Here is a 57671-nt window from a genome sequence, read left to right as displayed (position 1 = left end):
CCAGACGTAAAAAAGCCCGCTTAAAAAGCGGGCTTTCTTGAATGTGGTCGGCGAGAGAGGATTCGAACCTCCGACCCACTGGTCCCAAACCAGTTGCGCTACCAAGCTGCGCTACTCGCCGATGCGGGGCGCATCTTACTGCCGGGCCGTATACGCGTCAATCTCTTTTTCACCCCCGCACACCAAGTGGCGCTAAAAGCGCCAAACAGGCCAGTATCTGAGCGGATACGGCCTTTCAGGTTCGGTTTACAGCGCTTTGGCGTCCGCTTTACTCTGCGGCAGACGACACCAGTTATTGCTCTCAACAATACCACCGTCTGGCGAGGTGTAACCCAGGCAGCCGAGGATAGAGTCAAACAGTTCTACGTGACGGTGCGGCTGGCCCACACGCTGTTGGGTCTGCAACTGCTCAAACGCACTCTTGTGCTGTGGGTCTTCGAGGTATTTATCGGAAGCCCAGACGATCATCGGCACACGGAACTGCTCCGGCGGGGCCATTTCACGCGGCGTACCATGCAGGTGCGAGTTTTCACCAATGGATTCGCCATGGTCGGCCGCGTAGAACACGATAGCCTTCTTATCGCGCACCTGGTCAATCACGCTGTCGATAAAGGTATCGGTGTACAGCACCGAATTGTCATAGGCGTTAATCAAGCGCTCTTTGGAGCAGAACTCATCCACGCCCATGCATTCCGGCTGATAACGAGCAAAACTGCGCGGATAGCGCTGTGAATAGAGGTAATGCGACCCTTTAGTATGCAGGATCACCAGATGCTTACCGTTGGGATGGCGGGCCAGCGACTCTTTCATCTCATCCACCAACAGCATATCGTCCACCGATTTACCGTCGTTACGCTTCTCTGAGGCGATCATTTCACGGAATGAATAATTATCTACATCAGTATTGTTGTAGAACCATACCTCGCTCTGCATCGCGAACAGTTCAGAACTGAAGCCCAGCTCTTTCAGTACGGCAAAGATATTCTGCTCTTTCAGGGTTCGCTGCGGGTTATCCGAGGTACCATGCTCGCGCACGAACATACAGCGCAACGAAAGCTTGGTAGAGGTATCACAAGATTCCCCACGAAATGCCACCAGGTTTTTCTCCTGCGACAGCTTTGGCGTGGTATCACGCTCATAGCCCAGGATGCCCATATGATCCCAGCGGGTGGTTTCACCGATGATAAACACCACGTAGGTGTCATCAATGCCCTCTGGCGCAACATAGGTAAAGTTCTTGCTGGGATCGAACATGTTGGCTGCATCCGAGCTTTCATCATAACGGGTATAGGCAAACAGCCCCAGCGCCGAAAGCCAGTTGGAAGGCAGATAAGAGTGCGCAACCACCCCCCCATAGCTCGGCAGATCGATATTGGTGATCTTTTCCTGTGCGCTTTGCTCTTTATCCAAGGTACGCAACGGCAGCCACACCAGCGCGACCACCGCCAACATGATCAACAGTGGCTTAATCCGCTGCCCTGGCGTTTTCATTTGTTCGATCAGGGTATCGCGCAGGTTATTGCTCCAGATGCACAACAGCGGCAAAGCGCTGACCACGATCATCCACAGCACAAAATTCAGCCCGACCACCTCTTTGGAGAGATCGATATCGGTGGTCATCACCGAAACGATAATCCCATAGCCAATCACCACGTTGAAGAACGTCATGTAGTAACTGGCAGCGACGGAGATCAATACCAGCAAAGAGGCGACGATGCGGTAAAACAGCCGGCCCCCGAGGGATACCAGCCGCATGATAAAGAAGGTGAACAGGACAATGGCAATGACTTCTGTCACCGCAGAAACCACCTTGATCCCCTGAATGCCGTGCGCAAAAGAATCAAAACGACGATAGAAAACGGAAAGGTTTAAAAAGATGCCGATATAGATCGCTAACAATAACGATAAATTCTGCTGTGATAGCGATTTAACTTTGTTCATGTAACGCAGTGGCTCCGGGCTTCAAGTTCTGAAACCATCAGACAGTCGATATGCCCTCAGGTTCAGCCGATGGGCAATAAGCATCATTCTGCAGAACAGAATCAAGAAAAATCTCAGTAAACGAGCATTTTTTGCCAATTTTGTGAGAAAAATAGCGGGGAGACAGGACTTGTGAATAGGGGAGCACTGTCCCCCTCTTTCACCGGTTATTGGCAGAGAACATTATTTAATGTTAAGGGTTACATCGATATTGCCGCGCGTGGCGTTGGAGTAGGGGCAGACCACATGGGCTTTCTTCACCAAGTCTTCCGCGACGCTACGCTCAACGCCCGGCAAGCTGATATCCAGTTGAACCTCAATGCCAAAACCGTTGGGGATCTCACCGATACCGACGGTGCCCTCGATGGAGGCTTCAGCAGGAATTTTCACTTTTTCCTTCGAGGCGACAAACTTCAGTGCCCCCAGGAAACAGGCCGAATAGCCCGCGGCAAACAGTTGCTCAGGGTTGGTAACCTCCCCACCGGCGCCGCCCATCTCTTTCGGCACGCCTAATTTCACGTCCAACACGCCGTCGGATGAGGTTGCACGGCCGTCTCGGCCACCGGTTGCCTTGGCATGGGCGCGATAAACCACTTTCTCAATAGACATAGATCGTTCCTTTTCGGGTTGGTGACCCGATCCAGTGTAGACCATTCTGCGCGTAGCCCAGGCTCGCACAACCGACGTTAAGCACGGTATGCTAAGTTCTATCTATCGGATGCCGCAGGGAAATCAAAGCATGACTGACACCTTGGCCGAACGCGCCCGCCGCTATGCCACCAAAGCGCATGGAGCGATCGATCAGCGCCGCAAATACACGAACGACCCGTATATTGTGCATCCACAGGCAGTGATGGAGATTGTCAGCAGCGTGCCGCACAGCGAAGAGATGCTGGCTGCGGCCTGGTTGCATGACACCGTGGAAGATACTCCCTCTACGCTGGCCGATATCGAAAGCCATTTTGGCCTGCAGGTTGCCAGCCTGGTCGCTATGCTGACCAACGTCAGCGTCGGCAGCGCGGAAAATCGCTATCAACGCAAGAACCGCGATCGTCGCCACAGCGCCAATGCCTCCCCACAGGCCAAAACCATCAAGCTGGCCGATTTGATCGACAACACCCGTTCCCTGCTGCAATACGATAGCCACTTCGCCAAAACCTACCTGGTGGAAAAACAGCGCCTGCTGGAAGTGCTGACCGAAGGCGATCCACAACTGTGGCGGCAGGCTAGCTATATCATCGAACAGGGCTTGCAGGCGCTGCAGCTGCCTCCGCATAACGTCCCGGCCCGTTGGTTTGACCATGCCCGGCAGCGATATCAGGCAAACGAGGTGACGTAAGCTTGAGATAGGAGGGAGACATAAGCACTGCTATGGCCCCTCACCCTAGCCCTCTCCCACAGGGAGAGGGGACCGATCGAGTTGACTATCATTTGCAGAAATTACCTGGCCATTGCCCCCAATTAGCTCCCTTTTAGGCAGGGAACAAAACGTTCGCAGCCCCCGACCGCAACACCGTGGCAGCTCCCTCTCCCTGTGGGAGAGGGTTGGGGTGAGGGGCCTGTTTTCCTGAGTAATTACTTGATCTTCAAGCTGCTGCCGTTGCTGTGGATCACATCACGATACCAGTAGAAACTCTTCTTGCGGCGGCGCTCCAGGCTGCCCTTACCTGCATCATCGCGATCGACATAAATAAAGCCGTAGCGCTTCGCCATCTCCGCTTTGGAAGCACTGACAAGATCGATCGGCCCCCAACTGGTATAACCCATCACCTCAACTCCATCGTCGATCGCTTCCGCAACCTGCACCAGATGATCGTTGATATAGTCAATGCGGTAATCGTCGTTGATGCTGCCGTCGGCCTCGATGCGGTCTTTCGCCCCCAGGCCGTTCTCGACGATAAACAGCGGTTTCTGATAGCGGTCATACAGCACGTTGAGCAGATAGCGCAGCCCCACCGGGTCAATCTGCCAGCCCCATTCCGAGCTTGCCAGATGCGGGTTAGGCACCATGTTGAGGATATTGGCCCGGGCTGTCTGGTTCTTTTCTTCGTCGGTGGTCACGCAGCCACTCATATAGTAACTGAAGGAGATAAAGTCGACGGTTTCGCGCAGCGCCTGCTTATCTTCCTCGGTGATCGTCACCTGAATGTCGTTCTCACGGAAGAAGCGCTTCATATAGGCCGGGTACGCACCGCGTACCTGTACATCACCGAAGAACATCCAGTCGCGGTTCTGGCGCTGGGTTTCCAACAGGTCTTCCGGCTTGCAGCTCAGCGGATAAAGAATACCGCCCAGCAACATATTGCCGATCTTACCGTCCGGCACGATCTCATGGCAGGCTTTTACCGCCTTGGCGCTGGCTACCAACTGATGGTGGATCGCCTGGTAAATCTCGCTTTTGCTGCTGTCTTCCGGCAGACCCACGCCGGTGAACGGCGCATGCAGCGACATGTTGATCTCATTGAAGGTCAGCCAGTGTTTGACCTTGTGCTTGTAACGCTCGAACACCGTGCGGGCGTAACGCTCGAAGAACTCAATAAGTTGGCGATTGCCCCAACCGCCATACTTTTGCGTCAATGCATAGGGCATTTCGTAATGCGACAGGGTGATCAACGGCTGAATGCCGTATTTTGCCATCTCGTCGAACAGTCGATCATAAAATGCCAGCCCGGCTTCATTCGGTACTTCTTCGTCCCCTTGCGGGAAGATACGCGTCCAGGCGATCGAGGTACGCAGGCACTTGAAGCCCATCTCGGCAAACAACGCGATATCTTCAGGGTAACGGTGGTAGAAATCGATCGCCACATCCTTGATACCGCTGTCTCCGGCAACGCGCGGCGTCAGCCCGCCAAAGATCCCTTGGGGTTGCAGATCTGACGTCGAAAGGCCTTTGCCATCCTCCAGATACGCGCCTTCTACCTGATTTGCCGCGACCGCGCCGCCCCATAGAAAATGCTGTGGAAATTTGCAACTCATCGCTTTCTCCTCAATAAACCTGATTAACGTAATAGTGTCAGCAGCGGTGCCTGTTCCTGCACCGGGCTTTGGCCGCTGGTGAGCACATCGACATAGTCGTCACTGTTGCTGATGATGATCGGCGTGGTGGTATCGAAACCTGCGGCACGGATCGCCTCTTGGTCAAACTCGATCAGCAGATCGCCCTGTTTAACGCGATCGCCCTCTTTGATGTGGGCGGTAAAATGCAGGCCGTTAAGCTTGACGGTATCGATACCCACGTGGATGAGCACCTCAGCCCCCTCATCCGATTCAATGCCGATGGCGTGCTTGGTTTTGAACAGCGATGCCACATAGCCATTGACTGGGGCCACCACACGGCCCTGGTGCGGCATAATGGCCACGCCTTTACCCAGCAGGCCGCTGGCAAAGGTGGCATCCTGAACCTGTTCCAACGGGATGATGTCGCCAGCAATCGGGCTGGTGACCTGCTGCTTGCGGTTGAGAGATGCCTGTGGAGCTGGGGCCGGGGCCGCTTCAGCCGGTTGTTCCGCTGGCGGTACGAGGCCGAACAGATAGCTGGCAATGGTCGCAAACACAAACGATACCAAGGTACCGGCAATCGCCCCCAGGACCGTCGCATCAAAGCCGCCCGCCGGAATGATCTGGGCAAAGGTGAAAATACTGACCAAACCAAACGAGTAGGTTGCCGTGTGGAAGTAACCGATCACCGCACCACCCAGCGCCCCGCCAATACAGCCGAAAATAAATGGCCGTTTGTTTGGCAGCGTGACCCCGTATACAGCAGGCTCAGTAATACCGAAGATACCGGCGGTAACGGCAGAGCCCGCCATCACCCGCAGCTTGGCATCGCGGGTACGCAGCATCACGCCCAACGTAGCCCCCACTTGCCCCATCACCGCAGGCAGCAGCAGTGGAGACAGAGTGTCACGGCCAAACACGCTCATATTGTTGAGCATCAGCGGTATCAGCCCCCAATGCAGGCCGAAGATCACACAGACCTGCCAGGCCGCGCCCATAAAGGCACCGGCCACGATCGGGTTGAAGGCATAGATAGCCTGGTAGCCATTGGCCAACATCAGGCTCAGCCAGGTAGCCGCCGGGCCAATCAGCAGGAAGGTGAGCGGCACGGTGATCACCAGGCACATCAACGGCGTCACGAAATTACGCAGTGCGCTGTGCAACACGCGGTTAAATAGCGGCTCCAGGCGGCAGGATACCCAGGCGGCAAAAATGATCGGAATGACCGACGAGCTGTAGTTGATAAAGGTAATAGGGATGCCGAGGAAATACTCCGGCTGGGCACCCGGAAGCTGAGCCGCCTCAAAAGCCCCCATCATCAGCGGATGCGTCAACGCTCCACCAATAGCCATGGTGACAAAAACGTTACCGCCAAATTTCTTACCTGCGGTGTAACCCAGCATGATCGGTAAGAAATAGAACAGCGCGTCACTCGACGCAAACAGCAGCTTGTAGGTGCCGCTACTCTCCAACAGCCAACCACAGGCCAGGCTCAACGCCAGGAAGCCCTTCAGGATCCCCGAAGCCGCCATCACACCAAGCAACGGGGTAAAAATGCCGGAAACCACGTCGATAAAGCGGCTGAGCAGGTTTTCCTGTTTATCTTCTTGTGCATTGGCGGGCGTTTCCTCACCCGCACCAAGCTGCGCATTCAAGGCGTTATAAACCTCCCCGACGTGGTTACCTACCACCACCTGGAACTGGCCACCGCTTTCCACGACCATGATGACGCCCGGATTTTTCTTCAGCGCCTCCGCATCCGCCTTACCGTGTTCTTGCAGTTTAAAACGCAGGCGGGTGGCGCAATGCACCAGGCTTTTCACATTGTCGCGGCCACCGACGCCGGCCAAGATCTCACTGGCTAATTCCTGATATTTCATGGTTGCATCCTTAACGCTTAACCTTGCTGCTCCCCAGACACGGTGATGGCCAATCGTCGTGGAGGAATTCAGCGCAAAAAAAAACCTAAACCTCGCGGCCTCTGATCCCAACATGGGGAAACAGAAACTCGAGGTTTAGGTTTTGCCTGCCAAAGCAGTGACAACCCTAAATCGGTTGAGCTATGACGGTAACATTCTGTTTTTCAGTGCGGCAAGGCTTTCCGCCACAAAGTTGCCGAAGTGTGATCCGGTAGACAAAATCCCCTGTCATCCCTTCAGCACTTTTGTAGCGCTACCCAGCCACAAAAAACATTACATAATTTAACCTATTTCCGGAGTGTAATTTACAGTAAAGACATGTCTTAACACGCAACAAAACATAATCAATAAAGACTAAAACCATTAAATAACATCGAATTACGATTTATTTTCGACCTGTTTGTTTCATCGACCTTATCATTATACTCATTTTTGAGTAGCCTAAAAACCCTCTTAAAACCCGTATAAATACTAAGTAAAATCTTAATTGGCCCAGAAAACACATCAGAAGCACTAACTAAAGATGGACAAATATAGTTCGGAGTATTATTACTAGACTCCAGAAAATTTGTTTTAGGGAACGTAGTCGCCATGGCATTACGTACAGAGCTTGGGCGGGTGTTGATTACCGGTGCCGGTGGCCGAGTGGCTACCGTGTTCAGGCAGTTCGCTGGCCATCGTTACGATTTTCGCCTGGCGGAAAAAAAAGCTGGCCTGATCTCTCATTTGCGGCCCAATGACGAGGTACTGACGTTCGATATCACCGATATCGACGCCTGCCGGGCAGCCTGCGTCAACATCGATACCGTGCTGCATTTGGCTGCCGATCCTTCGGCGGATGCCGATTTCTGTTCTTCACTGATGAACAACAACATCCTTGGTACATTCAACATCTTCCGGGCAGCGAAAGACGCAGGCTGCCAACGCGTGGTGTTTGCCAGCAGTGCACAAGCGGTGGAAGGCTATCCATTGGATTACCAGGTGCGCCCGGACGATGCGCCGAAGCCGAAGAATATGTACGGGGCCAGCAAGGCGTTTGGCGAAGGGATCGCCGCCTATTTTGCCCATCAGGAGGGGCTTTCTGCACTGTCGGTGCGGATTGCCAACTTCACGACGTTGGAAGCGGGGCAACAGATCAGCGCGCGGGATATGAGCGCCTTCCTGAGCCACCGGGATGCCGCCGATCTGCTCGATCGCTGCATCCGCGTTACCAACGTGCAGCATGCGGTAGTGCATGGCATCTCTAACAATCGCTATAAGCGACTGTCGTTAGAGGAGACCACGCGACTGCTGGATTACTACCCCGAGGACGATGCGTTTACCCTGCTCGGGTTTAGCTGAGTGGGCGCAGTACGCTGCGCCTCTGCGTTGTGAGCCCGGTGAGGAAATGTCTGCCGTTCACCACATTACGGCTTTTCAGCAATCTTGCGTAGGTACTCGTTATTTTTGAAGGCGATGATCACCATTTCAAAACAGACACGGGTAAAGACACCGCCAATGATCATGGCCAGTAGCCCACGGAAAAACTCACCATAGAACATCGACCCGATGCCACCGACCAGGATGCCCAGCAGGCAAAGCCAATAAACGCCGGTAATGATTTTCGGCGTCAGCATCGCATCAAAAAAGAAAATATTTTTCATTGTGTATCCCTTCATTCGTTAAGGTTGACCATTCCTGAGCGGCAAAGTGCCCTCAAGCTGGAATTAAGTATACTGGCCAAAGATGACAAAAGGTAAGAAGATGTGATGGATTGTTATCCCTACGTTTAAGGGCGTAGCGATGCTCAAATCTGATGTTACCTGGGAAAACTCCCGAGCCAGGTCAGATGAGCTACCCTTTCTGAATGCTAATCTGCCAGCGAGCATCAGCAGGAATGGGCAAGGTTTACCGGTGGTAGCTAGATTGCTGGTTTTCATAGCCCTTGAACCCCATATGCTTTAATGGGGTGACATGCCCGTCACTAGGGTTAGCGCCACCGCCGCAGGCTTGGCTGGCAAAAATTCAACCTGTGGGGGAGTTCTGCTATCATCCACAGGATTGGGGGGAATGCCCTGTGTTGCACAGTAGAGGTATGATTTAAAAATGGATACAGAGGCAAGTCGGACAACGCAAGTTTTGTCGGTTTTTGATTTTGACGGAACGCTGACTCACCACGACAGTTTTATCCCATTCCTGCGTTTCGCTTTTGGCCGGCGCGTATTTGCCCGTCGCTTATTGCGGCTGGCGCAGCCTGCATTTAAGCATATGCGTAAAAAACTCACCCGCGACGAGCTAAAAGAAACCCTGATTAAGGTTTTCCTGACCGGGGTTGATGAGCACTGGTTCCGCCAGCAGGCGGAAGCCTTTTGTTCGGCCTATTGGACCAAGCTGATGCGCCCTTCCGGGCTGATTGCGGTTGCCATGGAGGTCAGCTCCGGCGCTGAAGTCACGATTTGTTCTGCTTCACCAGCCCTGGTGCTACAGCCGTTTGCCGATCGTTTGGGCATCAAGCTGATTGGTACTCAGTTGGAAGTGGTCGACGGTAAACTCACCGGGCGCATCACCGGCCATAACTGCCGCTGTGGGCAGAAGGTTGAACGCCTGGAAAGTATCTACGGCCCATTGGGGAACTATCATCTCAGAGCCTGGGGCGATACCCGTGGGGACTACGAACTGTTGGCGGCTGCCCAGGATGCGCACTGGCGGCATTTCCATCCGGCCTGGTCAAAGCGCCGCTCTGCGATCAAAAGGTTGCGCGTGGCGGAGCCTAATGTCATCGGCAAGACGAACCAACAACGGTAACCATTACCAGCCCCAGCAACACTATTTCCCCCTAGCCCTTCCCTTGTGGGAGAAGGGCCAGGGCTCATGGCTACACAATAATCCGGTCCGCCTTGGCCGCGTCATACCACTCTTTAAACTCTTCCAGCAGCAGATCGTACAAACGGTCTTCCCTCATCGTGGCAAAGTCGTCAATCGCGAAGAAGTTGGTGTTATCCACCCGGCGATCGGTGAAGGTATCCAGCTTTTCCAGCACGCCGTAATTCGAGCCACCCAGGCCGACAAACTTCCAGAAAATCGGATAGTTGGCCGAACGCTTGATCGCCTCTTTGATCTGGCGCGTTTTGCTGATGCCACCGTCGGTAATAAACACCACGTATACCGGCATATCGCTGTGTTTAAACGTATCGATCAGCTCCTCCATCACCGGCGGCTCATTATTGGTGCCGCCCAGTTTTGGCAGGGTCTCCCACATTGAGCGCTTGCCGTTGCCCTGGATCGCCTTGATATAGCCATCAAGATTATCCAGCGTCACATCGGGATATTTGGCATGTTTTTCGGCAAAGCCCCAGACGTCCATCGAGCCGTCATCATCAAACTGCACGGCCAGCACGGCGATGCGATCCAGTACCGCCTGCACATTGCCCTTTTTGAACTGCCCGGTCATCGATCCTGAAGCATCCAGCACGAACGCAACCTTGGCTTTTAGCGACTGCAGATTGAATTTAGCCAGGCTGACGGTGACGTTCTTCGCCAGGCTCACCAAATGCGGGGCTTTATCCTGCAGTTTTTTCTCCAGGCTGACGGTCGGCGGCGGAGTAGCAGGCGCCGCTGGCTGAGCCACATCAACGCCATAGTTTAACGCCAGCGGCTCCAGGCCACCGTTAAACCCTTGCCCCAGCGCGCGCAGCTTCCAATTACCGGCATGGCGATAAATTTCGGCGACAATCAGCGCCTTCTCCTGACGACCCGGGGTTTCTACGCTGTATTGGGCAACGTTCTGCGCATCCATTTTCAGGTGTTGCAGCCCAGAGATCGCGTCCAAGCCATCAATCACCAAAGTGATGGCAATCTTGCTGACATCGGCGTCAATTTTGCTTAGATCTAACGAGAGGGTGCTGCTTTGGTGGGTGGTTTGTAAAACGACGCTGCGGTTGGGAGTAGCGGCTTGATTGAAGAAGATAAAATCGGCATCGCCACGGACTTTGCCCTCGGCATTCAGCAGGAATACTGCGGTATCAGGCTCACTCTTAAAACCAGGGCTGGCGGGGTACTGCAGGGTCAGGTTGAGCTGGGTGCCATTGACCACCAGATTCTGGCCGGACTGTAAAATCATCAGGATAACCTCCTGTTAAAATAGCTTTTCCATAACGGGGATATTGATGGTGGGACTGGGCAAGGGGAGCGTGTAATCCCCCTCACCCCAACCCTCTCCCACAGGGAGAGGGAGCTGATGCGGAGCCATAATCAGATGCAGGGGTTAATCTGTAGCCCCTGACCTCGGTTCTCACACTGGCAACGAGCCTATCTTAGATATTCACGCCATGCTGTGAAGCCAGAGCGGACAGGCCACCGGCAAAACCTTGGCCTACTGCCTTGAATTTCCACTCGGCACCGTTGCGATACAGCTCGCCGAACACCATCGCGGTTTCGGTAGAGGCATCTTCAGACAGGTCGAAGCGGGCGATTTCGGTGCCGTTATCGTTGTTGAAGATACGCATGTAGCTGTTGCTGACCATGCCAAAGTTCTGTTTACGCGCTTCGGCATCATAGATGGTCACGGCGAAAACCAGTTTCTTGACTTCAGCAGGCACTTTGCTCAGCTCAATTTTGACCTGCTCATCGTCGCCATCGCCTTCACCGGTGCGGTTGTCGCCCTGGTGCTCAACGGAACCACAGGCACTCTTCTTGTTGTTGAAGAAGATAAAGCTGCTGTCGCCCAGCACCTTACCGTCATCACCAACCATAAATACGGAGGCGTCCAGGTCAAACCCTTGGCCATCGGTGACACGCGCATCCCAACCTAAGCCAGCCATGGCAATGTTCATGGTTGGTGCTTCTTTGGTCAGGGATACGTTACCGCCTTTTACGAGAGAAACTGCCATTTTAAAGCTCCTGCTTTGTAGGGGATGATACGGGCAGTAGTGTACTGCCCGTCATATTAACTAGCTTATCGATCAGGACGCGTTGATGCCGTACTGAGCACACACGGAAGCCAAGCCACCGGCATAACCCTGACCTACCGCGCGGAATTTCCACTCGGCGTTGTTGCGATACAGCTCACCAAACAGCATGGCGGTTTCGGTGGACGCATCTTCTGTCAGGTCGTAACGGGCCACTTCGGTCTGGTTGTCATCGTTCACCAAACGGATAAAGGCACCGGATACCTGGCCGAAGCTCTGACGACGAGCCTGCGCATCGTGGATAGTGACCACAAACACGATTTTGTCGACATCCGCTGGGATCATATCCAGTTTGATTTTCAGAGATTCGTCATCACCGTCGCCTTCACCCGTACGGTTGTCACCGGTATGGGTAACGGAACCGTCAGAAGAAGTCAGGTTGTTATAAAAAATGAAGTCAGCATCACCGCGCACTTTCCCGTTTGCGGCCAGCAGGAATGCAGAGGCATCCAGGTCAAAGTCTTGACCATCGGTGGAGCGTGCGTCCCAACCCAGACCAATCAACACATTCTTCATGGTTGGGGCTGCTTTACTCAGGGAAACATTACCGCCTTTAGATAAAGAAACACTCATTGTTCTAACCTCTCAAAAAAGTAAACTCATGCGAATTGATTTCAGCTGGATAGGAGATCAGCTCTCCTTTTTCTCCTCGGCGTCGGGTTTGCCTGGGAACATGACGCTCGCGATAATACCCACCGCAAGAACGCCCAGCACGACAAACAGGCTCGCCGTTGCTGAAATGCTGTACCCATGATGCCAGATGTGGTCGGTGGCATTAAGACCCAGTTTCACCGCAATGAAGAACAGCAACACAATAACGGCTTTTTCCAGATGCGTCAGGTACTGCTTCAGGGCTTCCAGCACAAAATACAACGTACGCAGGCCGAGGATGGCGAACATCATGGCGCTGTAGACAATCAGCGGCTCACGGCTCACGGCGATGATGGCCGGTACCGAGTCAAACGCAAACATCACGTCGGAAAGCTCAACCACAGCCACACACAGCATCAGCGGTGTAGCGTACCGCCAGGCTTTGGCACCACGGCCAATCGTCACATCTTTGTTTTCCGGTTTAGCCAACTCTTCATCAACTTCTTTCTGGCTTAACAGGAAAGCGTGGCCCCGCAGTTTCGGCCAAATCGGGAAGAACCGTTTCACCATGCGGTACGCCAAGTGCTGCGAGTAGTCTTCGATCTCATCACCGTCATCGCCGCTGCGCAACATCATCACCGCCGTCCAGGCCACGATCAGCGCAAAGACAATTTCAACGTATGGCCCGAGGCTGAGCAAACCGGTACCGATGGCAACGAAGATACCGCGGAACACGATAGCCCCGATAATGCCCCAGTAGAGCACGCGGTGACGGAAACGATCCGGCACGGCGAACCAGGAGAAGATCGCCATCATGACAAACAGGTTATCAACCGACAGCACTTTCTCTAAGGCATAACCGGTGACAAACAGGCTGGCCACTTCGGCGCCGTGGTGGATATACAGGAAACCGGCAAAGGCCATCGCTATGGCAACCCAGAACACAGACCATAGGGCTGCGCTCTTCAGCGAAATAGGCTTGTCATCGCGGTGCATAAACAAGTCGATAAAAATGGCCCCGACAGCCAATACAATGAAAACAATGACGGTTTCGGTCGGGAAGCCGATGTGCGTGGATACCATATTAACCTTCTGAAGATATTACATTAAAGACCGAATTCGGCCGCATCAAAGCCCAGAGCAGCCACGATTTCGCGTACCGCTTTTTGCTCATCCTGGTCGAAGTCACCGTCGCTTTTGGCTACGGCAATACCCACACGGATGGCCAGTTGGGCCGCTTCCGGCTGATCTTTCAGCGCCAGGATGTACTTCATGGTTTCGCCTTTGCCGATTTCGACATCGAACTCGAAGCTGGCGATCAGTTTGTTAAAGAATTCGATGACTTCAGTGGTCTCGAATACTTTCAGCTCATCAGATGCCTGGAGGAACCCAATCATCTTCTGTTTTTCTTCAGTGCTGACACCGCCGCTGGCCACGGAGATACGGGCGCACACGGCCACGGTACCCTGCATGAACTTTTTATTCTTGAAACGGCTGACCTGCTTGGTCAGTTCGTCGCGGCTGGCATTGAATGCCCCTTTAACCTTGTTGAAAAAACTCATGGTGAAATCCTCTGTGAAATTGATTACTTTGACCCTGCTCTCCAGCTGAAACCCCAGCCGAAAGCCTGATCCATGTCACTGTGACCGTTAAAGAAGCGGTTAACACGCTCAACTTTGATGCTACCGTTCTCGTTAACCAGGCGCGCAATGGCGCACATGTTGCGGTTGTTCTGGCCTTCCGACATGCGGGTTTCAATCGGTGGCTGATCTGGCACATGCAATGTCACCACGCCGTCCGTTTTATCCCAGCTCGCGACCCCTTCGTAGATGAAGGCATAAACCAGCACTTCGCGGATATGTTTCCATTCGCGCCCGTTGATGTGCAGCCATTCGCCATCCGAGATATCACCGGTGCGGTCATCGCCTTGCAGTTGGACAAACGGCTCGCGGTTGTAGTCACCAAAACGCTTACCGAGCGCCTGGATCACCGTTTTTTCCCCGTTGGCCATTTCAACAAACGCCCCGAGATCGAGATCGACGCCTTTGTTCGAACTGAACATCGCCCGTAAACCCGTCGGGCCGCTGCCGCGATGCCAGTTCAGGTTGATACGGATTTCCCCAAAGTTATCCCGCTTGGTCAGGCTGATAGCCGGTTTTTCTTTGGTTAACGATACTTTGCTCAGGCTGATTTTGGCTGGCTCCGGCGTTGGGGCCGGTGCAGGCGTTGGCGCAGGAGCCGCTGCCGGGGCAGGAGAATCCGCCACATCCACACCAAAATGCTCAGCCAGCGGTTTCAGCCCGCCGTTGAAGCCCTGAGCGATAAAGCGGAACTTCCATTCGCTGTTGCGACGGTAAAGCTCACCCAGGATCAATGCGGCTTCCTGGCGGCCATTCAGCTCAACAGTGCCCACCAGCAGTACTTCGTTATCCGCTTCAATCTGGATCAGCAAACGTTGCAGGCCCGCGACGGTCTGAGCCCCTTCACAGGTCACCGTAAAGGCGACTTTCTGCACGTCTGGGTGCAAGCGGCTGACGTCTACCGCGAAGTTGGCGTTATGACCTTCATTGGTCAAAGACACCGTGGCGTCATCGCTCTTGGGCTGACCATAAAAGATCATGTCCGCGTCGCCTTTCACTTTGCCATCGGCATACAGGCGGAAAGCGGAGGCATCAACCGGTGCGCCGGACAGCACGCGAACCTTCAGTAATTTAGATGGAACTGGGGCATTGGCCCCCGGAGTCATATTCATTAGCGCACCACGGTAGCTTTGATGTCTGCATGCATGTCATCAATGGTTCTGCCACTGCAGGCTTTGCCATGCGCGGTAAAATCCCACTGGCCATTGTTACGACGAAGTGAAGCAATCACGATACCGGTATGAGCGCCCTGCTCTTTCAGCTCATAACGTGCCAGCTCCTTTTTGGCCTGATCGACCACGCGGCAAAACGCGTTTTCCACATCGTTGAACGACTGCCCACGGAAGCTGTTGACGGTAAAGGCCAGGTATTCCACCTGAGCAGGCAGCTTTGCCAGCTCGACCAGGATGACTTCGTCATCGCCATCACCTTCACCGGTCAGGTTGTCGCCGCTGTGCACCACAGCGCCGCAGCGAGACTTAAGCTGGCGGAACCAGATTGTGTCGAGGGTATTGCCATCTTTATCCAGCAATACGCAGCCAGCATCGAGATCGATGGCATCACTGCCGCCGCCGAACATCTTGCTCAACAGGCCGCCTTTCTTCTTGATCGGATCCCACCCCAGGCCGAAGTGCAGCTGGTTGATGGCAGATGACTGCTTGCTGAGCGAAACGGTCTGGTTCTTGGTTAATGACACCATGGTTTAAGTTCCTTCAAGTTGGTATTGAAAACAGTGATTTTTTTACACCAAATTCCATGAGTAAAAAATCATATCATGATGTTGTTCTTGCACAACCCATTTTTGATGCCCAACGGCTTTGTTTTAGTTAATTCGATGTTTTAAATGGATTTATTTTTTTCACGCTTGGTGACAACTTGGCTATAACATTCATTTTATGTGACTTTTTCACGTATATTTTCACTTCCAGACTGACATCATGTTATGATTGACATCGCCATTGGGTGGCCTCACCCCACAGCGATCCTTTTAACCATCAAGCCTTGAACGGTAAAATCAAAAAATGACACTCAAAATGTGGCTTATGGAAGGTTTATCTTCCCAGCGGGATATTATTCAGGGCATCGTTTCATTGGTTAAGGCCAAGCAAACTGCCGTGACGGTGGTTGCCTCACACCGTAATGAACGTAACGAGATCCTCTCCCAGGCAGACGTCGCCTTGTTCGAACCGAAAGAAGACGAACAGCGGCTACCCTTCATTCTGTCTACGGTGGAACAGTGCGGCATCAATGCCATCCACACGGGCCGTAACACGCAGTGGTTCGAAGCTCATCGCCAACAGATCGAGGCTGCCGGTGTCACACTGACCACCGGTGCCACCAGCCAGGCGATGTTTGAGCTGGCCGATGACAAAGTGGCATTTGCCCAGGCCATGGAGCGGCATGGCTTGCCGGTCGTCCCCTCTCTGCGCATTGAGTCGGTGGCCGAGCTGCGCGATCTGATTAGCCGTTCCCCTTTCTCTGGCGCGCAGCTGTGCGTCAAACCGGTGAAGGGTATTTATGGCATGGGATTTTGGCGTTTTGATGAAAGCGTAGGCCCGATGGCCGCCTTTACCCATCCGGAAAACCGCAAAGTGAACCCACAGCGCTACCTCAGCGCGCTGGCAGACGCTGGCGAGTTTGAGCCATTGGTGCTGATGCCTTACCTGCCTGGCCCTGAATACTCCGTCGACATGTTGGTTGATCGGGGCACCGTGCTGGCTGCCGTCGCACGTAGAAAAGAAGGGGCGCTGCAATATCTGGAAAACCACGGCGAGGCGTTTGAACTGGCTAAAGCCTGTGCTACCGCGATGCAGGCCGATGGCCTGGTCAACGTGCAAACCCGCAACGACACCAGCGGGCGCCCGGTACTGCTGGAAATCAACCTGCGCCCGTCTGGTGGTATCGGCTATACCCGTTTTAGCGGCGTCAATCTGCCGGGCCTGTTCGCCCTGTATAAGCTTGGCGTAATGAGCCAGCAGCAAGTGATTGATGAGGCTAAATCTGCATTCTCCCCAGCGATCGTCCGTTCTATTACCGATGTCGTCAGATATCACCCCGAGCTCGACAACCTGCTGGTGAAGGACTAACCCATGCTAAATACCTATTCCCGCACGCTGTCCTGCGGCACGCTGAAAGTAACCCCAACGGGCGGCACGATCGCGCTGGATGAGCTGTTTGACGTAGCCGAAAGGCGCAACCCGAAACGCGCGTTTCTGTTCGTCAGCAAAGTGTTGGGCCGCCATATTCCGGTGAAGCCGAGCGTCATGCGCGCCGTCTATCAGCAATTGGCCGCGTTGTTCCCGGCCTGCGATCAAGGCCCGGTGCTGTTTATCGGCATGGCGGAAACCGCCGTCGGATTCGGTGCAGGTGTGTTTGACGAAGTCCGGGGCAGCGTTAGCGATCCGGTATACCTCACCTCCACCCGCCATCCGGTAGAGGGGGGTGAGCTGCTGTGCGAATTCAAAGAAAATCACAGCCACGCCACGGACCACCTGCTTTATCTGCCACAGGATGCCGAACTGCGCCGCCGCGTGCTGGAAGCCAAAACCGTGGTGCTGATCGACGATGAAGCCACCACCGGCAACACCTTCATCAACCTGCTCCAGGCTTTACAGCAGGATGCCGGGTTACACAACATTGCCCGCGCCATCACCGCCACGCTGACCGACTGGAGCGGCGATGCGCTCGCCCAACGCAGCCCAATCCCGATCCAGTATGTGTCACTGGTTCAGGGTGACTGGCACTGGGAAAAAAATCCCGATGCTCCGGTGCCGGTGATGCCCGCAGTCAACGTTACCGCCACCGGCAGCGTGCCGATCACCGGTAAACAAAGCTGGGGCCGCTTGGGCATCTCATCGCCAAGTGCGGATCTGGGGCGCGATATTCAGACGCATCCAGGGGAAAAATTGCTGGTGCTGGGCAGCAGCGAGTTTGTCTGGGAGCCCTTCCTATTGGCTGAACGCCTGGAAAAACAGGGGGCCGAGGTTAAATTCAGCTCCACCACCCGTTCGCCGATTGCCACCGGGTTTGCCATCCAGTCCGCCATCGCCTTTGGCGATAACTATGGACTCGGCATCCCCAACTTTGTCTACAACGTGGCCCACCAGCAGTTTGACCGGATCCTGTTGTGCATCGAAACTCCTGTGGCAAGCGTTGATCCCGCGTTAATTGAGGCGTTAAAACAGGTCGCCCCAACCGTTGAGGTCGTAAGCTATGAATAAGCCGGTCATTTTCTCCGATCTGGACGACACCCTGTTCCAGACGCGCCGCAAGATGGTCGATGAGCTCGACCTGGCCCCGTATCGCACCGGCGCCTTGGATCGTAGCCTGGAACCCCGCAGCTTTATGACCGAAGAGCAGTCAATGCTGGTGGACTGGATGCTGGAACATGCGGAGCTGATCCCGGTCACCGCGCGTGGAACCGAAGAGATTGCCCGGGTGAGTATCCCGTTCAAGTCATGGGCGGTTACCACACACGGTGCAGTGATCCTCACCCCGCAGGGGCAGCCAGACCCGGCATGGCAGGCGCTGATGCTGGAAAAACTGCAACCTTATGCCGCTGACCTGCTGGCGATGCAGCGCAAGATCACCGAGCTGATGGCCGAACGCAACATCAATGGCTGGGCGCGTATCAACTATGAATACGGCGACACGCCGGTCTATCTGGTGATGAAGCACCGCGACAGCACTCGCCTGGACGAGCTTTACGCCATCGCCGATGAGATTGAGCAGTTGTTCCCCACCGAAGGCTATTACGTCCACCGTAACAGCAACAACGTTGCCTGGTTGCCGACCGTGGTAGAGAAAGGGCTGGCCGTCACCTTCCTGCTGGAAAAACTGCGCCTTGAACGCGGCGTGTTCCCGGTTATCGGGTTGGGCGACAGCCTCAGCGATCATCGTTTTATGAAGCTTTGCACCTGGTTTGGCCTGCCGCGCCAGAGCCAGTTTGCCGAAGCGATCTCCCGCCATATTTTCGGAGAGCAGTAATATGTCTGATTTTGTGCCCTTTTCCGGCTCATACCTGCCCGAGGACGTTCACTTTCTGCTGCAACCGGTAGAAATGGAAATGACGCCGGTCGATCAGAAAGAACAGCTGATCCAGTCCGGTGCCCGTCACTACTCGGAGATGTTGAGCCAGGAACCGGAGCCGACCCCTTCACACCTCGACCTGTTTGCCCGCGCACTCGATCAGGGTGCAGGACGCCTGGCAAAAGAAGTCTCGATGCTGGCCCTTGCGCTGATTGAGCGGTTCGGCGATACGCCGATAGTTCTGGCCAGCCTGGTGCGTGCCGGGGTTCCTCTAGGGGTGATGCTCCAGCAAACGCTGCGGGCCATGGGTAAAGAGTCGTATCACTACGGCATCAGCATCATTCGTGACCGGGGCATTGACTCGGTCGCGCTCGACTGGATTGAAGCGCGTCACGGCACCGAAGGGATAGTCTTTGTCGATGGCTGGACGGGCAAAGGAGCCATTACCGGCGAACTGATCCGCTCCCTCAACAACCGGCCTGGCTATCCTGCCCAGCCCCGCCTGGTGGTGCTTGCCGACCCGTGCGGGTGTTCGTGGCTGGCCGCCAGCGACGACGACTGGCTGATCCCGTTTGGCATTATGGGCGCGCCGGTTTCCGGCATGATTTCACGCTCCATCTGGTCAAACGAAGGCCTGCACGGCTGCGTACAGTGCGATCATCTCGCCCAGTTTGAATGCAGCCGTCTGCTGGTAGATACCGTGGCGCAGTATCGCGCGACGCTAGACACAGCGGCGCTTGAGCCCTGCACACAGAATGCAGAGAGAAAGGCTTACCTGAAACAACAAAGTGAGAGGGTGGTTAACCACCTCGCCGAAAAATATCAGGTTGCCAGCATTAACCGAATTAAACCAGGGATCGCAGAGGCTACGCGCGCTGTGCTACGCAGAGTACCGGATCACGTCTTGGTCCGTGCGGTAGACGATCCCGACGTCGCGCTGCTGGTCTATCTGGCACGCGAAAAGGGGCTGACCATTACCGAAGTCGGTGATGAGATCGGGCAGTACCGTGCGGTGACCATTATCAAGAAGGTGCTCTAATGAACCAACGTCTTTCCCCTTGGCGGCTGGGTGCTTCACTCTATATGCCCGCCACCAGAACGGATATCGCCGAGACGATCCTCAATAACAAGATCGCCGGTTTACGCTCTCTGATCGTCTGCCTGGAAGACGCGGTCAGCGACGAAGATCTTCCCCAGGCGCTGGACAACCTGCGCGAACTCACCCAGACGTTGGCCCAAGCCAAGGCAGCGGAGGGCAATGACCACTGGCCACTGGTGTTCGTGCGGCCACGTCATAAAGAAATGGGTAAACAGCTGCTGGCGAGCATGGATTTCAGCGCGGTGGACGGCTTGGTACTGCCCAAATTCACGCTGGCTTCGCTGCCTTACTGGTGGAACATGATGCAGGACTCGCACCTGTGCATGATGCCCACGCTCGAGACAGAAGAAGTGTTTGATGTAGTGCAAATGCGTGAGTTAGCCAACACCCTGCATCACCACCCGTGCTATCGGCGCATCATCGCCCTGCGTATCGGTGGCAACGATCTGATGAACGTGGTGGCGCTCAGAAGGCCGCGGAACCTGACGCTGTACGACGGCCCGATGGGCTATGTGATAAAAATGCTGGTTGCCGTATTTTCCCCACGTGATTTCGCCCTGACGGCACCGGTTTGTGAGCATATTGACGATCATCAGATTATGGATCAAGAATTGGCGCTCGATATCGCCCATGGCCTGGTCGGCAAGACGGCGATCCACCCGAATCAGATCGGCAAGATCGAAAAGGCGTTGATGGTGCAGGCAAACGATCATACCGATGCGCTGCGGATCCTCAACTCCTCACAGGCGGTGTTTAAATCGCAGGGAACCATGTGCGAACCCGCAACCCATCGCCGCTGGGCGTCAGAGATCCTGGCGCGTGCTCAGGTATATGGAATTGCCAACGAGTCATCTCAGGAAAGCCACCGGTTTAGCATCAACGCAGGCAGTCATTAATCATGCAACTCAATACGCGACAGGCACGGATCTATAAGCTGGCCATTTTACTCAGTGCGGGTAAACCCGTATCCGCTGACAAGATCATCACCGAGTTAGACTGCTCGGGGCCAACCCTGACACGCGTGCTTAAGGAATTGAGAGAGTCCTACGAGGCGGAGATCAAATACCGCAAGGCCACCCATTCCTATCAGTTGACGCAGCCTGGGCATCTGGACAAGAAGAACTTTCGCCGTATGCAGGATGCGTTAGCGGCCAATTCTGAGCTGAAAACCGGTGAAGTCGTCAGCCGTGTCTATCTGGATAAAGAGAAGAAGAAAGCCGTGTCGCTGTCATTAAAAATGTCGGTGCTACGCAAAATCGATCGCTTATCCAGAGTGACGGAAACGACCCGCAGCGAAGCGGTAGACATGATTGTTGAGCGCTGTATCGACGACCTGGTGCGCAGCATTCAGGCCAGCAAGCAAAAACCGTAATACCTTCCCCTCACCCTAACCCTCTCCCACAGGGCTGAGGAATCCCCACAAAAAAATGAAAGGCACGATGAAGTGTGATCTACTGGTTGCGCTAACAAAACAGAAGAGACCTCATCGTGCCTTTACAAACAGTTTGCCAGAAATTTTTCTCCGCGTCTTTACGTGGTATTCATTCCTTTCGGATCAATGTACTTATCTCTATGGCCATTGCACTTTGCAACGGCGCTGACTTGACGCTAACCAGTCTCGGCCGTTCGCTTCCAGGCAGAGCTCACGTCAAAAATAAAATTAAACGTGTCGATCGGGCCCTCGGTAATACCGCTATTCATCACGAACTTCCCCTTATTCAACAGATGCTTACGCGGTCTATCACCTCACTGATGCCGTTCTGCGTTATTGCTGTCGACTGGAGCGGATGGCATGACAAAAACTGGCATCTGCTGCGAGCAAGCCTAGTCTGTAATGGCCGTTCCCTCCCTCTGATGAGCGAAGTGGTGCCCGCCTGGCTGGCACAAAACAGCCAGGTTCAGTGCGCCTTCCTTGACCGTCTCCACGCGGCCATTCCCGACGGAAAACCCGTCACAATAATCACGGATGCGGGCTTCAGAACTGACTGGTTCAGGCACATAAGCCAACTGGGCTGGTGTTTTACGGGCAGGGTCAGAGGGCTCGTCTGCTTCCAGTTGGAAGGAAGCACCCGCTGGATGAAAATCAGTGACTTGCAGGCGGAGAGCACTCCCATAAAAGTCGGTTACGGTGTACTTGCTCGTAAGCCGAGGATGCCTTGTTACGGTAGCTTTTATCTGCAAAAGCGCCCATCGGCGGGACGTCACGGAAAAGGCAGACGGTCAAAAACGGAGAAAGAGCATCGAAGTAGCGCTCAGGAACCGTGGTTGCTGTTCAGTAATGTTGAAGGCCTGGAGCCTCATCAGATAATGACCCTGTACAGTCGTCGGATGCAGATAGAGCAGAACTTCCGCGACGAAAAAAGTCCGCGCTTCGGATATGGGCTGAGACTAAGCCGCAGCCAGGGCTGGGGTCGCCTGGCGGTTCTGAGTGTAGTGGCAGCGATGGCCAGCCTGGTGATGTGGCTGACGGGGTATATGGCGGAAAAGAAACAACTTCATAGGCATTATCAGGCAAATAGTGAGAAAGGGAGACGGATCCTGTCGTATCTGAGGCTTGCTGGTGAGGTCCTGAGAGACAGAGCGGGAATAGTGAGACGGATGAATATAGTTAATATGCTGAAAAAGTTAGGGAATGAGTACAGTAATATGGTCATGGGATGCTGACCATATTACTGGGGATCACTCAGCCCACAGGGAGAGGGGACCGACCGAGTAGATCTGAAAGCTCGGTAACGCACCTTGGGCAAGGGGACGATCGAGTTCACTGAGGCTCCCCACTTCCAGAAACAGCACAGACTAATCCACAACGCAGGACAGCTCCCTCTCCCTGTGGAAAAGAGGACGGTCCGTGCTACAACTCAACGACATCCACTCTATCAGCCCTGTTACAGATCAACTCCCGCCCACGACCACGACTCCGCGCTGGCTCCCTCTCCCTGTGGGAGAGGGTAGGGGTGAGGGGATAAAGCGATCGCAAAATCAACAAATCCACTCCTGCAAACGTGGGTATTTCTGTTGAGATAACGACCAGAACACTTATTATGTAAACTCGGCACTCAATAAGGGAATACGATGAGAAGACTTCCGGTCTATCTGCTACTTGATACTTCGGGCTCCATGACAGGCGAACCCATTGAAGCGGTCAAAAATGGGGTGCAAACGCTGCTCTCCACCCTGCGACAAGATCCCTACGCCCTTGAAACCGCCTATGTTTCCGTGATCACCTTCGATTCTTCCGCACGCCAGGCTGTTCCCCTTACCGATCTGCTGAGCTTCAAGCTGCCAGAACTGGTGGCCAGCGGCACCACCGCGCTGGGTGAGGCTCTCTCACTGGTCGCCACCAGCATCAGCAACGAAGTGCAGAAAACCACCGCCGAGACTAAAGGCGATTGGCGCCCGCTGGTGTTCATCATGACCGATGGCTCACCCACGGATGACTGGCGCAAAGGCGTCAGCGACTTTAAAGCCGCCAGAACCGGCGTGGTCGTTGCCTGTGCCGCTGGCCACAGCGCCGAAACCAAAGTGCTCCAGGAAATCACCGAGATCGTCCTCCAGCTGGATACGGCTGACTCCACCTCGATCAAAGCCTTCTTTAAATGGGTGTCGGCCAGCATCTCCGTCGGCAGCCAGAAAGTCGAGTCAGGCAAAAAGGAAGTTATTGGCCTGGACGATTTACCGCCACCACCACCCGAAGTTAACGTTGTTCTATAAAACATTTTCAAGGAGATTTTATGTCAGTCAGTTTGCGTAAAGGACAAAGCGTCAGCCTGCGTAAAAACGAACACGACCTTTCCTCAGTCACCATTGGGCTCGGCTGGGATATCAATGAAGAGAAGAAAGGTTTGCTGGGTGGTCTGTTTGGCAAGAAAGAGCCGGAGTATGATCTCGACGTTATCGCCTTCCTGTGTAATGCCCAAGGCAAAGTCGCCGACCTGGGCGATGTGGAAAACGGCCGGCCTTCGCTGGTTAACGGAGACATCATTTTCTTCAACAGCCAGCGCCATAAGTCTGGCCACATCTGGCTGACCGGCGATAACCGCACCGGCGCGGGTGACGGTGATGACGAGCAGATTATCGCCCAGTTGAACTCCCTCGATCCCAAGTACGAAAAAATCGTCTTCATCGTGCAGATCTATAACGGCCAGGAGCTGAAGCAGCACTTCGGCAAGGTGCAAAACGCCTTTATCCGCGCGGTGGATGCCAAAAACGTGGAAATGGCGCGTTTCGATCTTTCGGGCGGGGCCGCCTTTGATGGCCAGCGTTCCATGCTGTTTGCCGAGTTGGTACGTGAAAGCACCGGCTGGAAGCTGAACGCCATTGGCGAACCTTCCGAGTCCGACTCCTTCGTGTCCCACTTGAAGAACTACCTGCAATGAGAAGATTACCCGTTTACCTGCTGATTGATACCTCCGGGTCGATGCGCGGGGAATCTATCCATGCCGTTAACGTGGGCATTCAGTCAATGATGAGCGCGCTGCGCCAGGACCCGTATGCGCTGGAAAGCGTGCATATCTCCATCATCACCTTTGATAACGAAGCCCGTGAGTTTATCCCGCTAACCTCATTGGAAGAGTTCCAGTTCTCCGACATTGTCGTCCCCAGCGCGGGTGGCACCTTCACCGGGGCCGCGCTTGAGTGCCTGATCAAATGTGTCGATCGGGATATCCACCGCTCCGATGGCGATCAGAAAGGCGATTGGCGGCCACTGGTATTCCTGATGACCGATGGCACCCCGTCAGACAGCTATGCCTATGGCGAGGCGATCAAAGAAGTCAAAAAACGTTCCTTCGGCTCCATTATCGCCTGTGCGGTCGGGCCGAAGGCCAAGCATGAACACCTCAAGCAACTGACCTCTCAGGTTGTGGCCCTCGAAACTCTGGATTCAACGGCCTTTTCCGGCTTCTTCAAATGGGTGTCGGCCAGCGTCGCGTCAGGCAGTTCCAGTGCGGGTGTTAACGCCGGGCAGGATAACCTCCCGCCACCACCACCGGAAATACAGCTGGTTCTGTAGCCAACAGGCAAAGCCTCTACCCGGAGCTTTGCCTGTTTTTTCATTGCCCCATGACGCGCATTGCAAGAAGCATCCGCCTGACGAGGTTTTTAACCATGAGAAGACTGCCCATCTTCCTGGTCTTGGACTGCTCAGAGTCCATGATCGGGGAGAGCCTGAAGAAAATGAATGATGGCCTGCAAAGGATCGTCAGCGACCTGAAAAAAGACCCCCACGCGCTTGAAACCGCCTGGATATCGGTGATCGCCTTCGCCGGGGTGGCAAAAACCATCGTACCGCTGGTAGAGGTGGTGTCATTTTATCCCCCTCGCCTGCCGATCGGCGGTGGCACCAACCTGGGCGCGGCATTGCGGGAACTTACCCGTCAGTTGGATCAACAGGTCAGAAAAACCACCCAGGAACGCAAAGGCGACTGGAAACCGGTGGTGTACTTACTCACCGATGGTCGCCCAACGGATGATACCGCCCCCGAAATCAGGCGCTGGAAAGAAAACTACGCCAATAAGGTCAACCTGATCGCCATCGGCCTTGGCCCTTCGGCGGATATGAACATCCTGCGGCAACTGACCGATAACGTCTTGCTGTTCACCGACAGTCAGGAAGGGGATTTCGCCCAGTTCATTAAGTGGATCACCGCGTCTGTCTCTGCCCACAGCCGCAGCGTGGGGGAGGATGCACCTCCGTTGCTCACCCACACCGACCACATTGTGCGGCTGGCCAAAGACGATATTGCCAGAGCCTACGACGAAAACTGCGTCACCCTGACGGGCCGTTGCAGCAAGTCACGCCGCCCCTACCTGATGAAATACGAACGCCCGGCCGTTAACCTCTCCACGCTGGATTTCAAGCTCAATATCAACGGCTTCAACCTCAACGGCTGCTTCCCGATCGATGAGGATTATTTTGCCTGGAGCGATGAATCGGCATCTGCCATTCAGGTCAATACCAGCGAACTGCACGGCGTGCCGGGTTGCCCGTACTGCGGCAATGCCAGCGCCTTTGCGATGTGTACCTGCGGCAAACTGCTGTGCGTCAACGGGCCCGATGACGTTATCTGCCCGTGGTGCGATAAGGGGCTGACGTTCAGGGAAAACGGCGGCGACTCTGATTTCGACGTGACGCGAGGGAAAGGCTGATGCAAGACGTGGATAAACTGCGCCAAAACGTACTCATGCTGATCCTGGCTGAAACGGGCGCAACGACGGATGACGCCCAGCTTGCCAGCCTGCAAGCCGATGATGAGATCGGCACCTTGCTGACCAACCTCATCACGAAAGTGACGGCCAAGACCCCCGCAACGCTTGAGACAACAGAAGCTACGCCGTTGGTTGCCAATGACGATACCTTGGCCGACGAGCCAAAAGTGGTCCTCACCAAGGACGATGACAACCCTGTTGCCTCGCCAGATACCGCAGATCTGCCAACACCAGACGACTGGCAGAAAGCACAGTTTGATCCGCTGGACGTGCAAGGAGATGCCGCATTGCCTGAAGAAACCGCCAAAGAAAACCTGAAGCCAGGCCAGATACCGTCCGGCACCGCTATCCCGATTAGCACGCCGCAGAACATTCAGCCGCAGGCAAAAATCAACGTAGCCAATGCCCGTACCGGCGTCCCCTTCCACTCTGAAATAGATATCGTGCTTGATGATGGAACGACCGCCGAAGTACTGGCCGTCGCGTTCTCCAAAGATATCGGTATCACCTTTGATCCGGCGACCTCTTCACTGGCAGGAACCGCCACCGAAAGCGGCGACTTTGACATCACGGTCACCTGGTCTTGCCCTACTGCGCCGCAATGCTCAACCCAGGTGCCCTTTATCGTTAACCCAGACCCACGCAGCCTGTGGAAAATCCTCGAGCCGCCTGCCGATTCGCGCTATTTCAAACCGCATGTCGCCCATCAGCAGATCCAGGGGCCTGGGGTGAACATCGTGGCGGCCAGCCGCAGAGGGCGTTCACACGAGCATGCGGGCACCTTCCGGGATGATGACTTTTATATCGCCAGCAATAGCGATACTGGTTGGAACATCCTGCTGGTAGCCGACGGAGCCGGTAGCGCTAAAAACTCGCGCGAGGGCTCGCGCATCGCAACTCAAACCGTTGGCGACTACCTGACTACCCTGCTGAATAGCGACAAAGGGCTGGAACTCAAAGCCTGCGTTGAAAACTGGGGAACCGACGATCAGCGGATAGTCTGGGAGGCGTTTAATCGCCTGTTCCGCCAGGCCGCGATCATGGCCGTCAACAACATCAGCAATGAATCCATCCGGGCCGAAGAGAGCGCCAAATCCTATTCGACCACGCTGCTGGTCACCGTTTCCTTCCGTACCGGGGCCGAGCTGTTCGCCGCCTCATTCTGGTTGGGTGACGGTGCCATTGCGGCCTACGGGCCGGTGGGCAAAGTGCGTGTACTGGGCACACCAGACAGCGGTGAGTATGCGGGCCAAACACGCTTCCTGGATGCCGACGCCGTGAACGATGCGAACTTCAGTAAGCGCATCAGCATCGGTAAATGGACCGAGGTCTCTCATCTGGTGCTGATGACCGACGGCGTCTCCGATCCCCGGTTTGAAACGGATAATGGCCTGCAAAATAGCCAGAAGTGGGATGACCTGATCGCGGAGCTGGCGCCCTGCCTGAGCGATCCCTCGCAGCCCGCAGAGCGGCTGGCCGAATGGCTGAACTTCTTCTCCCCGGGCAATCACGACGATCGGACCCTAATCGTGGCGTGGTGAATGGATTGAACTACATAGCGGGTGAGTAAAATGGCAAATATTGTTACCTGTACCACCAGGGATGGCGAAACCATCCAGTATGTCGATGAGATCATCGGCTCCGGCTCCATGAAGGACGTCTACTTTTCGCCGGATAAGTCATACGTAGTGGCGTTCTATAAAAAGCCGCAGAACGAGCAGGCGAAAGAGCGCATCGAGATGATCACTGGCCGCTACCGGCAGAACATCTTTGAGCAAGCCGGTGGCGATTACTGGCAAGGGCTGTTTTGTTGGCCCACCAGCATAGTGGAACACGACGGCAAAATCGGCATAGTGGTGCCTACCTACCAGAGCCACTTCTTCTTTAAGTACGGTTCCAAGAATAATGACTTCCTAGGGATTAAAGGCCGCGAGAAGGAAGGCAAATGGTTCGCCAGCGCCAATAACCAGAACAAGTTCCTGGATCCGCGCGAACGCGGCAACACGCTGAATTACCTGAAGGTGTGCCTGCTGCTGACCAGAGCTGTCCGGCGTATGCACGCCGCGGGCCTGTGCCATAGCGATCTGAGCTATAAAAACGTGCTGATCGACCCCGAGCAGGGCCACGCCTGCATCATTGACGTCGACGGGCTGGTGGTGCCAGGCAAATATCCCCCAGACGTGGTCGGTACGCCGGACTTTATTGCTCCGGAAGTGGTGAAAACCAGCCATCTGCCGAAAGAAGATCCGCAGCGCATACTGCCAAGCATCGCCACCGACAGGCATGCGTTATCCGTCCTGATCTACATGTATCTGTTCTTCCGCCACCCACTGCGCGGCGGCAAGATCCATGACATGGACGATGAGATGCGCGACGAATCCCTGGCGATGGGCGAGAGAGCGCTGTTTATTGAGCACCCGACAGACCACAGCAATGCGGTCAAACTCAACCAGGTCAGCCCTTCTTCGCTGCCTTGGGCCGATCCGCAGAAAGTACCCTACACCATTATGGGCCCCTACCTGACACCGCTGTTTGAAAGAGCGTTTATTGAGGGCCTGCACGAACCTGCAAGGCGACCAACTGCCGATGAGTGGGAAACGGCGTTGGTAAAAACGGTCGATCTGATCCAGCCGTGTCAAAACGCTGCCTGCGATCAGAAGTGGTACGTGTTCTCCGGTAAAAACCGCCCGGCCTGCCCGTATTGCGGTACGCCGTTCAAGGGCAAACTGCCGATCCTCAACCTTTACTCCTCGCGTAAAGCCGGGAGCTTCCGGCCCGACGATCATCGCCTGATGGTGTGGAGCGGCCAGTCGATTTATGCCTGGCACGTTAACCGTCTGATCGCCCCCAACGAACGTACGCCGGACGCGCAGAAAAAACGCGTGGGCTATTTCGTGTTCCATAACGATCAGTGGTGGCTGGTGAATGAAGGCATCAGTGGGCTGCTCTCCTTGCCGGATAAGACCCCGGTGGCGATCGGTGACAAGCTGGCGCTGAACGATGGCGTGCAGTTCGTACTTTCCACCGAAGAAGGTGGCAGGCTGGTAGTAGTGCAGTTGGTGGAGAACTAAGCGTTGGTGAGTGCGGGGTGCAGCGCGCCTCGCACTGGGTTATGGGGGAAAGGAAGACCTCCCACCTGCACCCCATTAAAATTCACTCAACCTTTCACCCTTAGGTAGCACTATCCCTCTCCCACATTGCTCCTCGAGATATTCGGATTGCCTTGCCACAACCAATGGTACAGATCGTGACTGCGCTGGAATCCCAATTTTCGCATGGATGCCTGCTTATGGGCGCTGACGGTCTTGGTGCTGATCTGCAACTTTCTGGCGATCTGTGTAGGCGATAAGCCTGCTGCTATCGCCTGCAAGACCTCTCGCTCTCGCCGAGTGATCTTTTCGTAGTCAGGTACGCAGGTGGCATTATTATTGAGCTGCACGTCGAACAGCCTATCCAGCAGTTGCATCACCGCCTCGGGTTTATCATTCAGGCCGATTTCTCCCTGTTGATAGGTGACCCCTTCTATATTTTTTCGTATAAGGATTTGGTACCGTTGATATCCATCTCCCCGCCAGCTGGCGTTGCTCCTGACAATCAGATCCGCAACTTTCAGATGAATAATATCATTGCAATCTGCATGGACAAATAGAGGAGATACTCCCCGGAGATAAAAATACCGTTCAAAAAGGTGGCGAATGCCTTGTAAGAAATAGAAATTTTTGCCCCACAGAGCAATAACGATGCGTGAGTTCATATTGACACCTTAACAGCCTGATTTTTTTAAATGACACCGTTGATTAGGTGATACATCATTGGGATAAATCCCCACCTCAGGTAGGTGTTGCAATACACCAGCGTAGGCTCTTTTGGTCTGGTACCGATGAGACATGCGCCTTCTTTTTCTTCACCAGTTTCATCAGGTAGTAGCGGGACACATAAATGTTGGTATCACAGTAGTCGGCAATATCCCGGGTCTTGGGCCATTTATCTTGCGGGGGCAATGTGCCCAGAGGGCAATCAACACGGCTCAACACCTGCAGCGCCGTCAGAACCTTGTCGCAGGCTGCATTATGTTTTTTATATTTCATGAGGTTAAACCTTTTCTCTTACGAGCTTTAGTGATGCGTCAGCCCGCGCTACAGGCCAAAGCCCACCGATCAAAACGGCAAACGGCATGCAGGTCCCGTCTGCTTGGCTTTCTGAGCGTATTTAATACCACATCGGAGTAAAGTATTTATAAACGTTACAATAACGAGTTTTAAATCTGCCTAAATTAAATTTGCGATATAACATATCGGAAACATAATGATACATACGATAATAACTCGCAATTTGACCATAAAAACCATCTGCCAAGGCATTTATTGCGAAATTGCTTTTCCTATCAAAAAACACTTTTCAAAAATAAGGTTGGCCGTAATAATTCCGGCCTAAATCGATGGGTAGGAAAAATCTTAAGAACATAGGCAATAAATCGCGAGATTAATCTTAATAAAAAATGAAATATCTGGCTTTCGATTTAGGAAATCATTGGATCAGGAAAGCCCTCCATTTCCAGCTCAGTCAAACTGTGTCTCCAGTGATGGGAAGACAGCCGCACACTAAAACTTAACAAGTCTTTCATGCTTGATGGATAGCCAACCGCTCTCAATCCATTAGGCACAGAGCCTTGGCATAAAAACGCATGAAAATAGCATCAGGATGCCTTACTCACGTCTAAAAAAATTGACGGCATCAGGAGTGATGATTTTATTGAAGATACTTTGTCTGTTCGGACTGTTCAGATAAATGATGGCTCGTGGCTAATAATCAGCTACGAAATGATTGTATTCACCTTTTTAATACGTAAATAAGGAATTCATTATGCGTAAGTCTATTTTTACTCTGGCTCCGGTGGTTGCGACTCTGTTGGCAGGATCTGGCGTGGCTCAGGCCGCATCTAACGCCCAGATGACCATTACCGCCAACGTTGTAGCGGCGACCTGTGACGTTTCTCTCTCCAACCCTAGCCTGGACCTGGGTAACTATTCCAAGTCCGCCTTCACCGCAGTAGCCACCCCGGTTGCCAGCAGTATAAAAACCTTCACCGTGGGTCTGAACAACTGTGAAACCCCGGCAGCAGCAGGTGATACAGCAAGCCTGATCGTCACCGGCCAGACACTAGGGGGCAACCAGAACATCTTTAACAGCACCGGCACCAATACCGGCGTTATGTTAAGTGAAGTGACCTCACCAACCACCTACATTAGCGCCGGCCAGAAATTATTGGTAGCCAAAGCAGGTGAGACTCCGGAAGCAGCCGATTTCAACACGAAATCCTTGAGCCTGCAGGCTGGTTTAGCCTCTACGTCTCTCACGCCAGATATCGGTATGGTTAGCGCGCCGATCCTGTTCAGCTTTGCCTACAACTGATGTGTTCTAGCGGGCCGATGGCCCGCCTTTTCAGGATCCGCAATATGACGCGCTTTATCTCCCTGTTTTCGCTGCTAGTGGCCCTGCTGGGTACGCCGTTGGCAGGCTGGTCCGCCGGGTTTGGCATTAATGCCACACGCCTGATTTACCCTGAAGGGGCTAGCAGTATCAACGTCGCGGTACGCAACACCCTTAACCACGAACCGTATCTGGTGCAAACGGCTGTCAGCGGTAAACAGGATGCACAGACCACGGCCCCGTTCACAGTAACGCCGCCGCTGTTCCGTCTGGAACCGCAAAGCACCAATCAGTTACGTATCGCCTTTACCGGCCAGCCGCTACCCGGCGATCGGGAGTCGGTGTTTTATTTGCATGCCACCGCTATTCCAACCAGTACGCAAATGGATCCGACTCAGCAGCGTAATGACGTGCAGGCCCAGCTGCGCTTCGGCGTGGGCAACATTATCAAGCTGTTCTACCGGCCTGCGAGCCTGAGCGGTTCCTCTGCCGCCGCCCAAAAAGAGTTGCAGTTCTCCCGCGTGGCTGGGGGGCTGAAGGTGACCAATCCCTCTCCCTATTTTGTCAGCCTGGCCGGCTTGACGGTGAATGGGCAACAACTGGCTTTGGACACGCCGGCTGCACTCATGATCCCCCCTTTCGGCAACCATATCTGGCCGGTTAAAACACCGTTGGCAACCGGCAAGCGGGTGCAGTGGCAGACCATTAATGATACCGGAGGCACCGATGCGTTCAGCGCAACGCTACCTTAAGGCCGTGCTGGCTGTCGTGCTGGCAGGTGGTGGAGCGGTATCCGCCCCGGTGCAGGCCGTAACGCTGGATTTCTCAGCCGTGCTGACCAATGGCACCTGCACGCTCAGCCTGGATAAAAGCACTCTGCCTTTGGGTGTCATCGCTAAATCACAGCTGCGCCCAAACCAGCTGGTTGCTCCACAGCCCTTTACCCTCTCCGTGCAGGACTGCACCGGTTCAGCGGGCGGCAGCCTTAAACCTGTCGTGACTATCGCTGGCACTGGCACCACCCAAGACGGTAAATGGCTGTTTCGCAATGCCGGATCGGCGGCGAATACCGGGATTTTGGTGATCCAGAGTGCCACCGTGCCGGATTACAGCCAGCCCGAAGTCAAAAACAACAGCTTGCTGTCACTGGCTAATCCCGGACAGATACCGGTCAACCAGGCGTTCACCTTTTATGCCGGTGCCAGTTGTGGCGGCAGCACCGGGTGTGCCACGGTTGCGACCGGTGACGTGACGGCCACGCTGATGTTTACGTTTCTCTATCAGTGAGGGCCCGATGACACAGCAATTTCATCAGGTGCTATCAAGCCTGCTGCTCACTTTCAGCCTGTCTGCACAGGCCGGGAGCGGCGGCATCAGCCTGGGGCAGACACGCGTTATTTTTTCTGCCGCGGATAAAGCGCAAACCCTCACCGTCAGCAATAGCGGGCAACAGGCTTATCTGGTCCAAGCCCGAGTACAGAACGGCCTGGACGATACGACCCCCGCGCCGTTTATCGTTACGCCACCGCTGTTCTCGCTGCAAGGCGATAGCCGCCAACTGCTACGACTATTGCCGCAGGACGCCACGCTGCCCTCCGACCAGGAATCGCTGTTTTATCTCTCTATCTCGGCCATTCCTGCACAGGCTGAACCCGTAACGGCGGCCGATCGGCTGTCAGTTGGGGTACGTTTCGTGCTCAAGCTGTTTTATCGCCCGCAAGGTTTGGCGTTACCTGCGGACAACACCCCGTGCCTGCTGACGTTCAAGCGTGAAGCGCACGGCGTGCGGGCCATTAATCCCACCGGCTATTTTCAGACCCTGGGGATGCTGGCCGTTGACGGGCATACCGTGGCATTAGTTCAGCAACCGGCGATGGTGCCTCCGCACAGCAGTATCATCCTGGCCGTTGACGGGCCGGTGAATAAGGTGGCCTGGCAGACGCTCACCGACTATGGCGGACTCTCCAAGTCCTGCCAGCAGACAGGCTCAGCCTCCACGGAGACCACACCATGAAATACCCGATTTATCTTCTGATGGGCCTATGCCTGTTGGTCAACAAAATGGGCCTGGCACAGGCTCAGGACAACGCCTCGCCGGGGATTTCTTTTTACGTGCTGCGGGTGATTTACCCGGAGGGCGAAAAGCAGGGCGTAACGCTGACCGCCTACAACAAAAGCCCGGCACCGTACCTGATGCAGTCATGGATCCGCCCGGTCGATCCGGCCACCGGAGACGTCGATCTGAGCTGGCATGGCACCCCAGTGATGCCGTTTATTGTCACGCCGCCGCTGGCTCGCCTGGAAGCGAACGGTGAACTGGCGCTGCGAATCCGGCGCAACGATATGCCGCTGCCTAACGACCGTGAATCGGTGTTTTTTATCTCCATGAAGGCGCTGCCCACTCAGCAACCCGACGGTAAGCAGATGGTGATGACGGTCGTGAGCAATATCAAACTGTTTTACCGCCCGGCGGGATTAGTGAAACGCGCTGTGGCAGACATGGCCCCGAAGCTGACCTTCAGCCGGGCAGGCGACCAATTGACAGCCACCAACCCGACCCCCTACTGGCTCACCTTCTCCCGCCTGTCGGTGGGGAATATGGCGTTGGACAAACCGGCTCTGCGCCTGATGGTGCCCCCTTTCGGCAAGCAGTCTTACACCCTGCCCGCCACCGCGAGCGGGAAAGTCAGCTGGCAGCTGATTGATGAAGATGGCTGGGATACCCCGGTTGCCCAACAGGACTGACGATTTCTCCCTTCCTGGCTCGTTACGGGGAGCCACGTTCTTTCAGACGGATAGGATAATAATGAAAATTCACCCTCTTGCGCTTTCCCCACTCCTGGTGGGCAGCGCATTGATTGCAGGCACGTCTCCAGCCTGGGGCCGCGACTACTTTGACCCGGCGCTGTTGTCGCTGGGTGGTGGCCTGGAAGCCGTCACCGACCTGAGTGCGTTTGAAAGCGCCGGACAGACCCCGCCGGGGACTTATCTGGTGACGGTGTTGGTCAACCGCAGCGAGCGTGGCCAATACCGCGTCGTATTCACCCCAGGTGACAAGGGCCAGGTCAGCCCGGAATTGACTCCGGCCTTCCTGGCGGAGATGGGGATCAATACCCCCGCATTGCCCGCTTTTGGCGGATTGCCGGTCGACAAGCCAGTCCGTGACCTGGCCACCCTGATCCCTGATGCCCGAGTGCACTTTGATTTTCAGCAACAGCGCCTGGAACTCAGCATTCCCCAGGTGGCGATGAAGCCAGACGCCAGCAGCGTGGTTAACCCTGCGCTATGGGACCAGGGCATGACTGCGTTTTTACTCAACTATACCCTCAACGGCGGGCGCAGCCGCCAGGACGGACAGTGGGGCCAATCCAACAGCGAACAGACCAACCTGTTCCTGGGGCTGCACAGCGGATTAAACTGGCAGGCCTGGCGCCTGCGCAGTGACATGACCTACACCTACAATAACAGCCGCAGTGGCTATGCCGACAGACAAAGCAATCAGCAAACCCGTTTCTCAAATACCTATCTGCAACGCGATATCCAGGCCTGGCGTTCGGATGTGCTGGCTGGGGAAAACAACACCGGCAATGACGTTTTCGACAGCATTCCGTTTCGTGGGGTGAAATTGAGCTCCAGCGAAGACATGCTGCCGCTCAGCCTGCGGGGATTTGCCCCGGTGATCAGCGGCATTGCACAGAGCAACGCCCGGGTGACCGTCAGCCAGAACGGTAACGTGGTGTACCAGGCGTATGTCGCCCCGGGGCCGTTTCGGATTAATGACCTGTACCAGACCGGACAAGGGGGAGACCTGACGGTCACGGTGACCGAAGCGGATGGCAGCGTACGTACCTGGACCCAGGCCTTCTCGGCTCTGCCGGTGATGCAACGTCCGGGTGGGTTGAAGTACGAACTGACCGCTGGGCGCTACAACGGCGGCATCACCACCGGCTCCAGAGAGGCCCATTTTGCGTTGGGCACCCTGATTTACGGGCTGCCCCATGACATCACGTTGTACGGCGGCGGGCTGATAGCGGAGAAATACGCCTCGGCGGTGGCGGGCAGCGGGATTTCGCTGGGGGATTTCGGCGCCATGTCGGCGGACGTGACCCTCTCATCGGCCCGCATGTATGAAGAAAGACAGAGCGGCCAGTCATACCGGGTACGTTATGCCAAAAGCCTGCTCAGCACGGGCACCTCGGTGGACCTGACGGCTTATCGTTACTCCACCCGACACTATTACAACTTTGCCGACTTCAACAACAGCGGTTATCAGCTCAGTGAAGGCCAGGTGCCCTGGGCACTGGCCCGACAGCGTTCGGATTTCCAGGTGCGGGTAACCCAGCAACTGGGGGATTTTGGATCGCTGTACCTGTCGGGTGCGCGCAGTGATTACTGGGGCGATGAGCAGGTGAACAATACCCTGTCGGCAGGTTACAACGGCAGTTGGCACGGCGTGAGCTATGGCCTGGCCTACAGCGTTGACCGGATAAAATCCGACGGGGATTGGCCGCAGAACCGCCAGTTGGCGTTCAATATGCAGGTACCCTTCAGCCTGTTCAGCGCGCAACCCGCCCTCAACCGCAGCTACGCCAGTTATCAGATGACGCACGACAGTGAAGGTCGTGTACGGCAACAAGTGGGGGTGAGCGGCTCGGCGGCGGAAGACCGCCTGTCCTACAGCCTGATGCAGGGGTGGAGTAACAACAATCAGAGTGGCAACGGGGGTAGCACCAGCAACCTGAATCTGGGTTGGCAGGGGAGCCAGGGCATGGTCAGCGCCGGGTACAGCCACAGCAGCCGCTATAACTCGCTGAATGTGAGTGGTAACGGGGGTCTGGTGGTACACCCCAACGGGGTGACGCTAAGCCAGCAACTGGGCACCTCGGTGGCCGTGGTCCGCGCACCGGGCGCTGCCGGGGTGAGTGTGATGAACGGCGGAGTCCGTACCGACAGTCGCGGTTATGCGGTAGTGCCGTACCTGTCGCCTTACCAAAACAACACGGTGAGCCTGAACCCGTCGACGCTGCCGGAAGATGTCGACCTGCCGCAGAGCAGCACCAATGTCTATCCCACCAAAGGGGCGGTGGTAGCAGCCACGTTTACGCCACGCACCGGCTATCAGGCGCTGATAACCCTGACCCAGGCTGGCATGCCGGTACCCTTCGGCACGCTGGTGACACTGGCCGGGGAAGGAGCGGAGATCAACAGCGGCATCGTGGGTGATGCCGGCCAGGTCTACCTGAGCGGGTTGCCGGAACAGGGAAAATTGCGCGCGGCGTGGGGCCGTGGGACTGCACAGCAGTGCCTAGCCCACTTCAGCCTGAGCAAGGCAGCAGTATCAGCAAATAATCCGGTGCGCATGCTGAATGTGCAATGTGAGGAAGGACAGTGATTAAACAACGATTAATAAAGACCGCATCATGCGGTATCGCCAGCATGGCGTTAATGATGCCCCTTGCGGCCCCCGTTCTGGCGGAAACCATCACCATCGGCAAGGGCACGGGGATCCTATGGGAGGGCATGCCGTTTAACGCGACATTAAGTGGCCCTCTCGATCATCCGAAACTTGATCCCATATACGGACTCTTGTCAGTCTCCAAGTCAATGACCCGGTGTATGGCCTCAAATGAATTGAAAAGCATTGGTGGCTATTTGGCCTTCCCGCTGACCGGGGTACCTGGAGTCGGATTGATGCCTCGGGCCTCGGGTAGCGCCACTTATACCCTAAGTAACAATTCACAGGGGAAGTTGACTGGCACCATTGGCCAGCCAGAAACCAGAGGCTCCTCAACGTCACAAGGGAATATTACCTCACCGCCAGACTATACATGGTGCCTGCCCCCTGCCATGTCGTCGAATGATACATTTTACTCAAGTTCCGGTACTCGTACGGCGACGCTCTCAGGCACCTGGGTACTGGTGGCAGACGGCAGCCAAAAAGCTGGAGAGGGTTCAGTTCCCCCCATGTATTTTGGTAGCTTTTCCGCCACTACCTCAGGGGATAGAAGGACCTCTATACTGCCCACCAATATTTCCCTGCGCATCTCCACGCTGGAATGTAGTGTGAATACCCCGACGGCCATTAACTTCGGATCGGTCATTCGCAATACCCAGGCCAATGCAGAACTGGCGGTGAAGCCCGTGCAACTGGTTGCCACCTGCGGGCAGCCTACTGACCAGATAAATGCCAATATCAATCTGCAGTTCCGCGCCATCAGCGGCCTGTACGACAGTACCGCTTCGAGGCTGGCATTAAACCAGAAGGGAGGCTATATCACCGGGGAAATTGATAACGGGGTGACCGGCAGTGGCGACTGCAAGGCCACAACCGGCTTGCGCTTTGATAACTCCCTCATAAAACTGGGCAGTATCACCAGTGCAGAAAGCAGCAAAACCTTGACCAATCAGCTCACCTGGCGACTGTGCTCGGGAGGCAGTAACGTGCCAATCGGTGCGGTCACTGCCTCTACAGAAATGCTGGTGACGTTTAACTGAGCCGCATTTGGCGCTGCTGACGGTTGGGTGATTATCCAACCGTCCAGCGGTTTGGGGTTAACAAGGTCGAACATTCAAATTTTGCAAAATTCCAGGGCATTCAAGACTACTTTTTAGCGTCGGTTTTCAACTGCAGCAAACCGGCAATATCCTTTTCCCCTTCGGCCTCTTTTAAACGGCGCTGCTGCTCGGCAAACTGGACATATTCGGCCTGTGCTTTTTCATCTGCCTCTTTCTTGCTGACACTACCTGCGCCCTGTAACACATCGCGGTCGTTAAATTGCAGGAACTGATCCAGCTTATCCTGCCAGTCACGCAAGAACACCTGCTGGCGACGCCGGGCCTGGTCTTCGGCAAAATCCAACCACATGTTGACCACGCGGTTGAGCTCGCCAACTTCGTCCTGATTGAGGTAGTTTTTCGCCACCGTCACATCGCTTTTACGCACCTCTTCACCTTTATAGCTGCTCAACCCCATATGAGGCTGGCTGGCATCGGCACGCTGATGGATGAGTTCTGCAGCGGTATGGCCGGTACAGGCAAAATGCAGCTTGTTCTGGATGGTTTGAAAAAACTGCGTGGTCTCTTTGAGTGAGGGCTGGTAGTCGGCGGCTAGCGCAAAGATCTCCCGCACCCGCAAATAAACTCGGCGCTCGCTGGCGCGGATATCGCGGATGCGTTCCAGCATCTCGTCGAAATAGTCAGGTACAGCCGATGTTCCAACAGGCGGATTTTTTAGCCGCTCATCGTCCATCACGAAGCCTTTGATCAGGTATTCCTGGAGGGTTTGGGTGGCCCACTGACGGAATTGGGTGCCTCGGGCTGAACGGACGCGGTAGCCAACGGCGAGTATGGCCTCAAGGTTGTAGTGTTCGATCTCCCTGGAGACCTGGCGAGTACCCTCCTGACGAACTATCCGGAATTTCCGGATGGTTGCATTTTGCTCAAGCTCGCCTTCTTTGTAGATATTAATAAGGTGTTCATTGATGGTTCGAACATCTTTATCATACAGCTCGGCCATCGACGCTTGGGATAGCCAGAGGGTTTCCGCTTCAAACCGACATTCAACCCGGGTACTCCCATCTGCACTTTTAAACAGCAGAAATTCCCCGACAGGAGCCAGAGGTAAATGTTCATTTGTCATGCAGCCTCCGTTTTTATCTGACTGACACTACGGCCATTCGCTTAGTATGCCAGATATACAGATGGAGGCTCATTACGCGAATGGCGTTTATTTTGCGGGCAGTCACGCAGAAACAAATAAACGCTTCATCAATGCCCCCAGATTGATGCTAAAAGATCCCCTTTATTCCTATGCTGCTCACAGATTCATTACTCACCGTTATATTTCAACTTTTTTCCATTCTAAACATCCTGTAATCTGATAAGAAAATACTAACTATGGTGGGCGTATGGCAGGGAAAGCCGTGATTTTACAAGGCGACAAAACCTCTCATGGTGGGGTCGTGTTACAGGGATCGTCAATGATGCAGTTCTGCGGAACAAACGTAGCGCTGGTAGGGCATTTGGTGTCCTGCCCGCAATGCAAAGGGGTCTTTCCGATTGTCAGTGGTGCAGAAACCGCGCTGGTCGGCGGGGTGCCAGTGGCGCTGGAAGGCATGAAAACCGCCTGCGGGGCCGCTCTGATTGCTTCACAACATGAATGTAATGCCTGACGGCAACGTCGTTCAGCGCTAATCACTCCGCCAGAACCGGCAGAGTCGCAAAATAATGGACAAGACGCTTTACCAGGGAGCAAGGATGCCGTGGCTACGTTAGATACGCTACAGACCGATTCAGACATTTTCCCACCGCGCACCTCACTTGCCGCCGGGCTGCTTGCGACGCTGAACGGCAGTGAATTTGCGGTGAGCCACGCGGACATCGCATTGTTGCTGCGCGCCCTGCCGGAACAAGGTCGTGGCGTCACTCTCAATATTCTGCTGATTGATCGCCTGCTGCGGGAACTTGATCGGCGCCTGAGTGCCCAGATGGATGCGATCCTGCATGCTCCGGCGTTTCAGCGCCTGGAATCAACCTGGCGCGGGCTGGCCCTGCTGGTCGATAACATCCCGTTTCACGAGAACATTCAGCTGACGCTCCTCCATGCCACTCAGGAAGAGCTGCTGGCGGATTTCGAATTCTCCCCAGACATTACCTCCTCGGGCTATTACCAGCATGTCTATTCGGCAGGCTACGGCCAGTTTGGTGGAGTGCCGGTAGCGGCGGTGATTGGCTGCTATGATTTCACCCCCGGTGCCGCCGATATCAAACTGCTGCACTACCTCAGCGTGGTCAGCGCCATGGCGCATGCGCCGTTTCTGTCGGCGGCAGACGCCACCTTCTTCGGCGTTGATTCATTAGCCGACCTGCCCGCCATTCTTGATTTGGATGCGGTCATGGCTGCACCGACACATATCCGCTGGCAGGCACTCAGAGCTACTCCGGATGCCCGCTATTTGGGGCTGACCGTGTGCCGTTTTTTGCAGCGTGAGCCTTATACCCCGGCGTCACAGCAGGTCCGGCAATTTGTCTATCAGGAACAGATTGCCACACATCAGCACCTGCTGTGGGGCAACAGCGCCTTTTTACTGGCGCTCTGCCTGGCGGGCAGCTTTGCCCGTTATCGCTGGTGCCCGAATATTATCGGGGCGGAGAGCGGCGGAGCGTTCCGTAACCTGCCCGCTCGCTACTATGCGGCGCTTGGGCGTTGGCAAGAAAAGATCCCAACCGAGACGCTGCTGTCGGACCAGTGGCAGTACCGCTTGTCGATGGCCGGGTTTATTCCGCTTGGGGTGCGCAAGCAAGGGCAGGACGTGGTGTTTTATTCGGCCAACTCAATCCAGTCGCCGCAATATACCGACCTCACGCCTGAAGGGATGAACGCCCGGGTCAATGACCAGTTGGGGGCGCAACTGCCTTACCTGTTTATCATCACCCGGCTGGCGCACACCATCAAAGTGCTGCAGCGTGAGCGGCTGGGTAGCTGGCGCAATCGGGGCGACCTGCAGCATCAGCTCAACAACTGGTTAAAACGCTTTGTCTCCGATCAGGAGAACCCACCAGCCAGCGTACGCAGCCGCCGCCCGTTACGCGCTGCACGCATTGAGGTGCAGGAAGTCGCGAATGATCCCGGCTGGTATCTGACACAGCTGCATGTGCAGCCGCATTTCAAACACATGGGCTCCAACTTCGTCCTCGCCTTGACCGGGCGTCTGGATAAATAACCTCCAAGACAGGATGTCTTCAGCATGAACCGGGATAAACATCGGCAATTCCCTCCAGCCCGTCGGCGCAAAGCGCTACATCAGGCTGCCGAGGTGCTGCAACAAACACATGCCCCGCTGGTTTCCTTCCTGACAGCACCCAACCACGACCCCGATGTGGAGCGGCAATTGGAGGGCATGGCCTGGATGACCGGGCAGTTAGAGGGGCAGTTGGCAGACCAGCTACCGAACCTCACCCACCATATGCTGGCCCTGCTGTGGCCCTATTTTCTGCGGCCCACCCCCAGCATGACCGTGCTGGAATGGCAGCAGGATTACCTGTCGGATCCCGCGCAGGCTTGCCCCCAGATTGCCAAGGGGGCCACGGTGGTCAGTATCCCGCTGCCGGTGACAACCGGTAAGGAAACGCTACGTTGCCATTTCCGCACCTGCCGTGATACCCGGCTGTGGCCGTTACAGATGCAGGCGGTAAGCCGCGAGCAACGGCACGGCCATGACAGCCTGTGTCTGCAACTGGTCACCACGGCGGATCGGCCCCTGGATCTCACTACCCTGAACGGCCTGCGGCTGTATCTGGGGGAAGACCTGCACACCGGGCAACAGCTGCATTTATGGCTGAGTGAATACCTGAGCCACGCCACGCTGGAAGTGGGGGGAAAGACGTGGCCGCTGCCTGAGCTGGCGCTCACCCCGGTCGGTTTCAACGACGAAGAGGCCCTGCTGCCCTGGCCACAGAATGCCGATCCCGGCTATCGCCTGTTGCAGGAGCACGCCTGCTTCCCCAACGCCTTTTTATTTATGGACGTGACGGGCTTCCCTAGCCTGCCTCCGCTATCAGCCTCTCACGGCTTTACCCTGCGGTTCACCTTCTCCCGGCCTTTGCCGTCTGCCCTGGTTATCAACCGCCAGACGGTGCGCCTGCATTGCACGCCTGCCATCAACCTGTTTAGCCATTACGCTGACGGAGTCAGCCTCGATGGTACGCAGTCAGAACTGCCGTTATTCCCCAGCGTGCGCCATCCTGAGGATTACGATGTTTTCTCGGTAGATGAAGTGACCGGCGTATCAGCCCTGAGTGATACCCCCCGCCGCTATGCGCCGTTTGAACGCTTCAGCCAGCAACAAGACGCGGGGTATTACCACGTGCGGGTCACATCGTCACCCGTGGGGGGCTTGAACCATCACCTGGCGTTGATCCGCCACGGTGAAAACCTGGACAACCTACCGCCGGAGTCGGTGTCCGTACGGCTCACCTGCAGCCACCGCCGCTTGCCGTTGCACCTGAAAGTAGGAGAACTCCGCCAACCGGCCACCGGCTGCCCGCCGGGGGTGCGCGTACACAATATCACCCGCCCGTCGGTCCCCCTTAGCCCAAGGTTAGATGCCACCTTGCAGGCGGCCCTGCTGCGCAACCTCTCATTGAACAGCCGCTCACTGCTGACGCTGACAGCGCTGCGGCAGGTGCTGAGCGCCTGCGATCTACCTGCCTGGCACAGTGAACTGGCGGCAGGGGTCTCCCGGCGGCGCAGGGCGGGGTTACTCAGCCTGACCGTGCGCCCGGCTGAACGTCATATCGACGGTGTGCCGATCGATGGCCTGGCCTCGGTGCTTACGGTGCGGCTCCAAGGGGCGTTTGACTCGGAAGGCGAGCTCTATCTGTATGGCCGGGTACTGGCACGGTTCCTGGCCCAGCGTGCCAGCGTCAACCATTTCCATACCCTCACCGTGGTTAACCAAGATAATCAGGAGTCTTACCGCTTTCTATGATCCCCAGTGCAGAGCAGGAGCAGCAGCTCCAGGTTATCGCCGATAACGTTAGCCAGTATGACTTCTACCGCCTGGTGGAAGGGCTGAACCGGCTGGCGGGCATCGATCCGGCCCGCACGCTCGGCCTGCCGCCCAACCGGGAAGCGTTGCGCTTTACCGCCGCTGCCGGGTTGGGCTTTGCCGCCAGCGATGTGGTGGCGTTGCAACATGAGCCAGGTGGGCCGCTGCGCCTGGAGGTGAGTTTTCTGGGCCTGCAAGGCAGCCAGTCGCCCTTGCCCTATTACTACCTGGACGACATTGCCGGGAGCACGGCGCAGGGAGAAACACGGCTCAACGATTTTTTGGCGGTGTTCAACCATCGGCCCCTGTCGTTGGCGCACCAGATTTGGCGCAAATACCGCTATGAGATCACCTTTAAACCGGGGGGCCGCGATGCCACCTCGGGGCGTATTTTTGCCCTGATAGGCCTGGGCCACCCGCAGACGCGAGAGCAGTTGGGTATCAACGCCGAAGCCATGCTGGCCTACGCCGGTCTGCTGGCCTCACCGGGCCGCTCGCCGGAGGTGATCGCCCGCCTGGTCGGTCACTTCTTTTCACTCCCCGACGTGACGGTGCAGTCTTGTATGCCCCACGTCATGACGTTGAGTGACGAGCAGCAAAATCGCCTGGGGCAAGTCACCGCCGTACGCGGGCAACGCCATCAACCCCGTTCGCTGCTAGGGGGCAACTTTGTGATCGGTAGCCGGATGCGCGATCGCAGCGTCAAATTTCAACTGTCGATCAATGAGCTCTCGCAGGAACAGTACCTGTCATTTTTGCCTGACGGTAAGCAGCATCGCCTGCTGGTCAATTTTGTCGAGTACATCCTGCGCGAACCGCTGGTCTGGGATCTGCGCCTGACGCTGGCACGGCATCAAGCCGGGGGGCTGAAGCTCGGCGACACACAGCGGACCCAGTTGGGGTGGACCACCTTTGTGGGGCAACCCGAAGCGAAACCCTACACCCTGTTGCCTGTGCGCAGGTAGCCAACGTCAAGGATTGATATGAACTTTACCGATCATCTCAGAGAGGAACATGCCTACCTGCGTGCGCTGGCGGACAAGGTGGGGCAGGAAAAACCCGCACTGGCCGCGCAACTGGGCCGCCATGCGGGCGATCCGGATGTGGAGTGCCTGATCCAGGGGGCGGCAATGCTGAATGCCGGGCTGCGCCAACGCCTGGAGGACGGCTTCCCCGAGGTCACGCAGGGGCATCTTGAGCGTACCTGGCCCTTCCCCTTGCGGCCTATTCCGGCCTGTGGCGTGGTGAACGTCAGCGCCAAAGCCAGCACGCTGGATGCGCCGTTAACCTTGCCCGCCGGAGAATCGCTCTCCTTGTTGTCCGATGGACGTACGCAGGTGTTCCAGACCTGCCATGCCTTGACGCTGCAGCCGCTGGCCCTGATTGACCGGCAGTTGCTGGTCACCAACTCCCACAGCGAGATCCGCCTGACGTTTCAGTACCAGGGGCCGGGTGACACCTGGCCAACCCAGCCGCTGTCGCTGTTTCTGGGCGATGATCCACAGGTGGCGGCGACGCTGACCCTGTGGTGTGAACAGCATCAGGACCGGCCCGTGCTACAGGTGGAAGGACGACAATGGGTGTTGGAGACGGTGTTATCTTCCCCACGGCCAACTGCGGATAACCGCATTCTGCCCCACGAGGGGGAAACCACCTGGGCGCTGCAGAGCCTGGCCGAATACCTGTACCTGCCCCATGTGAATGATTTCCTGACGCTGGATTTTGGCCCGATGCACTCAGGGCTGACGTTGGGGAAAAGCCGCACCTTTACCGTCATCCTCACGTTCAACGGGGAGATCCCGCTCACCCAGGCCCAACTGGCGTCGGCCTTTATGCTGCACTGCGTCCCGGTGATCAGCCTGGCGGCACAAAAAAGCGCCCCCATACGGCTGCTACCCGGGCAGAGCGTTTACCCGCTACCGTATGCCGACGATCGCTGGGTGTATGCCATCACCGGCGTCAGCATGCTGGAAGAGCCGGATACCCTGCGGCGGGGCCGACGGGTGCACTTCCAGCCCGACAGCGAACTGACGCCGGAATCGCGTTATGCACCCGACGCCGCGTTGGCACTGTTTTACACCGTCCGGGTCAGCGGTGATGTCCTGGGGCGGATGCAGCATGAACTGGTGCTGTGCAACAGTGCCGGGGAGCCGCTGACCGAGCCCCCTTGCCGGGCCGTGGTCTGCGATTTGCTCACCACCTCGGCGCAATCTCCCACGTTACCGCTTGGCTCCCCTTTCCTACTCGGCATGGCGGTGACCGACACCTTGGACGTCACTACCGTCACCAGATTTTCGACCCCGTACCCGGCGGTGGTGGACAGCCATCACCATTGGCGGCTGATGGCCTGCCTGTCGTTCAGCCCCGCGCTCCTCAACCACCGGGAAACGGTGCAGCGGGCGATCGACGATTTCTGCCTGCACGCCCGGCATAACCTGCCGCAGGTCCGACACATCCGCCGGGCGGTGGAGGGCATCACCGCCGTCAAGACCGAACCGGTGAATACCCTGATGGGGGAACGGCTGCGGCGCGGTTTGCAGATGACCCTGACGCTCGACGATCAGGCGTTCGACAGCCCCGGCGAAGCCTACACCTTTGCGGCGGCGCTGAGCGTCTTCTTTACCCATTGCCTGACCACCAACAGCTTCCTGCTGCTGGATGTGATAACCGAACCTTCACAGCGGCGCTGGGCATTGCCCCTGGCGCGCGGCCAACGAGCCATGATGTGAGACACCACAAGGAGTGAACGATGGACAGCGGATTATTTTTCAGCAGCCAACTCGGTGAACTGCCTCCGGACACCTTTGACGTGGCCGGTTTTACCCTGGAAGAAGGGTTGTCGACCCTGTTTACCTTGACGGTAAACCTGGTCAGCACCCGGTCAGACATCGAACTGGAAGCACAGTTGCTGCAGCCGGGGGCATTGACCGTCACCGTCAGTGGCAAGGAACAGCGCACGATCCCAGGGCTGATCGCCAGCCTGACTCAGGGAGAAAGCGGTTTTCGCCGCACCTACTATCAGGCGGTGATCCGCCCGGATGTCTGGGTACTTAGCCTGAAACAGGACAGCCGGATCTTCCATTTCCTATCGGTGCCGGACATCGTCAATCAGGTATTGGATGAACACCGCATCCCTTACCAGAGCCATATCCAGCAGACCTATCCACCGCGTGAGTACGTGACCCAGAAGCGTGAAAGCGACCTGGACTTCATCCTGCGGCTGATGGCCGAGGTGGGGATCAGCTTCTGGTTTGAAGATAACGAGCTGGTTTATGGCGATTCGCACCTGAGCATGACGGAAGGTATCCCGCTGACCTTCAACCCGCATATCCAGTCGCCAACCCAGGGCGACATCGCCCATCGGCTGACCCTGGGGGCGTTCATGCAGTCACGGGAAAGCGTGCTCAAGGACCGCGAACACCGGCGGCCCGACCATCCTCTGCAGTTTAAGCAGAGCGACCCTGCATTGGGTGGTGAAACCACCCAATACTCGGTATTTGAAAGCTATGGCCGTTATCAGGATGACCAGACCGGGCCGCAGCTCAGCACCGTGCGGCTGGAGGCCATGCAAGCGGGCACACAACAGGGCGCAGCAGAAACCAACAGCATCCGGCTGATGCCGGGCACGATTTTTACCTTGCAGGGCCACCCGGTGCAGGCGCGTAACGATCGCTGGCAGGTGATCACCGTCAGCCACCGTGGGGAGCAGCCTGCCGCGCTGGAAGAAGAGAGTAACGGCAGCGGCACTACCTTCACCAACTCACTGGCCTTTGCGCCGGGCAATATCGACTGGCGGCCAAGCTACCGTTACAAGCCGCTGGCCGACGGGGACGAGGTGGCCACGATCGTCGGGCCAAAGGGCGAGGAGCTGTACGTCAACGAACTGGGCTGGGTGCGGGTGCATTTCCACTGGAACCGTTACGACCCGGCGGATGAAAAAGCCTCCTGCTGGGTACCGGTCTCCAACCAGTGGGCGGGGGACGGTTTTGGCTCGGTGACGCTGCCAAGGATTGGCCAGGAAGTGCTGATCAGCTACCTGAACGGCGATATCGATCGCCCGGTGGTGAGCGGGCGCTACTACAACGGCCTGAACAAACCGCCCTACCCGCTGCCCGCCAACAAGACCAAATCTGTCTGGCGCACCAAATCACACAAGGCCGAGGGCTTTAACGAACTGTCGTTTGAGGATGAGGCGGGCAGCGAGGAGATTTACCTGCATGCCCAGAAAGACCTCAAAGCCCTGGTCAATAACGATGCGCACTGGGACATTCGCGCCAACCAGTGCAGCAAGATTGGCGGTAACAGCCTGAGCGAAATCGAGGGCAACCGGGAAAGCCGCATCAAGGGCGAACTCACCCTCCACACCAGCGGAAAAAAGTCCGAACTGGCCGATGGCGAATCCCATTTGCAGGTTGGCAGCGCCTATGTGGTGAAGGCTGGGCAGGAAGTATCGGTTGAAGCCGGGGCCAAAATCACCCTCTCGGCGGGCAGTGAGCTGACGCTCAAGGCCGGGGGCAGCTTTATCAAACTGGCACCAGGGGCCATTTTCACATCGTCATCGTTGCAGGTGGGTAGCGGTTCTGCAGGGAGTGGACAGGGCGTCAATCTGAAGATGCCAGGTGTGGTGCCGTTGTTGGCCGCCCCAACCTTGATTCAGCAGGGTGTGCTCAGCAGTGACGCCCCCTACTGTGAAGAGTGTGAGAAATGTAAAGAGGAAGGGTGCGCAATTTAATTGGCCGCTCATCGTCAAGGAGGAATAAAGATGCAACAGACCGTACAGGACTGGGCAAGAAACACATCGGGAACGCCGTTGTACGCCGTCTTGGCCAATACCAACGGTGCGCAAGGTATCAAGGCCTATTACCGGGAGGATGGAAGCCGCACGCCGTACGGGCTTTATGCCAATACGCCGTATGCCAACTGGTTCGAGGTGATGCCGGTGCTGGTGCCGCTCACTGACGGCAGCCCGTTTCTGCGCTGGGTGGCAGAAACGCCCCTGCGCAACTGGGGCTGGTTGGCACGTTCACCGTTGCCGCAGGTTGCCATTACGGACCATCTTCGTGGTCTGACCCAGGTGATCATGCCTGGGGGTAAAGCGGTGTTTTTCCGCTACTGGGATGGGCGTTTTCTGCCAGCACACCTGCGTTATATGGGAGAGCACTGGATAGATGTTCTGCCGGTGTTCTCGGATTACTGGATAAACGGCGAGGTGCTTACCTGCCCGGTAGATCCCACGGCGCAAGCCCAGGTCAGCCCCTGGTGGCAGGTGCCGCAACGTCTGATTGACCAACTTCTGAAAACGGATCCTGGGCCGGTGATTGCCCAGGCATTACAGCAATTGCAGGTAACCCGTGCCGATCTCTATGGGCGTTTTTCCCCTGCCTTACTGGAGATGAAGATCCGACATTTACTGGTGCAAAGCCATGGGCAGCGTGAAGGGCTGATGGCTCGCATCGTCACCACATTGGAGAGTGAGTGATGAGTTATTATGGGTATGGCAACAACTCGACGACGTATACCAGCAGCGCATACGGGAATTACAACAAACGGGTGACGATCCCTTCTGCCCCCATCGACCCTGAGAGGCTTTTCCAGAAGACGCTGAACAATTTTAAATCCTGCCTGACGCGTTACCACGATACGACAGAGTTTCCGCTATTGGGCAGCTTGCTGTTGATGGATCAAGAGGTGAAGGTCGGGGACTTTGTCATTACCACCAAGCGGATAGACGATGAAAAGCTTAACGGCGTCATGCAGTGCACCCTTAATCAACCCATTACCCTGACGCACGCCTTTGAAGCCAAGGGGTATATCCCAATCGCGGGTTCGCCCTTCAAGATCATCAAACGTAAGAAAAAGACCCCGGAGCAATTTCGGCAGATAGCCTACATGAGTGTCAATCAGGCGTACGGACCTTACTACAACAACATGGCGTCCTCAGACTTTGAGGACATCACGGTGCTGGATGGCCTGGCCTTCGATGACAACGGGATGGCCACCATCAATCTGCCCGAGTGCGACGATGCGTATACCTATCACGTTGTCGTCAACGCCCAGGCCAGCAGTGAAAGTAACCTCCAGCGGCTGGATGAATCCTACAGCGAGCTGATCGTCAAGTGTACCAACCTGCTGGAAACCCAGTGGAAAACACACCAGCAGGCAGCCTGGAAGGATTTTACAGACAGAGGCGCTCAGGTGGACTTTACCCAGGCGTTCAAAGCGTTTTTTGCCGGGTTACGCGACAAAATCCTCGAACTGTACGAGACAGCCAAAAAGATCGTGCAATGGGTCACCAGCGAGAACCTGGACGCCATGCTGGCTTATATCGGCAAAAAGGGGGTGGATAAAATGAAAGAGCTGTATGACACCGGCAAAAAAGAGATTGCCGATACGTTGGTGATCCTCTCCGATGAGATGCTGATGTTTATCTGTGCCCACGCCCTGTACAGCTACTTTTGCCTGCTGACACCGCAACAGATCGCCGATTTTGCCGGGGGAGCGGCAGGCGAATTGGTCATGATGCTGTTGCTTTACATCGTGCTACCCGGTGCCGTAGCCAAATTAGCCCTAGATGGGTTGGATAGCTTAGCCGGTATTAGCCCGGCCCGATAATCAAGGAGAGTCAATGAAACCGTTATTTCGTGCCAATGCCGGTGCAGGGAAAGCGATCATGGGGGGGATAAAAGAAATCATTTCCCTGATCAATGAACACGTCCCCCATTATTTGGCCAAGAACCCTATTCGGGCAGGGGCTGTTCCGTTAAATATCAAAAAAACCGCGAATATCGACTCCGCTGGCTTGGGCAAGAGCCTGGAAAATCAGAGTAGTCTACCCACTGGGTCCAATAACCTGCATGAAACCAGGTTTGAATCGCCGGTCATCCAAGCTAACAGCAGCGGTCAAAATCCGCAGGGCAAGGCGACGCCAAGAAGCGAGCACACTGATAAGGACGGCGATCCGGTTTCGTTGTGCACCGGCGAAGAACTGTTGACGATCAGCGAAGGCAGCCTGCCGGGGCTGCTGCCCTTCACCTGGCAGCGTTTTTACCGCACCAGCGCCTGTGAGTTGGATCTGGGTTTGGGGTACGGCTGGAGCCATAGCCTTTCCCACCGCCTGCATTTTACCGACGACACCATTGTCTGGCATAACGATGAAAACCAGCGGACCCCCTTCCCCTATCCGAATGCCGAACACCCAATCCTGACCAATGTGCTCGGGGGCGCGGTGCTGGCCCTCGGTAGCCACGAGAACGAATACAGCCTCACCTTTGGCGGTGGCGCTGGGGTGTATACCTTTGTGCGTGAGGGAGAATGGGGGCGGTTGACCGCCCTCAGCGACAAATATCACAACCGTCTGCAACTGGAATACGATCGCCAGCAGCGCCTGATCCACCTACAGCATGTGCAGGGCCGGTTGTTGTTCCAGTACACGGATGATGACTCGGCGCACATCGCGCAGGTCCATTTGCAGGCACTGATCCGTGAAGAGGCCTATCGTGATGCGGTCTGGGTGACGCAGCAAGTGCTGGCACATTACACCTACAACGCGGCCGGGCAACTGGCCAGCGCCCTGAACGCCTGTGGGGAGCAAGAGCACTACCAGTACAACGAGGCCCATGTCATCACACAGCGCCAGTTGGCGGGCGGCGCCTGTTTTAACTGGGCCTGGGAAGGCGTGGGGCCAGCATCACGCTGTATCCGTCAGTATGGCAATTTCGCCCAGTTAGATACCCGTTACCTGTGGGACGATAACCAGCGGCAGGTGACGCTAAGGCGCTGCGACGGCAGCCAGGAGATCTATCAATACGACGGCCAGGCCCGGCTGATTTTCCGGCGGGCAGCGAACGGTGCAGAAACCCGCCATACGTACAACGAAGAGGGGCTACGCGTCAGCACCACCGATGCGTTGGGCCAGCAGACCCGTTATTTTTATGACGACGCGGGTAACCTGGTGCTCGAACTGAGCCCGGATGGCAGCATGACGCGCTATACCTATCTGGACGGTCAGCTCAAGCGGGTGGCCAAGGGTAGTGGCCGCCTGGAGCAAGTGTGGCTCAATAGCATTAATGAACATGGGGATATCTACGCGGCGCGCTCACCCGGGGAACAGGTGACCGAGTACGACTATTTCCCGAACGGGCAGATGCGCGCCGTTACCCATCCTGACGGGGTGACACAAACGTATCGTTGGGATAACGTAGGGCGTTTACTGGAGAGTACCACCAGTGGCGGTAGCGTGCGCCGTTACCGTTATACCCCCCTTGGCACCCAGCCGATCGCCGTCACCGATGAAGCAGGTAATACCACCCATTTTGTCTGGGATGCGTTGGAACGGTTGCTGGAGCAGACCACGCCGGACGGCCGCACCCAGCGATACCGTTACAATGCCTATGGCAAGGTGACCGAATCGCGCGATCCGGCCGGTTTGGTTACCCGCTACGAGTACGCAGCCCCCCTGCATCTGCTGACGCGCAAGATCCTGCCAGATGGCAGTACGCTGGAGTATCGTTACGACAACACGCACCTGCAGGTCAGTGAGATCCTCAACCCGAAAGGGGAAAGTTACCGCCTGGCTTACACGGCGACGGGGCTGCTGAGTGAAGAGATCGGGTTTGACGGGGTTAAAACCGCGTATGCGTACGATCTGAACGACAGGCTGATTGAAAAGCGAGAATACGGTAATCAGCCAGATGCGGAGCCGCTGGTCACAACCTACCAGCGAGACTGGCAGGGAAAACTGCTGCGTAAGACCCTGCCGGATGGGCAGGTAGAGCAGTACGACTATGATGCCCTGGGGCGGTTAATTGCCGTCAATGACGGGCAGATGCCGCTGGCCTGGGAATACGACATCGCCAATCGCCTGGTGGCAGAGCACCAAGGGTGGGCAACGCAACGTTATCAGTACGATCCACATAGCGGGTTGCTGAAAGGCAGCCGACTGCCGGACGGCCAACAACTGGGCTACCACTATCAGCATGGCCGGGTACAGGGGATCACGCTAAACGAACAGCCGCTGCTGGCGTTCAACCACGACAACGCCGGGCGCGAGCAGGAGCGGCGGCAGGGCAACGGGCTGGTCAACCGCTACCAGTACGATAGTCTGGGGCGTATGGTGGAACACCGCTTGCAGGGGCCCGGCGAGATGGGGCTACAGCCACTGTGGGAGCAGCATTACCGTTACCAGGCACAGGGTGAACTAGCGAGCATTACGGGCAATGCCCCACGGGAATACGGCTATGATGCGCGGGGGCAGTTGCTGAGCGCCCAATTCCCTAGCAGCCACACGGCGATAGATCGGCACAGCGTGGCAGGGGAAAACTTCCTGTACGACGGGGCCGGTAACCGGGTCAGTGAACATGGCGAGCGGGACAGCGCCCCTGGCAACCGGCTGGCGTTTTTTGGTGACAGGCACTTCGAGTACGATCTCTTTGGTAACCTGACGGTAGAGCGACGCGGCAAGGCCCACAAATTGGTGACCACCTTTGCCTATGACTGTCGGCACCGGCTGATAAAGCGGACCGATCCACACGGGCAAGTAACCACTTACACCTATGATGCGTTTAACCGCCGGACCAGTAAAACCGTAGAGGGCCAGACCACGGAATACCTGTGGCAGGGCAATAAGCTGATTGCGGAAACGGACAATCAACAGCACTGGCAGACGTTCTTGTATGAGCCGGGCAGCCACCGACCGATGGCGACGATAGTAGGCTCATCACGGGTGAACAGCCCGAAGGTCAGGACCTATTGGTACCAGAATGACCACCTTGGCACGCCGCACAGCCTGACGGACAGCCAGGGCAACACCGTATGGCGGGGGCAGTACAGCGCCTATGGGCAGTTGACGGAGGAATGGACACCGCCGGATACTCGGGATGAACACCCACAACCGAAGGTGAACAACCCACTGCGTTTTCAGGGGCAGTACGAAGATGCGGAAAGCGGACTGTATTACAACCTGAACCGGTATTATGATCCGGGGATTGGGCGGTATCTGACGGCGGATCCGATAGGACTTAGAGCTGGGCTAAATAATTATCACTATGTCGATAGTAACCCGATATCGTACATTGACCCATTAGGGCTTGATGTCATTAACACCAAAACATCAACAAAGCCAGAACCTATTGGTTCAGCAAATGGACAGTTTAGTTGGGATAAATATGATGATATCCCTGTGCTACCAGAGGCGGAGGTTGGTACTTATAACTATCGCGGTGTACATCGAGGACATCCTGATGCTGATAATAATTTTAATGGGCGGATTGAGCCTGGTGATATAAATTCTGGTATTACTCCGGAACTTCATAACGAAGGAAATGTTTCTGGTATTAGTCCATATACTTCTTGGACGCGAGACCCTGCTATAGCTCGTTTCTATGCTCAGACTGATGGTATAATTTTGAGAGTTAAAGCTGAAGCTCCAAAGGGTAACGAAAAATGGTCATGGGAGTTTTCTGATGATAAGTATTTTGAACAAGAAGTTCTTATGCAAGGGATTCGTGATAGCGGCATTGAGGTATTTAAACCATGATAACTATTGATTACTTGATAAGCAGGCTCGGATTTTTTGATAATAAAAAATTGTCTAAAGAGACAATTGATTTACTTTCGACCTCGATAAAATTGATCGAGGTCGAATATGATAAAAGCATAGCCATTAATGAATTTAAAATACACAAGAAATACCTTGACAAGGCTGGCGTTAAATACTTTGGAATTAATGAGCTAATAGATATGCTGATGAGGATTTCAGATGAGAAAATATTAATTATAAATTGCCACAATGAAAATCATGTATTAAAAGTTTTTATGGATCTAAATCATAATGTTATTGGTGTGGTTGGCTTTGAAAAGCGTAAAAGAACTCCAGAAGAGATTGAAAGGGAAATGCATAATTTAAGAAGAAAGTAGATTTTGTGCTATACCTAAAATACCATCATCATCAATGGATGATTTTTTGGCGACTGGAAATATTGGTGGTGATAAAATGAGTAAGGGGAGGTAGTTAACTATGTTACATGGACTAACCAAAGACGACCATGGTGTCATTGGGTTTGTTATTGGAAAGGTTCAGCTTCTCAAAAAAAATTTGTGCGGTATAGCATTAAAACGTGGTAAAGATCTGGGAGAGGAATGTCCCCCTAAGCTGCATTGCAAGCATTAGAAAAACATCCTGAGATTGAGCAGCGTTTCAGGGATACTTTCCCGTTCATTAATTTTTAAATTACCTCCCCCCTGTACTTATTAATTCTAACATGGGGGGCTTGGGGCTGAGTTTTACGGGGAATGACAGAGGGAAGGCAAACAGGCCCGCACGGCCCGCCACTGGAGCAACCTGCCGAACCTTGAGTAGCGTTTTCTGTAAGATAACCAACCCGAAACCGGCACCGTGGTCCACCAGGACGGTTTCACGGGAGACCTAGCAACATGACATCCGATTCCGCCGCTTCATCAAAAAGGTCGCCCCGGAAGGCGCGTTCCACCGCAACGATTTGCGGCTAGACCTGATACTGTATCCGAACACACCGATTTGCTTCCTGCTAGTTTCGGCTGGAACCCGGAAATGTGTCAGGCGCTTGTGCGCCACCTCAATACCAACAACAAATTGGCTTCCGATTATCGTAGACCGTTGATAAAGTGACCGACGGGTAGGCGAAGGGAAACCAGCATGGTCGAACGTATTGATTACCAGATTGAAAAATATAGCTTCGCGGAAGTTAATGAAACGCCGCGTATTGCGCAGCAATGGGCTGAAGTCCTCAAAGAATGCCGTCAGGTGCGGGCTGGAAGTATCGAGCGTCTGCGCATCGCATTGCTGAATGTGGATTATGTCACCAGCTTTGAACTGCCTTTTCGTTTGCTGTTGGTGCGTGCCCCACAACTGATTGCCGAGCTACGGGATGAACTGCAACTCAGTCAGAAAAGCGCAGTGTTCAACGGCAAGCGTTTTGGCTGTGTTTACAGCGTAAAGTCTGATTTGAGTAAGGTACCGGATGAATTTCAATACCGTCTGTCAACCCGCATTCGCAGGGAAGTATCGTCAGGCGAAACCGCAGAGCCTTACCGGGAGATTGCCAGGGAAATAAAAATGCCGCGCGAGCGGCTTAAAAAGGCACTTGAGAACGGACTCGCGGTAACGGCGCTGGATGGTCTGTTTTGGTTCGGTATGCAGCGGATCGCAGCCGACGTGGCGATACTCAGAAAAAAGGGGATGCGTATTGCGACCTCAGAGGTTCAGGCATGGGACAGTCTCACAGCTACCCTCCGCCCCATCCCGGTATACAGCGGCGTCTGATGCGCTCATTGTCACTGTTGTTATCTTTTCCTAGTGTGCTTTTTCGGCGATCACAGGAGTCGCATTTGATAGCTAGTGCTATTGAATTTACTTAATTTTATCGTGTTGTATTTTGGTTGGTGCCCCCTATTGTGCCCCCAAATAATTTTGCTTGTGGGGATTGGTAGGTATTGAAGGCTAGCTCGATCACTTACCTCACAGTTAGTTATAACGGCTCGCAATCGAAACCCCTCGTGAAGACATTACTAACATCACGGTGTACTAAATAAACGGGGAGCAGGTCACTCCTACCCGAGTAATGTGGACAAGCTTCTGAGCTAGGGGCTGATTTTCAAACGGTTCCGGGCTGAGTCCGCCGTATGCCCTGTGGCGACGCCACCAATTTTAATCGCGGCACGAAGCGGACAGAAGACTAGATCGCTAGGTCCGCTGTGAGCGTTGAGCGAACCTTGCAACTTTGCTGCCACACCTATAATAACTATTTTCTGCAGGTAATTCGAGAAAGCCTTGAGGCACAAGGGATCAGCACCCGATCGTGCCCTTGATATAGCAGGAACCATACCAATTTCCAGAAGAATTGATGTCAAAGTATTGAGCGCGGAGTTAAGATTAAATAATACAGGTTAATCCCATGTTTTATGGAAGGATAAGATGGCAGTTAAGCGCGCCTACTACGGCAACAATAGTGACCGAGACTACTTTGAGCGGGTATTTCAGTCAGCTAACATTAACTTTCTCATCGGATCAGGCGCATCGCTGCCTGCGATTAAAGTACTGGGGTCAATCGAAACCGATCTTCAGCAGCTGATTAATGATGAGCAGGAAGAGGAATACTTCAGGATGACCACTGACTTTTTGTCAGCGGTCTGGCTTCCGCATGAATGCATGTTGGAGCGCGGTAACGGCGCACCCTTCGCACCTCCGGTGATCACCAACGTGGAATGTACCCGTGCGAATTATGATACATTTATGTCTTCGCTGGAAAAAATACTGACCCTCCGCCGGACTGGCCTGCTTCCGAGGCGCATTAACGTTTTCACAACTAATTATGATTTATTCATTGAAGAAGCTGCCACGCGAAACAACAATATTCTTTTTAATGATGGATTCAATAAAAGAGCAAACATCTGGGGGGTTGAAGAATTTGATGCGGGCAGTTTTAATTATTCTGTAAGTGCAACAGGAAATCTGTATAATTATAAAGTTGAACTCCCTACTGTTAACCTTATAAAGCTTCATGGATCGCTTTCTTGGGAGCATTATAAAGGAAAGATTATTTATAATATTGGTGATGGAAAACCTCTTAGCTTTGCCACTCTAGCCGAAATGAAAAAATGGGTGCTCGCTCATGCACTTATTCTTCCACGTAAGGAGAAGTTTAAAGAGACACTGCTGCAGAACGTTTACTATGATTTACTGAGGACCTATTCCAACGAGCTTGATAAAGAAGCCACCCTCCTGGTTATCTTTGGCTTTTCGTTTGCTGATGAGCACCTTGAAACGATAACCAAAAAAGCCTTGCGTAACGCCACCTTGAAACTGCTGATCTTCGCTTTCAATGAGGCCAGCGTTGACGGCTTTATGGAGAAATTCCGTGATTATTCTAACGTAGAGATTATTTATCGCCCGGGAGGGAATGTTGATTTTCCGGTAATGAACAACATTATCACGTGCTATCTGGGAGGCTCGAGGTGAGCAGGCATTTTACTGATGAAGAAGCGGTGCTTCGTGTAGGCGAAGTCTGCGAGGTATCTGGACGCACGGTTACCATTCTAGTGGATAAGAACAAGAATCTCAGCGACTTATTTTATCAGGGAAAAGTTCTGAGAAATGTATCAGTGGGTAGCTTCATTGAGATCAAAAAAGGATTCATGAGCCTGATCGGCAAGGTTGAAGCGGAACGTGTCATTGAGGAAAAACATCTTGGTGGCAGCGGCAGTGATGCTTGGCGCTATCGACGATACCTGACCTCTACCCTGACGGGTTA

At 55.1% G+C, this 57671-nt stretch carries 51 protein-coding genes and 1 tRNA gene (1 of these 52 only partly in view); 36 read left to right on the top strand and 16 right to left on the bottom strand.

Annotated elements, in window-relative coordinates:
* Window positions 1–44: 44 nt before the first annotated feature.
* The 3 genes from KGP16_RS00765 to KGP16_RS00755 form a co-directional block, all read right to left on the bottom strand.
* A tRNA-Pro gene (locus tag KGP16_RS00765) sits at window positions 45–121 on the bottom strand.
* A gap of 125 nt (window positions 122–246) precedes the next feature.
* Window positions 247–1941 (bottom strand): kdo(2)-lipid A phosphoethanolamine 7''-transferase, encoded by a 1695-nt coding sequence (gene eptB, locus KGP16_RS00760; RefSeq protein ID WP_021181587.1) that lies wholly within the window; start codon window positions 1939–1941, stop codon window positions 247–249.
* Between the two features lie 222 nt (window positions 1942–2163).
* Complete coding sequence (locus tag KGP16_RS00755; protein WP_024486966.1) at window positions 2164–2589, bottom strand: organic hydroperoxide resistance protein; 426 nt, start codon at window positions 2587–2589, stop codon at window positions 2164–2166.
* A gap of 130 nt (window positions 2590–2719) precedes the next feature.
* On the opposite strand from KGP16_RS00755, the gene KGP16_RS00750 reads away from it, so the two are divergent.
* Window positions 2720–3319, top strand: a complete 600-nt coding sequence (locus tag KGP16_RS00750) for an HD domain-containing protein (protein ID WP_021807723.1) — start codon at window positions 2720–2722, stop codon at window positions 3317–3319.
* A gap of 236 nt (window positions 3320–3555) precedes the next feature.
* On the opposite strand, the gene KGP16_RS00745 is transcribed toward KGP16_RS00750, so the two are convergent.
* Complete coding sequence (locus KGP16_RS00745) at window positions 3556–4956, bottom strand: glycoside hydrolase family 1 protein (protein WP_094983251.1); 1401 nt, start codon at window positions 4954–4956, stop codon at window positions 3556–3558.
* A gap of 23 nt (window positions 4957–4979) precedes the next feature.
* On the bottom strand, window positions 4980–6857 hold the full coding sequence (gene bglF / locus KGP16_RS00740; RefSeq protein ID WP_094983250.1) for a PTS beta-glucoside transporter subunit IIABC: 1878 nt from the start codon (window positions 6855–6857) through the stop codon (window positions 4980–4982).
* A gap of 630 nt (window positions 6858–7487) precedes the next feature.
* Between bglF and KGP16_RS00735 the strand changes: the two genes are divergently transcribed.
* Window positions 7488–8237 (top strand): NAD(P)-dependent oxidoreductase, encoded by a 750-nt coding sequence (locus KGP16_RS00735; protein WP_179253824.1) that lies wholly within the window; start codon window positions 7488–7490, stop codon window positions 8235–8237.
* Between the two features lie 65 nt (window positions 8238–8302).
* On the opposite strand, the gene KGP16_RS00730 is transcribed toward KGP16_RS00735, so the two are convergent.
* Window positions 8303–8539, bottom strand: coding sequence for a DUF4282 domain-containing protein (locus tag KGP16_RS00730; protein ID WP_021807719.1), 237 nt, complete (start codon window positions 8537–8539; stop codon window positions 8303–8305).
* A gap of 442 nt (window positions 8540–8981) precedes the next feature.
* On the opposite strand from KGP16_RS00730, the gene KGP16_RS00725 reads away from it, so the two are divergent.
* The gene (locus tag KGP16_RS00725) at window positions 8982–9680 is read left to right on the top strand and encodes an HAD family hydrolase (RefSeq protein ID WP_037376573.1); all 699 of its coding nucleotides are present in this window, start codon (window positions 8982–8984) and stop codon (window positions 9678–9680) included.
* Window positions 9681–9750: 70 nt separating this feature from the next.
* Here KGP16_RS00725 and KGP16_RS00720 read toward each other — a convergent pair whose 3' ends face one another.
* From KGP16_RS00720 to KGP16_RS00690, 7 genes are all read right to left on the bottom strand, one after another.
* On the bottom strand, window positions 9751–10995 hold the full coding sequence (locus tag KGP16_RS00720; RefSeq protein ID WP_223500640.1) for a VWA domain-containing protein: 1245 nt from the start codon (window positions 10993–10995) through the stop codon (window positions 9751–9753).
* Window positions 10996–11188: 193 nt separating this feature from the next.
* A complete protein-coding gene (locus tag KGP16_RS00715; RefSeq protein ID WP_021807716.1) occupies window positions 11189–11764 on the bottom strand; it encodes a TerD family protein in 576 nt (191 codons plus the stop codon).
* Window positions 11765–11836: 72 nt separating this feature from the next.
* On the bottom strand, window positions 11837–12415 hold the full coding sequence (gene terD / locus KGP16_RS00710) for a tellurium resistance membrane protein TerD (RefSeq protein ID WP_021807715.1): 579 nt from the start codon (window positions 12413–12415) through the stop codon (window positions 11837–11839).
* 57 nt (window positions 12416–12472) lie between these two features.
* The gene (locus KGP16_RS00705; protein WP_021807714.1) at window positions 12473–13516 is read right to left on the bottom strand and encodes a TerC/Alx family metal homeostasis membrane protein; all 1044 of its coding nucleotides are present in this window, start codon (window positions 13514–13516) and stop codon (window positions 12473–12475) included.
* Between the two features lie 23 nt (window positions 13517–13539).
* The gene (locus KGP16_RS00700; protein WP_021807713.1) at window positions 13540–13995 is read right to left on the bottom strand and encodes a tellurite resistance TerB family protein; all 456 of its coding nucleotides are present in this window, start codon (window positions 13993–13995) and stop codon (window positions 13540–13542) included.
* Window positions 13996–14018: 23 nt separating this feature from the next.
* Window positions 14019–15185 carry a TerD family protein gene (locus KGP16_RS00695; RefSeq protein WP_166733817.1) on the bottom strand — a complete coding sequence of 389 codons (1167 nt, stop codon included), beginning with the start codon at window positions 15183–15185 and terminating at the stop codon, window positions 14019–14021.
* Window positions 15185–15772: a TerD family protein gene (locus KGP16_RS00690; RefSeq protein ID WP_021181601.1), complete on the bottom strand. Its 588-nt coding sequence runs from the start codon at window positions 15770–15772 to the stop codon at window positions 15185–15187. The genes KGP16_RS00695 and KGP16_RS00690 overlap by 1 nt, the downstream gene beginning before the upstream one ends.
* Before the next feature lie 322 nt (window positions 15773–16094).
* On the opposite strand from KGP16_RS00690, the gene KGP16_RS00685 reads away from it, so the two are divergent.
* The 13 genes from KGP16_RS00685 (at window position 16095) to KGP16_RS00625 (ending at window position 29478) form a co-directional block, all read left to right on the top strand.
* The gene (locus KGP16_RS00685; RefSeq protein ID WP_037376572.1) at window positions 16095–17159 is read left to right on the top strand and encodes an ATP-grasp domain-containing protein; all 1065 of its coding nucleotides are present in this window, start codon (window positions 16095–16097) and stop codon (window positions 17157–17159) included.
* A gap of 3 nt (window positions 17160–17162) precedes the next feature.
* Complete coding sequence (locus KGP16_RS00680) at window positions 17163–18293, top strand: phosphoribosyltransferase domain-containing protein (protein WP_223500639.1); 1131 nt, start codon at window positions 17163–17165, stop codon at window positions 18291–18293.
* Entirely contained in the window at window positions 18286–19059 is a 774-nt protein-coding gene (locus KGP16_RS00675; protein WP_059199160.1) for a hypothetical protein, read from the top strand. Before KGP16_RS00680 ends, KGP16_RS00675 begins: the two co-directional genes overlap by 8 nt.
* A gap of 1 nt (window position 19060) precedes the next feature.
* Entirely contained in the window at window positions 19061–20140 is a 1080-nt protein-coding gene (locus KGP16_RS00670; protein ID WP_094983304.1) for a cysteine protease StiP family protein, read from the top strand.
* A complete protein-coding gene (locus KGP16_RS00665; RefSeq protein WP_094983303.1) occupies window positions 20140–21096 on the top strand; it encodes an HpcH/HpaI aldolase/citrate lyase family protein in 957 nt (318 codons plus the stop codon). Before KGP16_RS00670 ends, KGP16_RS00665 begins: the two co-directional genes overlap by 1 nt.
* Window positions 21097–21098: 2 nt before the next feature.
* Window positions 21099–21572, top strand: a complete 474-nt coding sequence (locus KGP16_RS00660) for an HTH domain-containing protein (protein WP_021181607.1) — start codon at window positions 21099–21101, stop codon at window positions 21570–21572.
* A 116-nt stretch (window positions 21573–21688) separates the two neighbouring features.
* On the top strand, window positions 21689–22864 hold the full coding sequence (locus tag KGP16_RS00655) for an IS4 family transposase (protein WP_059199164.1): 1176 nt from the start codon (window positions 21689–21691) through the stop codon (window positions 22862–22864).
* Window positions 22865–23272: 408 nt separating this feature from the next.
* Complete coding sequence (locus KGP16_RS00650; protein WP_021807361.1) at window positions 23273–23911, top strand: VWA domain-containing protein; 639 nt, start codon at window positions 23273–23275, stop codon at window positions 23909–23911.
* A 20-nt stretch (window positions 23912–23931) separates the two neighbouring features.
* On the top strand, window positions 23932–24576 hold the full coding sequence (locus tag KGP16_RS00645) for a TerD family protein (RefSeq protein ID WP_021181609.1): 645 nt from the start codon (window positions 23932–23934) through the stop codon (window positions 24574–24576).
* Window positions 24573–25211 (top strand): VWA domain-containing protein, encoded by a 639-nt coding sequence (locus KGP16_RS00640; RefSeq protein WP_021807360.1) that lies wholly within the window; start codon window positions 24573–24575, stop codon window positions 25209–25211. The genes KGP16_RS00645 and KGP16_RS00640 overlap by 4 nt, the downstream gene beginning before the upstream one ends.
* A 95-nt stretch (window positions 25212–25306) precedes the next feature.
* Entirely contained in the window at window positions 25307–26347 is a 1041-nt protein-coding gene (locus KGP16_RS00635) for a TerY-C metal binding domain-containing protein (protein ID WP_059199165.1), read from the top strand.
* Window positions 26347–27948, top strand: a complete 1602-nt coding sequence (locus tag KGP16_RS00630) for a PP2C family serine/threonine-protein phosphatase (RefSeq protein ID WP_223500638.1) — start codon at window positions 26347–26349, stop codon at window positions 27946–27948. The genes KGP16_RS00635 and KGP16_RS00630 overlap by 1 nt, the downstream gene beginning before the upstream one ends.
* 30 nt (window positions 27949–27978) lie before the next feature.
* On the top strand, window positions 27979–29478 hold the full coding sequence (locus KGP16_RS00625; protein ID WP_115159810.1) for a helix-hairpin-helix domain-containing protein: 1500 nt from the start codon (window positions 27979–27981) through the stop codon (window positions 29476–29478).
* A 110-nt stretch (window positions 29479–29588) separates the two neighbouring features.
* Here the strand turns inward: KGP16_RS00625 and KGP16_RS00620 are convergent, their stop codons facing one another.
* Window positions 29589–30161 carry a response regulator transcription factor gene (locus tag KGP16_RS00620; protein ID WP_223500637.1) on the bottom strand — a complete coding sequence of 191 codons (573 nt, stop codon included), beginning with the start codon at window positions 30159–30161 and terminating at the stop codon, window positions 29589–29591.
* 76 nt (window positions 30162–30237) lie between these two features.
* The gene (locus tag KGP16_RS00615; RefSeq protein ID WP_021181614.1) at window positions 30238–30495 is read right to left on the bottom strand and encodes a FaeA/PapI family transcriptional regulator; all 258 of its coding nucleotides are present in this window, start codon (window positions 30493–30495) and stop codon (window positions 30238–30240) included.
* Between the two features lie 775 nt (window positions 30496–31270).
* Here KGP16_RS00615 and KGP16_RS00610 point away from each other — a divergent pair.
* The 7 genes from KGP16_RS00610 (at window position 31271) to KGP16_RS00580 (ending at window position 38332) form a co-directional block, all read left to right on the top strand.
* Complete coding sequence (locus KGP16_RS00610) at window positions 31271–31819, top strand: fimbrial protein (RefSeq protein WP_021807355.1); 549 nt, start codon at window positions 31271–31273, stop codon at window positions 31817–31819.
* Between the two features lie 44 nt (window positions 31820–31863).
* On the top strand, window positions 31864–32589 hold the full coding sequence (locus tag KGP16_RS00605) for a molecular chaperone (RefSeq protein WP_094982571.1): 726 nt from the start codon (window positions 31864–31866) through the stop codon (window positions 32587–32589).
* Window positions 32564–33124 carry a fimbrial protein gene (locus KGP16_RS00600; protein WP_172413975.1) on the top strand — a complete coding sequence of 187 codons (561 nt, stop codon included), beginning with the start codon at window positions 32564–32566 and terminating at the stop codon, window positions 33122–33124. Before KGP16_RS00605 ends, KGP16_RS00600 begins: the two co-directional genes overlap by 26 nt.
* 7 nt (window positions 33125–33131) lie before the next feature.
* The gene (locus tag KGP16_RS00595) at window positions 33132–33851 is read left to right on the top strand and encodes a molecular chaperone (protein ID WP_059199169.1); all 720 of its coding nucleotides are present in this window, start codon (window positions 33132–33134) and stop codon (window positions 33849–33851) included.
* Window positions 33848–34582: a molecular chaperone gene (locus tag KGP16_RS00590; RefSeq protein WP_021807351.1), complete on the top strand. Its 735-nt coding sequence runs from the start codon at window positions 33848–33850 to the stop codon at window positions 34580–34582. Before KGP16_RS00595 ends, KGP16_RS00590 begins: the two co-directional genes overlap by 4 nt.
* Window positions 34583–34643: 61 nt before the next feature.
* Complete coding sequence (locus tag KGP16_RS00585; protein ID WP_223500636.1) at window positions 34644–37229, top strand: fimbria/pilus outer membrane usher protein; 2586 nt, start codon at window positions 34644–34646, stop codon at window positions 37227–37229.
* Window positions 37226–38332, top strand: coding sequence for a hypothetical protein (locus tag KGP16_RS00580; protein WP_223500635.1), 1107 nt, complete (start codon window positions 37226–37228; stop codon window positions 38330–38332). Before KGP16_RS00585 ends, KGP16_RS00580 begins: the two co-directional genes overlap by 4 nt.
* Before the next feature lie 106 nt (window positions 38333–38438).
* Here the strand turns inward: KGP16_RS00580 and KGP16_RS00575 are convergent, their stop codons facing one another.
* The gene (locus KGP16_RS00575; RefSeq protein WP_094982567.1) at window positions 38439–39476 is read right to left on the bottom strand and encodes a virulence RhuM family protein; all 1038 of its coding nucleotides are present in this window, start codon (window positions 39474–39476) and stop codon (window positions 38439–38441) included.
* 268 nt (window positions 39477–39744) lie between these two features.
* Between KGP16_RS00575 and KGP16_RS00570 the strand changes: the two genes are divergently transcribed.
* The 13 genes from KGP16_RS00570 to KGP16_RS00510 form a co-directional block, all read left to right on the top strand.
* Window positions 39745–40008 carry a PAAR domain-containing protein gene (locus tag KGP16_RS00570; RefSeq protein ID WP_037376478.1) on the top strand — a complete coding sequence of 88 codons (264 nt, stop codon included), beginning with the start codon at window positions 39745–39747 and terminating at the stop codon, window positions 40006–40008.
* Between the two features lie 90 nt (window positions 40009–40098).
* The gene (gene tssC, locus KGP16_RS00565; protein ID WP_223500633.1) at window positions 40099–41559 is read left to right on the top strand and encodes a type VI secretion system contractile sheath large subunit; all 1461 of its coding nucleotides are present in this window, start codon (window positions 40099–40101) and stop codon (window positions 41557–41559) included.
* A 24-nt stretch (window positions 41560–41583) separates the two neighbouring features.
* A complete protein-coding gene (gene tssF / locus KGP16_RS00560) occupies window positions 41584–43326 on the top strand; it encodes a type VI secretion system baseplate subunit TssF (protein ID WP_223500631.1) in 1743 nt (580 codons plus the stop codon).
* Window positions 43323–44351: a type VI secretion system baseplate subunit TssG gene (gene tssG / locus KGP16_RS00555; RefSeq protein WP_223500629.1), complete on the top strand. Its 1029-nt coding sequence runs from the start codon at window positions 43323–43325 to the stop codon at window positions 44349–44351. The genes tssF (KGP16_RS00560) and tssG overlap by 4 nt, the downstream gene beginning before the upstream one ends.
* 18 nt (window positions 44352–44369) lie before the next feature.
* Window positions 44370–46115 carry a type VI secretion system baseplate subunit TssF gene (tssF, locus tag KGP16_RS00550; protein ID WP_209529077.1) on the top strand — a complete coding sequence of 582 codons (1746 nt, stop codon included), beginning with the start codon at window positions 44370–44372 and terminating at the stop codon, window positions 46113–46115.
* A 20-nt stretch (window positions 46116–46135) separates the two neighbouring features.
* The gene (gene tssI, locus KGP16_RS00545; protein ID WP_223500627.1) at window positions 46136–48118 is read left to right on the top strand and encodes a type VI secretion system tip protein TssI/VgrG; all 1983 of its coding nucleotides are present in this window, start codon (window positions 46136–46138) and stop codon (window positions 48116–48118) included.
* 30 nt (window positions 48119–48148) lie between these two features.
* Entirely contained in the window at window positions 48149–48865 is a 717-nt protein-coding gene (locus KGP16_RS00540; RefSeq protein ID WP_223500625.1) for a DUF4123 domain-containing protein, read from the top strand.
* Window positions 48865–49998, top strand: coding sequence for a hypothetical protein (locus KGP16_RS00535; RefSeq protein ID WP_223500623.1), 1134 nt, complete (start codon window positions 48865–48867; stop codon window positions 49996–49998). The genes KGP16_RS00540 and KGP16_RS00535 overlap by 1 nt, the downstream gene beginning before the upstream one ends.
* A gap of 13 nt (window positions 49999–50011) precedes the next feature.
* Window positions 50012–53920 (top strand): RHS repeat-associated core domain-containing protein, encoded by a 3909-nt coding sequence (locus KGP16_RS00530; protein ID WP_223500621.1) that lies wholly within the window; start codon window positions 50012–50014, stop codon window positions 53918–53920.
* On the top strand, window positions 53917–54300 hold the full coding sequence (locus KGP16_RS00525; RefSeq protein WP_223500619.1) for a hypothetical protein: 384 nt from the start codon (window positions 53917–53919) through the stop codon (window positions 54298–54300). Before KGP16_RS00530 ends, KGP16_RS00525 begins: the two co-directional genes overlap by 4 nt.
* Window positions 54301–55057: 757 nt before the next feature.
* Entirely contained in the window at window positions 55058–55684 is a 627-nt protein-coding gene (locus tag KGP16_RS00520) for a DNA-binding protein (protein WP_179252641.1), read from the top strand.
* A gap of 651 nt (window positions 55685–56335) precedes the next feature.
* Window positions 56336–57379 (top strand): SIR2 family protein, encoded by a 1044-nt coding sequence (locus tag KGP16_RS00515; RefSeq protein ID WP_223500618.1) that lies wholly within the window; start codon window positions 56336–56338, stop codon window positions 57377–57379.
* Window positions 57376–57671: the 5' end (the start) of an ATP-binding protein gene (locus KGP16_RS00510; protein WP_223500617.1), read on the top strand. It continues 1552 nt past the right edge of the window; 296 of the gene's 1848 nt are visible here — the first part of the coding sequence; the start codon lies at window positions 57376–57378; its stop codon lies beyond the right edge, outside the window. Before KGP16_RS00515 ends, KGP16_RS00510 begins: the two co-directional genes overlap by 4 nt.

Origin of the sequence: Serratia sp. JSRIV006 (assembly GCF_019968685.1) — a bacterium.
In the GTDB taxonomy this organism is placed as follows: Bacteria; Pseudomonadota; Gammaproteobacteria; order Enterobacterales; family Enterobacteriaceae; genus Chania; species Chania fonticola_B.
This window is presented reverse-complemented; position numbering and strand designations above follow the sequence as displayed.

Coding starts and splice junctions, on each gene's coding strand:
- KGP16_RS00735 (WP_179253824.1), top strand. CDS start 7,488: ATGGCATTACGTACAGAGCTTGGGCGGGTGTTGATTACCGGTGCCGGT.
- tssF (WP_209529077.1), top strand. CDS start 44,370: ATGAACTTTACCGATCATCTCAGAGAGGAACATGCCTACCTGCGTGCG.
- tssI (WP_223500627.1), top strand. CDS start 46,136: ATGGACAGCGGATTATTTTTCAGCAGCCAACTCGGTGAACTGCCTCCG.
- KGP16_RS00635 (WP_059199165.1), top strand. CDS start 25,307: ATGAGAAGACTGCCCATCTTCCTGGTCTTGGACTGCTCAGAGTCCATG.
- KGP16_RS00620 (WP_223500637.1), bottom strand. CDS start 30,161: ATGAACTCACGCATCGTTATTGCTCTGTGGGGCAAAAATTTCTATTTC.
- KGP16_RS00750 (WP_021807723.1), top strand. CDS start 2,720: ATGACTGACACCTTGGCCGAACGCGCCCGCCGCTATGCCACCAAAGCG.
- KGP16_RS00675 (WP_059199160.1), top strand. CDS start 18,286: ATGAATAAGCCGGTCATTTTCTCCGATCTGGACGACACCCTGTTCCAG.
- bglF (WP_094983250.1), bottom strand. CDS start 6,857: ATGAAATATCAGGAATTAGCCAGTGAGATCTTGGCCGGCGTCGGTGGC.
- KGP16_RS00515 (WP_223500618.1), top strand. CDS start 56,336: ATGGCAGTTAAGCGCGCCTACTACGGCAACAATAGTGACCGAGACTAC.
- KGP16_RS00640 (WP_021807360.1), top strand. CDS start 24,573: ATGAGAAGATTACCCGTTTACCTGCTGATTGATACCTCCGGGTCGATG.
- KGP16_RS00540 (WP_223500625.1), top strand. CDS start 48,149: ATGCAACAGACCGTACAGGACTGGGCAAGAAACACATCGGGAACGCCG.
- KGP16_RS00605 (WP_094982571.1), top strand. CDS start 31,864: ATGACGCGCTTTATCTCCCTGTTTTCGCTGCTAGTGGCCCTGCTGGGT.
- KGP16_RS00615 (WP_021181614.1), bottom strand. CDS start 30,495: ATGAAATATAAAAAACATAATGCAGCCTGCGACAAGGTTCTGACGGCG.
- KGP16_RS00520 (WP_179252641.1), top strand. CDS start 55,058: ATGGTCGAACGTATTGATTACCAGATTGAAAAATATAGCTTCGCGGAA.
- tssG (WP_223500629.1), top strand. CDS start 43,323: ATGATCCCCAGTGCAGAGCAGGAGCAGCAGCTCCAGGTTATCGCCGAT.
- KGP16_RS00690 (WP_021181601.1), bottom strand. CDS start 15,772: ATGGTGTCATTAACCAAGAACCAGACCGTTTCGCTCAGCAAGCAGTCA.
- KGP16_RS00530 (WP_223500621.1), top strand. CDS start 50,012: ATGAAACCGTTATTTCGTGCCAATGCCGGTGCAGGGAAAGCGATCATG.
- KGP16_RS00525 (WP_223500619.1), top strand. CDS start 53,917: ATGATAACTATTGATTACTTGATAAGCAGGCTCGGATTTTTTGATAAT.
- KGP16_RS00670 (WP_094983304.1), top strand. CDS start 19,061: ATGTCTGATTTTGTGCCCTTTTCCGGCTCATACCTGCCCGAGGACGTT.
- eptB (WP_021181587.1), bottom strand. CDS start 1,941: ATGAACAAAGTTAAATCGCTATCACAGCAGAATTTATCGTTATTGTTA.
- KGP16_RS00665 (WP_094983303.1), top strand. CDS start 20,140: ATGAACCAACGTCTTTCCCCTTGGCGGCTGGGTGCTTCACTCTATATG.
- KGP16_RS00650 (WP_021807361.1), top strand. CDS start 23,273: ATGAGAAGACTTCCGGTCTATCTGCTACTTGATACTTCGGGCTCCATG.
- KGP16_RS00600 (WP_172413975.1), top strand. CDS start 32,564: ATGCGTTCAGCGCAACGCTACCTTAAGGCCGTGCTGGCTGTCGTGCTG.
- KGP16_RS00610 (WP_021807355.1), top strand. CDS start 31,271: ATGCGTAAGTCTATTTTTACTCTGGCTCCGGTGGTTGCGACTCTGTTG.
- KGP16_RS00720 (WP_223500640.1), bottom strand. CDS start 10,995: ATGATTTTACAGTCCGGCCAGAATCTGGTGGTCAATGGCACCCAGCTC.
- KGP16_RS00685 (WP_037376572.1), top strand. CDS start 16,095: ATGACACTCAAAATGTGGCTTATGGAAGGTTTATCTTCCCAGCGGGAT.
- KGP16_RS00585 (WP_223500636.1), top strand. CDS start 34,644: ATGAAAATTCACCCTCTTGCGCTTTCCCCACTCCTGGTGGGCAGCGCA.
- KGP16_RS00715 (WP_021807716.1), bottom strand. CDS start 11,764: ATGGCAGTTTCTCTCGTAAAAGGCGGTAACGTATCCCTGACCAAAGAA.
- KGP16_RS00575 (WP_094982567.1), bottom strand. CDS start 39,476: ATGACAAATGAACATTTACCTCTGGCTCCTGTCGGGGAATTTCTGCTG.
- KGP16_RS00730 (WP_021807719.1), bottom strand. CDS start 8,539: ATGAAAAATATTTTCTTTTTTGATGCGATGCTGACGCCGAAAATCATT.
- KGP16_RS00725 (WP_037376573.1), top strand. CDS start 8,982: ATGGATACAGAGGCAAGTCGGACAACGCAAGTTTTGTCGGTTTTTGAT.
- tssF (WP_223500631.1), top strand. CDS start 41,584: ATGAACCGGGATAAACATCGGCAATTCCCTCCAGCCCGTCGGCGCAAA.
- KGP16_RS00755 (WP_024486966.1), bottom strand. CDS start 2,589: ATGTCTATTGAGAAAGTGGTTTATCGCGCCCATGCCAAGGCAACCGGT.
- terD (WP_021807715.1), bottom strand. CDS start 12,415: ATGAGTGTTTCTTTATCTAAAGGCGGTAATGTTTCCCTGAGTAAAGCA.
- KGP16_RS00705 (WP_021807714.1), bottom strand. CDS start 13,516: ATGGTATCCACGCACATCGGCTTCCCGACCGAAACCGTCATTGTTTTC.
- KGP16_RS00745 (WP_094983251.1), bottom strand. CDS start 4,956: ATGAGTTGCAAATTTCCACAGCATTTTCTATGGGGCGGCGCGGTCGCG.
- KGP16_RS00645 (WP_021181609.1), top strand. CDS start 23,932: ATGTCAGTCAGTTTGCGTAAAGGACAAAGCGTCAGCCTGCGTAAAAAC.
- KGP16_RS00630 (WP_223500638.1), top strand. CDS start 26,347: ATGCAAGACGTGGATAAACTGCGCCAAAACGTACTCATGCTGATCCTG.
- KGP16_RS00680 (WP_223500639.1), top strand. CDS start 17,163: ATGCTAAATACCTATTCCCGCACGCTGTCCTGCGGCACGCTGAAAGTA.
- KGP16_RS00625 (WP_115159810.1), top strand. CDS start 27,979: ATGGCAAATATTGTTACCTGTACCACCAGGGATGGCGAAACCATCCAG.
- KGP16_RS00700 (WP_021807713.1), bottom strand. CDS start 13,995: ATGAGTTTTTTCAACAAGGTTAAAGGGGCATTCAATGCCAGCCGCGAC.
- KGP16_RS00570 (WP_037376478.1), top strand. CDS start 39,745: ATGGCAGGGAAAGCCGTGATTTTACAAGGCGACAAAACCTCTCATGGT.
- KGP16_RS00695 (WP_166733817.1), bottom strand. CDS start 15,185: ATGAATATGACTCCGGGGGCCAATGCCCCAGTTCCATCTAAATTACTG.
- KGP16_RS00660 (WP_021181607.1), top strand. CDS start 21,099: ATGCAACTCAATACGCGACAGGCACGGATCTATAAGCTGGCCATTTTA.
- KGP16_RS00590 (WP_021807351.1), top strand. CDS start 33,848: ATGAAATACCCGATTTATCTTCTGATGGGCCTATGCCTGTTGGTCAAC.
- KGP16_RS00535 (WP_223500623.1), top strand. CDS start 48,865: ATGAGTTATTATGGGTATGGCAACAACTCGACGACGTATACCAGCAGC.
- KGP16_RS00595 (WP_059199169.1), top strand. CDS start 33,132: ATGACACAGCAATTTCATCAGGTGCTATCAAGCCTGCTGCTCACTTTC.